A 56487-nucleotide genomic window follows, 5' to 3' on the forward strand; every position below is an offset into this window, starting at 1 on the left:
GGCTCCCGGCGCAGCCCAGGTAGCGCAGCACCTGCAGATGCTGGCGTCCGGACGGGCACCGGCCTGAGTCGGGGTAGGCGCCATGGTGTCGTTGCTACTAGCTTCCGCTGTTGAGCCTTTTCGAACCGAAGGAGAGGCGAATGGGTCTCGATGATGATCTCCGTCAGGCGCTGGGCGCCGCGGAGCAGGCCGCGTGGGAGACAGACCCCACAGGTGTGGTCGGCGTCGGTCACGACGAGTCACGGCTGGTCCGTGTCGAGGTCGATCACGCGGACGCGCTGCAACGTCTGGAGATCGGTGCGCACTGGTGGCGGACTATCGGACCGGATGAAATTGGCGCTGCCGTCCGCGCGGCGTACGCCGCCGCCTGCACCGACCGAGTGGGGGCCTGGGCGGAGCGCACCGAAGCCCGCTCCGAGTCCGCGCTCCCGCCGCCTCCGGCGCCGGACCCACTGCGTGGTGCAGGGCCGGGTGGCCGCAAGGCGCCGGGCTGGGACGAGCAAGCCGACGAGCTGAGGCGAACCCTGGATACCCTCCGGCAGGCCCGCCGTGAACTCCGGCAGTTGCGGGAGACCGTGCAAAGTCAGGCCGATCAGAAAACAGTCGCAGGGGGCCCGGGCGACCACGTCACCGTGGAAGTGACCGGCGGCCGGATCACGTCGATCGAATTCAGCCGGCGCTGGATCAACCAGCACCCGACCGGGCAGGCCCTGGCCGACGCCGTGCGCGACGCCGCTCACCGGGCCTACGCGATCGCTGCCCAGCAGTCGGCCGCGGCTCTGGCCAGCATGCCCGCGATCGCCGCGGCCCGCGCCGCCACCGCCGATCCGGTCACGGTCTTCCGGCGCCTCGGCCTCATCGAGTAACGCAGCACCACTCCACGGGAGGAAAGATGGCACCGCCACCGAACGAAGAAGAGGTCAAGGTCGCCTATGCGGCGATCGACGAGGACGTCCGCAAATGGATGGGCATAGCCGCCGTCCTGCGCGAGGCCGGCCGGCAGACGCAGGGGCTCGGCCTCTCCGGCTTCGAGATCGGTTACATCCCGATGGGCAACGGCGTCGGGACCAAGTACAACCAGGTGCAAGAGCTGATGCTCTCGATGCTCACCCAGGGCGCCGCAGCCACCGAGGAGATCGCCGGCGCACTCATTCAGGCGCGTGAGGATTACGAACGCTCTGACGAGCGTGCAGCCATCCGCACCGCGAGCACGATGGAGGGCAATTGAGCTCCCAGGGCCAGGGCGGCCTCAGCGCCACCTACGAAGACCTGATGACCGAAATCAACGAGACGCTCGACGACCTCCAGCGCGAGATGAACGAGTTCGCCGAAAAGATGAACGACGTCATGCGCTGGATCCCGAGCCCCATCTGCAAGGGCATGATCTTCGCCTGGAACAAAGCCCTCGACGCGTACAACAAGGTCTTCAACGAGATGCAGAAGTTCCTGTCGCAGCCGGGTGACGTCAGCGCCCTGTTCCGCATCGGTGACATGTGGGACTCGCACGTCGGCGCGCCCGTGAGCAACATCCAGGGTGAGGCCACGGCCTACGGCGTGCACGCCGACGACAAGTGGACGGGTTCGGCCGCCCGGGCGTACGGGGGCTCGGCCGAGGCGCAGGGACGTGCGATCGCCACCATCAAACCGATGGCCGAGTCGGTGCAGGATGCCCTCAACGATCTCGCCTGGGGCACGATCGCCTTCTGGACGGCGGTCGTCGCGGCTGTGGTGTCGTTCGTCGCCGGCGTGATCGTCGCGGCCGGGCTGCTGGCGTCGATCATCGGAGCGCCCGCAGCACCGGTGGACGTCGGTGCGACTGCCCTCGCCTGCCTCGGTTTCCTTGCCGCAGCCGTCGCCGCGGCCCTGGGCTTCGCGGAGAAGGTCAGCGGGTCCCTGACCGGACTGCAGCAGCAGTTGAGCGACAACACCGGCATGGTCCAGCAGGGTGACCAGTGGGTATGGCCGCGGCTTGACCGCAGCGGCACCTGGTTGATCGGCGGCTGATCATCCCGGCGCATGGCCGACCAAAGCCGCAGGCAGACGGCCCTGCACCGAGAACTCGCCCGCAATCCCGCCCGCTTCGTCGACCTCGTGTACCGGTCGGACCCGGACACCGGCACGGACTTAGCCAACGAAGAGGCTGAGGATAACGCAGCGTCGTCGCCAGCCTTCAGTGCGGCCTGGACCGTCCTGCGCGAGTGGCGCACGCCGCTCTGGGGGCTCCGTCGACGGACAGTTGCCGACCACCGAGGACATGCTGCGATGGGTGGAATCGGTACGCGAGATGCTTACCGCGTCCGGCCGCGCCGGAGTGCTGCCCGTCGTTCTGGGAGATGCGCTGTCCGGAGCCCTCACAAACGAGGACGGCACGTGGCCCAGCGTCGCGAGGATGAACCAGCGCGGCGTCACAACTCACGATGTCTATGACGGCGGAGCGCAGGAGCGCGCGTGCTCGCCGACAAGTACAGCGCGGCGGCGGACCGCGTACGCGGTCGGTGGCCTCGTTCGGGAGCGCTGCTTGTGGACTGAGCCGGTCTTACCGCGACGGTGGTGGACGGCCGAGGCCCGCCAACCATCGTCGGACTCCTGAACAAGGGCCGCCGCCAGAGCCCGTCCGCAAGGCCGGAACCGGTGTTCACACGCCACGAGACATCCACCGGCTCACATGCGGAAGCTCCGAAAACGCCAGCTACCAGGTGCTGGGTGGCTGGACGGCGGATGGGAGGAATCTGGTAAGCGCTCCGCGTGGTTCAGCTGGCTAGTATGGCGCATGTCCTCCTACCGCGATTTCCGGCCGACCTTGCGATTCCAGGCCATGTTGGCGGTGTCCCCCGACGGGCGGCAGGTCGCCTTCGCCGACGACGCGGCCGGTCAGTTCAACCTGACAATTCAGGCCACCGCCGGTGGTCCGTCTCGCAGGATCACCGATTTTCGGGATCACACCGTGCGGCGGTGCTCCTGGCGTCCGGACGGGGCGTCACTGGTGTTTGAGGCCGATCACAAGGGTGACTTCCTGACCCAGCTCTATCTGATCGCGCCAGGCGACGAGGAGCCGCAGGCTCTCACCGAGACGGCCGGAGCAACGTTCTGCCTGCCCGAGGGAGGTGGAGCTTTCTCCCCGGATGGTCACTATCTTGCCTACGAAGGCAACGATCGGGATCTCGCGGAGCAAGACATCGTCATTCGGACGATGAAGACCGGCGAGGTGCGCCGGGTCTACACCGGTGGTGGCCGGATGACCCTCGGCGGCTGGTCACCTGACGGCTCCAGGCTCAACTTCACCTTGGGCACGGGTGGATACGACCACGTGCTCCACGTCGTTTCCGTGAAAGACGGCGAGGTGCGGCGGCTCACCGCAAGCGAGGGTGCGTCTGTCTATCTCGGGCCGTGGCTGCCTGACGGCTCTGGCATTGTGGTGCGCACGGACGCCGGGCGGGAGTTCAAGGGGCTCGCGGTCGTTGACGCCGCAGATGGTCACCTGACCTGGCTCGATACCCCGGACTGGGACGTGGAGGCGGTCGCGCTGTCCGCGAACGGCAAGGTGCTGGTGTGGATGGTCAACGTCGATGGCGCCACCGAGTTACGCGCCCGTGATTTGACCACCAACGACGATCTGCCGATGCCCGCGCTGCCTCTCGGGCAGGCCGACGCGCTGGCGGTCTCGGCCGACGGCGGATTCGCCGTGATGCGGATGTCCACTCCTGCTCGCCCCTGGAACATTGCGGTGGTCGACCTTGCCAGCGGTGCCCTCAGATGGCTGACCGACTCGAGGCCGGAGGTGGCAGATTCCACATCCTTCGTCGAGCCGACCCTGGTGCACTACGAGACCTTCGACGGGCGCACCATTCCGGCATACCTTTACCGGCCGACGAATGTGATAGAGCCGGTCGGGGTTTTGCTCTCCGTTCATGGTGGTCCGACCTATCAGGAGAGGCCCGTCTACATGTACGACGGGTTCTACCAGTACCTGGCCAGCAAGGGCATTGCTGTGCTCGCTCCCAACGTGCGCGGCTCCACGGGCTACGGCAAGCCCTACCAGAGGCTCGTGTACCGCGACTGGGGCGGAGACGACCTCAAAGACTTTGCCCACGCCGCCCGATACCTTCAAGGCCAGGACTGGGTCGACGCGACAAGGATCGGATTGTTCGGGGCCTCCTATGGCGGATTCGTCGTGCTGTCATGCCTGGCCCGGCTGCCCGAGTTCGACTGGGCTGCGGGGGTCAGCATGTTCGGCCCGAGTAACCTCGTCACCCTCGCCGAGGCGACACCAAAGGCGTACCGATCCCTGGTCGCCGAGGTGATCGGTGATCCGGACACCGAAGCCGAACGGATGCTCGCGCGTTCACCGATCACCTACGCCGACCAGATCCGCAGCCCCCTGTTCGTCTGGCAGGGCGCCAAGGACACCCGCGTCCCCCAACAGGAGAGTGACCAGTTGGTGGAACGGTTGAGGGACCGGGGGGTGGAGGTCCGCTATGACGTCTACCCGGACGAGGGCCACGGCCTGACCAAGACGGAGAACCAGATCCAGGCGCGTTCGGATGTCGCCGAATTCCTCATCACCCACCTGAGGAACTAGCCGGCAGGGCCTCGAGTGAGCTTCTAATGGAGCCTTCGAGAATCGTCGGCCGGGGCTGTGCCACCAGATCGAGCGCGCGCAGAAGGATGACCTTCGCTTGGTCAGTGTGGCCCTGGTGCTGGAGGCACAGGCCCATCCCTCGGAGACATTGTGCCTCTCCGGCCAGGTCTCCGAGGCTTCGGTAGGTCGCGAGGGCTCGTTGAAAGCCTGACTCGGCATCGTCGTAGCGCTGCTGCTCGATTCTCAGCATGCTGAGCCAGAACAGCGCTTGCGCCTCGCCGTGTTGGGCGTTGTGGGACGATGGTGTTCTCGACATAGGAGTGCTCCGGTGGGTTGATCCGGGTGGCGGTGCAGGTGTCGTTCTGCACGCCGTCGAGCGGGAAGGTCTGGGCGATCCCCCGGTGCGCCAGCAGCGACGGCCGGCCGCCGTCGGCGCCCCACAGCGCCGAGCTGTTGCCGATCGTGAGGCCGGCCACGAGCACGAGCGCGACGCCCAGCGCGATCCGTAGCCGGCGAAACCGTCGCCGGGGTGCCGGATCGTCCACGCGCTTGCGGTCGGCCGCGTTACGGCGGAACCCCGTGGGGATCTTGTTCATGCGGGCAATGATCGCACCGCGGTGAAATGGTTACGGGCCGTGTGTGAGTGGGTGCGTTCCGGCCCGGTCTCCTGGCGAGATCGGCAGCAGCGGTGCGGCAGGGGCCCGGTGACACTGCTTTCCGGAAAGACGCCGCAGATGCGGACATCCGGGTCGCGGCGGGGGAGGTGCGAAGAACGATTCGGCGGCGTTGTCCCAGCACACGCCTGTGCGACTGGCACTGGTGCGGACCCGGTTGCCGTTGCAGTATCGGGCGAACTCGGCCGAGGTGTATTGGCACCCGCGGTTCGGCGTGGAAGATCGCGTCGGGTTCGACGTGCCCATGCCGTTTGACCATCGCGGGGGCATCGATGATCAGGCTGGTACGTAAGTGCTCGGCGGTCACCTTTCCACGGCACGTTGCCGATCAAGGAAGTCCGAAGTTGCCCGGAGCATCTGCCGTACCAATTCTCGGTACGGCAGGTGCGGCTCGTCGGGGGAGCGCTCCTGCGTCAGCTTCCGCCATCCGCGCCGGATCCGGTCGATCCGATCGGGCGGCAACAGGGAGAGGAGACCATAGCCAAGCACCGCGACGGCGAAACCGAATGAAATTAGGGCCTCCGCAGCGTCCTGCGACGAGCGGACCGCACCCAGACTGGCGATGACCATCACCAGAACCAGGGTGCCGATCACGAGGAACCGAAGCGCGAGCATCGTGGTCATGAGCCGGGACAGCAGCCGATCTCCCCGAGCTAGCAGCGCCGCCCCGCCGGCGACAGCGAGCAGGGCGCCGACGGCGGACCGGGCTACGACGAGCCACCAGATGCCCGTTCCCCACTGCCCGCCAGACTCCGGTCCGGCTCCGGCTGCCAACAGGGGGCGGACAGACCAGCCGCCGCGCTGCCCGACCGGGACGGTCACGGCCTCAGCGAGTAGGTGCAGACCGGCGGCGCCGGCGGCGATGAGAGCCATGCCGAGCAGGGTGACGACGGCGGTCCGTATGTCTCGCTCGTTGGACACGCCGACCGCGACGAGCGCGGCAGCGAGGAATACAAGATAGCCACCACCTACGCCGAGAGCGGACATGAGGATCAGCGGCGCTACCAATGTCAGCATCACCGGCCTCGCGTAATGCCGCAGGGACGACGAGGGAGGTGTTCGCCGGATCAAGTCCACCGCGAACAGCACGACCACGATGGCAGCACCGGCCGCCACCACGCGGAGCGCGGAAGCGGTGTCATTGGAGAGCAGGTTCACCAAGATTGCGGTGAGCACGCCGAAGATCCAGAATCCGAGGTCGCGAAATCGGCGAGACCGCGTCGGACCATTCCTCTCCGAGTCCGAAGTGTCCACGCAGTTCAGTATCGCACCGAGGGCAACGTTCAATGCGTTGGTCAGGGAAGGCAGGCCGACGTTCGGCGGCGGGCCCTTCAGCAGCAGGCGGCCGCGCCGGTGCGGCCTGAGGCGGATCCCCCTCGACGAGGGAACCTTGTCGGTCCGGACCCCCGGCGGGGGCGGCGGCGCCGGCACTGGAGCCCGAACAACCCGATTCCCAGACCACGCGAGGACTCCCGCTCGGTCAGCCAGTCGGTGACCGCGGCGAGCCGCACCCGCCAGCAGCGCGGTCTCGGCCATGCCGGTCGACCCTGTTCAGCCGCCGGCGAAGCCGACCGCCACGGTTGTCGGGAAGGTCCGGATCAGCTTTCGGTTGACGAGTTCCTGGATTCCGAGGTCGGACAGTTCACGGCCGTATCCGGAGCGTTTGATGCCGCCGAAGGGAAGTTCGGGACGGCTGGAAGTGGGATGGTTGATCCACACCATGCCGACGTCGAGCCGTTCGGCGAGCCGACCGGCCCGGTCGAGGTCCCGGCAAAAGATCGCCGCACCCAGGCCGTACGGGCTGTCGTTGGCCAATTCGACCGCCTCGTCCTCGTCGGCCACCCGATACACCACGGCCACCGGGCCGAACAGTTCCTCGTAGTAGGCGCGCATGCCGGGCCGTACGTCGGTGAGCACGGTGGCCTGGACGAACGCGCCCGGTCGGTCGAGGCGCCCGCCGCCCCAGACGAGCCGGGCGCCCTGCGCCACGGTGTCCCGAACCTGGCTGACGAGGGTCTCGGCAGCTTGCTCCGAGGAGAGCGGCGAGAGCGTCGTGGCCGGGTCCATCGGATCTCCGGGGATGAGCGCGGCGAATCGCTGCCGCACCCCCTCGACGAACCGGTCGAAGAACCCGGTCAGGACGATGAACCGCTTCGGGCTCACGCAGCTCTGGCCCATGTTCGACAGCCGGGCGGTGACCGCGGCGTCAATGGTGCGGTCGAGGTCTTCGGCGTCGAGCACGATGAACGGATCGCTCCCGCCGAGTTCGAGCACGGTCTTGACGATGTTGCGCCCGGCCCCCTCGGCCACGCTGGCGCCGGCGCGGTCGCTGCCCGTGAGCGAGACGCCGCGCACCAACGGGTTTTCGATGATGCGCCGGACGTTCCCGCCTGAGACGAACACGTTGATGTATCCGTCGGGCGGCACGCCCGCGTCGCGGAACAGCCGTTCCAGCGCGAGCGCCGACCGGGGGCAGTTGCTGGCGTGTTTGAGCAGGATGGTGTTGCCGGCCACCAGGTTCGGCGCGGCGAACCGGGCCACCTGATAGCACGGGTAGTTCCACGGCATGATCCCGAGGAGCGCGCCGAGCGGCCGACTGGCCACCACCGCCCGCCCCTCGTCCGCCGGCAGCGGCCGGTCGGCCAGGAAGTCGGGGCCCCGCTCGCCGTAGTACCGCATGATGTCTGCGGCGAGCCGCACCTCGTCTCGGCTCTCCGTGATGCGTTTGCCCATCTCCAGCGTCACGAGTTGGGCGAACTCGTCGAGGCGTTGCAGCATCAGCTCACCCGCCCGCCCCACGATCGCGGCGCGATCGGCGGGTGTCACCCGGCGCCAGCCGAGGAACGCCGCATGTGCCGCCCCGACAGCGAAGTCGACCGCCTCGTCCGACATCGGCGCGAACTCGCCCAGTACCTGGTTGTTGTAAGGGTTGACGCTGGCGACCGACGATCGGGTTGCGGTCATCGCGCGGCTCCGTCCCACTGCGAACCGTCGGCCCGCTCGCGTTCGGCGAACCGTTGACCAGGTGGCCGGAGCGAACCATTTGCACCGTTGATCCGACCACGCATGGCGCGTCCCGGTCTATTGGCAGTACTACCGATCCGGGCGGGGGTCGCAGCGGAGCGCTGGCGGATGGCCGACCACCGGTACGGGTAGGTTGACCTAACGTCGGCGACGTTTGTCGAACCGCGGCTTCGGCGGGTGCGAATCCTCGTCGCTGTGACTGTCTGGGGCCGCCGTAGAGGTGGGCGCGGCGATCCGCGAGCGATGACGCGGTCTCCCCGATGCAGGGCAGCCAGCCGCCGCGAAGCGCGCCCCGAAAGACCGACCGGCTCAAGGAGCACCTGACCGAGAAGGCTCAGGTCTCCTTGACCTCGATCTGCCAGGCTGGCTCGCGGCGGCCTGCCCAGCCGTACCGTCAGGACCCCGTCGTGCAGGGACGCCTCGACCTTGTGCGGGTCGATATCCCCCGGCAATGTCACCATGAACTCGAACTGCCCGACCCGCCGCGTCTGGCAGCGCAGTACTCCGAGACGGCCGCCGGGTCGCGGAAGAAGTTGCTGATGATCTGGCCCATCTGATCCTGGAGTGACCATCACGCATCCACGCCTACCTTGGCTGACGGCGGCGCACCGGTTGCGGGGGTGGCGGCATTGGCAATGATGCCAATTGGCAATGATGCCAATCGACGCGGACGGCTGGACACGGTAATCCTGAGATGCCGGATGCGTCGGGGTCCCGGGCGGTCGCAGGCCCCTGACGGACCACATTTGCGCGCCGTCCAACGAACATTTCGTAGCCGACAGGAGGTGCGCGGTGGTCGAGGTCGTACGCGACCAGGAGGTCGTCCCGGGGCCGACACGCCGGAGGTGGCTGCGCATCTTCCTCGTCGGACTGGCGCTGTGGGTGGCCACGGTGGTGGTCACCTTCCTGACCGGTAACCCCAACTTGATCCCGACGCTGGTCCTGCTCGGCAGTTTCCTCGTGCCGGTGACGTTCGTCGCGTGGGCGTTCGAGCGCCAGGGGACCGGCGAGCTGACCGCGGGTCTGGTGTTCTCGACGTTCCTCACCGGCGGCGTCCTGGGTGTGCTGGGCGCATCGGTGCTCGAGGCGTACCTGCTGCACCCGTCACCGTGGTTGTTCTTCGGCGTCGGGCTGATCGAGGAAGCGGCGAAACTCGTGGCGCTGATAGTACTGACCCGTCACCTGCGGACCCGGTCGCTGCGCGACGGGATGATTCTCGGCGCGGCCGTCGGTTTCGGATTCGCCGCCTTCGAATCCGCCGGTTACGCCTTCACCGCCCTCTTCACTGTCGACGGACTGTCGATCATTCAGCTTGTGCAGACTGAGCTGATCCGGGGCCTGCTGGCGCCGGTGGGACACGGCCTGTGGACCGCCATCCTGGGCGGGATACTGTTCGCCACTTCGCGGCACGGCCGTTTCGCCCTTACCGGCAAGCTGATCGTGGCGTATCTCGGTGTGTCCATCCTGCATGGTCTATGGGATTCGATGCACAGCATCGCGTTGTACCTGACCTTGCTGCTGACCGAGGGTGAGCGGCTGCGCCCGTCGCCGCAGGGCTGGCTCGTCGAGCCGAGCGCGGAGCAGGTCAACTTGTTCTCGCTCATGGAATGGGTCGGCTTGGCGGTCATTTCGATCATCGGGATCGCCTGGCTGGTCGTCCTGTGGCGCCGGTCGGCCCGGCTGGACCGTGTCGCCCCGCCGATCCCCGTCCCAACGCCGCGGTACGGCAGCGGACGCTGAGAAGGGAGTCTCGTATGCCCGTCTTCGGAGTCGCCAAGTTCGAACGCTTCTTCCGGCTCGCCGCCGAATTGGACGTCGACAAGGACGACCTCAAACGCTTCTCCGACTTCGTGGAGCACAAGCTCTACGACCTGCTCGTGATGGCGGAGGCCACGGCGTCGGCTAATTCCCGTGATCTGATCGAGCCGTACGATCTGCCCATCACCAAAGGGGTGCAGGAGAACATCCGCACGGTTCGGAAGAAGGACGACGACCTCGAACTGCGGCCGATCCTGGACCGGCTGGCGACGTACCCGCCGCTGGACCGCATGCCCAGCGAGGAGACCGAGGCACGGCTGCCCGAGATCGTCGGGGGATGGGGCTTGGCTTTGGCCAAGATCATTAAGATCGTCGACCCCGAGGTGAAGAACCCCCAGAGCCAACACTGGGAACGCGCCATGCGGATCTTCGACGAGCTGATGTGAGCACACGACGAGGAGCGCAGTCGGATGACGGACGTGGCGACCATACTGAACGCTCATCCCGGTACGTTGCCGGGCATCGACGAGGACGCACTGGTGATCGCCGTCCAGGAGTGCCTCAACTGTGCGCAGAGCTGTACGTCCTGCGCGGACGCATGCGTCGCGGACCCATCCGCGGCCCACCTGGGCAGGTCCACCGGCGCGGCCCTCAACTGCGCCGACATGGCCACGGTGGTGATGCGGGTGCTGTCCCGGCCCACCGCCTACGACCGGGCGGTGACCGAGGCGGTGCTTCGGGCGCTCATCGAGACCTGCCGCGAGGGTTATGAGGAACACCGGAAACACGCCATGGAGAACGAAGCCTGCGGGATCTGCGCAGAGGCCTGCCGCAAGTGCGGTCAGGCGTGCCGGCACCTGCTGGGCTCGCTCGGATAAGCCGCGGCGGCCACGAGTGATCACGACGACCGCGCCGGGGTGCCAGTACCCCAACAGCGGAGTCGACAAGAGCTCGGAGGCGGATCATGACCGATACCTTCAACCCCGCGCCGCACTAACCGGCCGTGTGCACCTGCGGCTGTGCCTGACCTGCGGGCATGTCAGCTGCTGCGACGCGTCACCGATGCGGCACGCGCGGGCACACGCGCACACTGTGGGCCACCCGATCGTCCAGTCGTTCCAGCCCGGAGACGACTGGTGCTGGAGCTACGTGGACGAGACGCTGGTCTGACCTGAACGGCAATACAGCCGCCGCGGTGCCCGTGATGGACGAGCACCGCGGCGGACGTACGGATCGCGTTCACGGGTTGATCGTGATCAGGTTCTCCACCTCGGTGACACCGGGCGCCGACCAGGTGCCAAACTGCGTTCGTTACTCAAGGGCGACGCACCTGGCCGCGATCACCGTGTGCGTATCCGTGGTGTTGTGCCTCGGACACCAAGCAAAGACACGAGAGTTCGCCGGGGTAACCACCTCGGCGATCATTGTTTCCGGGCCTGGTTGGTAGGTCAGCCGCAGGCCGATCCGGCTGTACAGCTCGGCCTTGTCGCGCGGGTCGGCGTCGCGGAGCAGCCGGAACAGGTCGTTGAACGCGTCGGCGATGGTGTCGAGCTGGTCGCTGGTCATCCGTTGCGGTGGCGCCTCGGTGAGGCCCAGCCGGGCCTGGGCGCCTCTCTTGAGGGCGGTGGCCTCGCTGATCCAGCCGGCGATGAGTGCCGGGTCGCCACCGGCGTCGAGCGTCGCCCGGTAGCGATTGATCTTGGCGTCGGCGTCAGCGATGGTCTGGCGCAGCTCGTCGATCTCGCCGGTGGTGTCGTGGGCGGCGAGCGCGGCCCGGTACTGAGCGTCGGCGACGCGGCGCAGGTTGTCGGCGAGCGTTGATCCGGTGAGTTCGGCGCGGAGGAACCGGTCGATCGGACGAAGATCGGCATGGAGTTCGTCCAATTCGGCCCGAAGGGCTTCCAGCTCAAGGAGCATTTCCAGACGATCGGTGACGCCAACTGCGCCGTGTCCGGCGGCAGCCTGCTCGTCACCGACGACGCGGCGAAGGCCATGGCCGGGGCCGACTTCGTCTACTCCGACGTGTGGTACGGCGACTACGAGGCGGAGATGTCCGAGGCGGAACGGCTCGCCGTGTTCATGCCCAAGTACCAGGTCAACGCCGAACTGATGGCCATGGCCACCCCGCACGCCAAGTTCATGCACTGCCTGCCCGCCACCCGGGGTGAGGAAGTGACCGACGAGGTGCTGGACGCGGAGTACTCCATCGCCTTCGACGAGGCCGGCAACCGGTTGACCGCGCAGCGCGCGCTGCTCGTGTACTTCCTACGGCCGGAGGTTCCCAACCCGATCAAGGTCGCCGCCGCTGAGGCCAGCCTTGAGGCGTCGCTCGCCGGAATCTTGTGAGGGTAGCGCCGTGTCCCGAATCGTCATCGCGCTGGGCGGAAACGCGCTCGGCGACAACCCGCGGGAGCAGCGGGAACGCATTGTGGCCTCGGCGCCAGCCCTGGTCGGGCTGATCTCCCAGGGCCACGAGATCATCGTCTCTCACGGGAACGGCCCCCAGGTGGGCGCGATCAACATGGCCTTCGACTTGGCGTCGCAGCACAGCAACCGGGCGCCGAGGATGGACCTGCCGGAGTGTACGGCGATGAGCCAGGGCTATATCGGTTACCACCTGCAGCAGGGCATCAAGAAGGAACTGCGCCGCCTGGGGATGCCGTGGCACGTGGCCACCGTGGTCACCCAGGTGGAGGTCGACCCCGAGGATCCCGCGTTCGCCGAACCGACCAAGCCGATCGGCAGCTTCTACGACGAGCAGGCCGCCGAGGTACTCAGGCGCGACGAGCCGGGCGTGGTCATGGTGGAGGACTCCGGCCGGGGATGGCGACGGGTGGTTGCCTCCCCTCGCCCGGTCGACATTGTCGAGCGGGACTCAATCTTGAACCTGCTCGACCACGAGTTCATCGTCATCGCGTGCGGCGGTGGAGGCGTGCCGGTGGTCCGGGATGCCGACGGTGACTACCGTGGCGTCCCAGCCGTGATCGACAAGGACTTCGCTTCGGCGAAGCTGGCCGAGGCGGTCGGCGCGGACTATCTGTTCATCCTCACCGCGGTGGACAAGGTGGCCACGAACTGGGGCCAGCCCGACCAGGCCGACCTCGATGAACTCTCCGTCGACATGGCGCTGAAGTACATCGACGACCATCATTTTGGGACTGGGTCGATGCTGCCCAAGGTGCAGGCCGCCATTGAGTTCGTTCGCAGCGGCCGGGGCCGACGCGCGGTCATCTGCTCGCTGGAGAAGGCGTCGCTGGCGATGAGCGGCGGGGCGGGCACGCTGATCCACGAGTAGCCGCCGATCGGCACCGCCTGACGCGCCGAAACGACGATGGCCTGTTTCTGAGCCGCACCGGCGGCCCTCGGTGATCGAGGTGTGCCTGCACCACCGCTCTCGTTGACGGGGAGCTGACTTCACGAGGATGGTCCCGGCGCGCCTGCCTGCACCGACGGCCGTTGCGGCGAGATCCCGCGCTGTGGCGCTCGAGCGTCACAGCGCGGGAACGAGTGACCGAGTCGATAATTGCGGGTAAGCGAATCCGGCTCGAGCCACTGCAGTACGAACACGCCGCCGACTACCTCGCAGCAGCCGGCGGGGACAACGAGGCAGCCGAGGTCTTCCGCTGGCAGAGCCCGCCGGGAGGCGCCCTGGCACAACCGGCCATGGTTGTGCGTTCTGCGGCATCATCTGTGATTCGTGATCGAAGACATGGTCCGGACCTGAGCGCCGAGATCTACAAGCAGCGCCACGCTGTTGAGTGCGGCATCAACCGACTGAAACGCAACCGCGCTGTCGCTACCATTTTCGACAAGCTCTCCGTGCGATATGAAGCGACCGTCACTGTCGCCGCGATCAACGAGGGGCTATGACGTTGTTACACGCCCTAGCGATCGAACCGTTCGCGGCGCACGGTTGGCCGCCGTCCCCGGATGGTGCTCTGCTGCAATGACCGGATCACCCGGTCCGCGGCTGCTTCGGGCACCTCCACCAGAGCGAAGCGATCGGTGATCTGGATAGCGCCCACGTCGCGGGCAGCGAGGCCCGCCTCGCCGGTGATGGCGCCCACCAAGTCCTGCGGTCGCAGGCCGGACCGGCGGCCGAGACCGACGAAGACCCGGGTTATGTCGTCGCCGGACGACCGGTCGCGGGCCGGGCGAGGCCGTCGGTCACCGTCGTACCGGTTTCCAGCCGCCCTGTTCTGCGAGTCTCGGCGCCGGTGCTCGCGTTCCCGCGGCGGTGCCGTTGACGGGATCTCGGGTTCGTCGACGTCGCCGCCGTTGGCGTCGTGCAGCAGCTTCAGCCCGGCCAACGCCACCAGTTCGACCTCGGCATCGTCGGTGAGCAGATCCAGAATCGGCCGGAACCGCTCCAGGTCGTCATCCTCACAGACCTCGCGCACGGTCGTGCGGAGCAGCTCCAGGCGCCGGGCCCGCAGATCGGTTACGGTGGGCAGCTTCTCCGCTACGATCCGCTGTCCGGTGAGTCGCTCGATGGTCCTGAGCATCCGCTGCTCGCGCGGCTCGGCCAGGGTGATGGCGGCGCCCGCTCGCCCCGCCCGGCCAACCCGGCCGATGCGATGCACATACGCCTCAGGCGCCGACGGCACGTTGTAATTGATGACGTGCGTCAGCTGCTCCACATCCAGGCCACGGGCCGCGACGTCAGTGGCGACCAGCAACTCGGTGCTGCCGCCGCGCAGCCGGCCCATCACCCGGTCGCGCTGATCCTGGCTCATGCCACCGTGCAGGGCCTCAGCACGGTATCCACGGCCGTTCAAGCTTTGGGTAACCTCGTCGACCTCCTCCCGGGTACGGCAGAACACGATCGCCGCCTGGGGCGCTTCGACGTCCAGTACCCGTCCGAGGGCGGCTGTCTTGTGGGCCCGCGCGATCAGAAACGCGCTCTGGCGTACCCGGGGCAGGATGTCCGCCGCCGCAGTCTCGCGACCCATCCGGATCCGCAGCGGTTCGCGCAGGTGCCGGCGGGCGATGGCATCGATCCGCGGCGGCATGGTCGCTGAGAACAACACCGTCTGCCGAGTGTCGGGCGTCTCGGCGAGAATGGCCTCGATGTCCTCGGCGAAGCCCATGTCCAGCATCTCGTCAGCCTCGTCCAGCACGACTGCGCGGACCTCGCCGAGCTGCAGGGTACCTCGCTCGATGTGGTCCAGAACCCGGCCCGGCGTCCCGACGACGATGTCCACACCGCGCCGCAGAACCTGCAACTGGCGGCTGATCGGCTGACCGCCGTACACGGGAAGGACTCGGACGCCCAGGTCACGGCCATAGCGGTGGACCGCCTGCGACACCTGCTCGGCCAGTTCCCGGGTCGGCACCAGAATCAGCGCCGCGGGGCCCGTCAGCGCACCGGCCGTGAGCCCTTGAAGAAGCGGCAACGCGAAGGCCGCGGTCTTACCGGTGCCCGTCGCGGCCTGACCGACCAGATCCCTGCCGCCGATCAACGGCGGGATCGCCTCCCGCTGGATCGGGGTGGGTTCCTCGTACCCGAGGCCACTCAGCGCGTGAAGCAATTCCGAGCGCAGCCCCAGGGCGGCGAAGTCCGAAGCGGCGTCCAACAGGTGGTCCCCATCCATACCCACAGAATACGAAGCCGGTCCGGTGCCCTGCGGAGCTATCGCCCCGGGCCGGCCGCCTCGCACCCGGCGAAGAGGCGGAAGACGGCGAACGACATCGGCGGCATGACAATGCGTCGGATGTAACCGCTTGCTGTGAGTCACAGCTGCCATCGGCGGTGCTTCCCCACCGCGAATGAACAGCGGACGGCGCGGGAGTGCGATCGGGTGCACCGTTCAGGTCGGCGGCGTATGCGGCGGCCGGGCCGTCGTCGGCCAGGGCCATCAGGCTAGTTTGTTCGGATGGGTCAGCTTGATGAGGTGGCGAAGCGTGATGGCTGGCGATGCTGGGTGTGCGACGAACCGGTCGACGCCGACAGGTCGGTGAACGACCCGCGCGGCCCCAGCGTCGACAGCCGTACCGCCGACCGGAAGGCGAAGGTTGCCGAGCGGCTCGCGCATCGTGCCTGCAACAGCCGCAAGGGCGCGGTCAAGGTGGTCATCGCCTGGCCAGACCGTCTGCACGTGGTGGAACCCGCGCCGCTGATCGCCGTTGCCGAACGCCTCGAACGCAAGGGCGGCCGCGAGTTGGTCGCGCGCTGTCCGAGCAGGAAGGATGCCCAGGAAGCGGCGGACTGGCTGGTCGACCGGTTCTCCCGGCTGGTGCCCGGACTTCCGGTGACCGGGAGCGTGGACGCAGGCGGTGGCCAGTTCCTCGTTGCCCTGGCCGCCGGCCGCCGCTGACCGGCAGCCCTGCGGGCGGATGCCGCTGGCGCAAGGGCCTTCGGATCTGGATGGCCACCACGCAACTGCTGCGTTACCGCACTCGGGCGTCCTTGCCACCACCGATCTGACGTTCCCGGTGTCCTGGGTGGCGCGCCGGGTGTCCGCATCGCGGACGGCGCGTCGTCGACCGGAACCGGCACGGAATGGACCGCCTGCACCTGGACGAACTGCTCCTCACTGACCAGCGGCGGATGGGCGACCGTCCGCGAGATCACCCACTGCGACGACCGCGTCGTGCGCTGCACCTCCTGCTCGCGGCAGAGTTCATCTGGCTCTCAAACACTATTCTCTCCACCCGGACGAACGAACGGTCCTCGCAGAGATCGACGGCGCGACCCCTCGTTGACCGTCGTGAGGCTGACCCACTTCCGCGCAACCAGGCGGTAGCCGTCAATAGTCGCTGGTGTGGCCGGGAAGCGTCGGAGCGGCAGGACAAGTTCACGGCGCGCAGAGCAGTTCCCCAGCCGCGATCACCGTGTGCATATCGCTGGTGTTGCGCCTCGGACACATTTGATCAAGGAATGACCTGCAGGTTCCCTGCGTGAGTTAATTGTGCCGGTAGCCGTATGACGAGGTCACTGGCGTGGCGGTTCAAGTCCCGCTTCGACACAGCCGTCGAGCGCATGCCGTGCGGGTGGTGTTCGGAAGCGGCCCGGCGTCCTCCAGCCGATTGCCATATTTCGGCCGCCAAGTGTCGGCTTGCGTGGGGCGGGGGCTCGTCTACGGCGCGGACGGCGGTGTCGTAGGCAACCCGGACCTTGTCGAGTTCGGCTTGAGGGTTGTTGAATCAGTCGGTGGACTAGATTCGGTGGAATCGCCTGCCGAGTCGTTCGAAATTGTTCTGGCGGAGTCGGTCGCGGGCTGGCGGTTTCGGCGGAATGGTAGGACGCGCCGTCGGCTTCGATGGCGAGGACCATGCGTCCGGGTTGGCTGAGGTGTTTGCGGCGAAGTCAGTACGGTAGCCGCCGACGGCCCATTGGCAACTGGCATCGATGCCTGCGGCGACCAGTTGGTCACGGACGGAGAAGTCGAACGGACTGAGTGCGGGCGTGTCGCGAAGCTTGCCGTCGAGATCTTGGCCGCCGCTCGCGGCGTATCGCAGGTTGCTGCCGAGCGGGCGGATTCGTGGTTTCCGGGATGACACGTCATGGCCAGCCCTAGTTGGCGGTCGACCTTGGACTTTCGGCTATCGCACGTGCCGCCGGGCCATGGCCGGCGCGATCCCGGATCCGCGCCTTCGCAGCGTCCGGGGAGGCGGTCCGCGCCGCACGGATCTCGTCGATGCCCCCAGTGCCGCCAGCATCCCGACCACCTGGCGGGCCAGCGACGCGACCCGGCCTCGGGCACGTTTCACTCTTGCCTCGCTGTCGCCGACCTTCCACGGTAGTGCGTCGACGATGCCGTGGGTGGCGGGCAGGGTGGGCCGTGACGTCCGGCGGGGACATGTCGGCTGTCATGGGCCGCATCGTCTCGCAGCGTCGCGACGGGCTCGGGGTGCGGTCCGAACCGCCGGCCCGCCGGCCCGCCGACACAGCCGCTGACTACCCGGCCGGATAGAGCCGGTCCGGCATCGCAGGGGTTGATCAGCCTCAGCAGGCGAGCTTGTAACATCACACACCACAGATGATCTTCAATAGTGCCTGCCATCCATCATTGCGCCACGCGCGGGGGAATTTCATGACACGTTCATCGCACCTGACTCGGGTAGGGGTCGTCCTGCTCGCCACGATCGGCGCCGGCGTTCTCGCCTCACCGGCGCAGGCGGCGTCCACTGGCATCGTCACGGTCATCAAGACCACTCAGGTGAAGTACACCGCCGGATCCGGCAAGGCCAACACGGTCGTCATCACCCGCTCCGGCCGGACCGTAACCATCGACGACAAGTACAAGATCAAGGCTGGCAAGGGCTGCAAGGCCGTCAAGGGCGACCGGACCAAGGTCCGCTGCAAGCTGCCGAAGACGCCGACTCGGGTTCTGATCTACGCCGGTAGCAAGAACGACACGGTCACCAACAAGAGCGGCATCCCGGCGCTCATCGACGGTGGCTCTGGCGCCGACCGGCTTTACGGCGGCTCCGGCAACGACTATCTGACCGCGGGAACCGGCAACGACACGGTCTTCGGGCAGGGCGGTAACGACGAGCTGGAGGGCGACGGCGGCCACGACACGCTCTACGGCGGCGACGGCGACGACCGAATCCACGGCGACATCGAGTACGTCGGCGCCACGGGCAACGACAAGCTCTACGGCGAGGCCGGCAACGACCGCCTTGAGGGCTGGACCGGCAACGACCTCCTCTCCGGTGGTGCCGGTGACGACTTCCTCGAGGGCGACATGGGCGGTGACAACTACAACACCAGCCGCAACGGGTCGGACGTGCTGATCGGCGGCTCCGGCCGGGACACCGCCTACTACGGCCAGCACGGCGCCGTCCGCGTCGACCTGGACGGCCAGAAGGGCGACGACGGCATGGCCGGCGAGCACGACTCCGTCGGCGCCGATGTCGAGGACCTGGTTGGTGGCGACGCCGACAGCGTTCTGATCGGCAACGCCTCCGACAACCGGATCTACGCCTTCGAGGGCAGCCAGAAGATCTACGGCCTGGGCGGCAACGACTGGCTGGACGGCGGCTACGGTGGCGATGAAATCCACGGCGGCGACGGCGACGACCGGCTGATCGGCATGGACTCAGCGGACCGGGACAGCGACGCCGACAAGGTCGACGGCGGGCCGCACACCGATACCTGCGTGGCCGGACCGCTCGACATCGTGACCAACTGCGAGAAGTGACCGGCACGGCTGGGGCGGCGGCGCTGCCCCAGCCGGTTCCCGGCTCGGCGGAAGTACCAGCCGCAGGCAGGACCGCCCATCTAACCTGCACTCCGCGGATGCGGAGTCGCGGTACGACGAGCCAGATTGTTTATCCTCCGAGCGCGGATCCCCGAGCCGTCCCCGCTCCGCGTCCTGGCGAGCCTTCTGCCACCTTTGTGGACGTTCATCAGGGCCGGTCGACGTAGCGGTCGGCGACGGTGCCAGCTAGGTCTGGGACTTCCATCTTCAGATGCGACACAGCGGAGGCGTTCGCGATTTGTTCCCGACCCAAGACCCCGACCTACCCGCCGGCTGGCCGAAGCCCACCGCTCCGCCACGCGGGCGTTGTCCGTGGCGGCTTCAGCCTGCTCATCTTGATCACTGCGGCGGTCGTGGTCTCGGCCTTCACCACCGGAGACATCGGCCAAACGTTGGGTTTCGCGGTTGGCGGCGTGCTGTTTGCTAACCTCGTCGGCTTAGTTAGAGGTCAGTTCAGAATGAGCGCACGCGGTGTGCGGCGATACCTTTGGGATGGCGCTGAGACTGCCGGGTGTGGCTGAGCATGTGCTGACTGATGCGTTGTGGTTACGGCTGGAACCGTTGATCCCGGTGCCGCAGCGCCGGTACCGATTCCCGGGCCGGCGCCGGGTCGACAACCGCGCCGCGTTGGAAGGGATCCTGTTCGTCGTACGCACCGGCATCCGCTGGAACGACCTGCCCACCACCATGTTCGGGGCCTCAGGCGCGACGTGCTGGCGGCGGCTGAAGGAATGGTACGAGGCCGGCGTGTGGCAGCAACTACACGAGGCACTGCTGGCCGAGCTGCGCGCGGCCGGGCTACTCGACCTGGCGCACGCGGCCGTGGACTCGTCACACCTACGGGCGCTCAAAGGGGGGCCGCACCGGTCCCAGCCCGGTCGACCGGGGCCGGCTGGGCAGCAAGCACCACCTGATCACCGACGCCAGCGGCCTGCCCCTGGCGGTGATCCTGACCGGCGGCAACCGCAACGACGTCACCCAGCTCCTGCCGTTGATCGACGCGATCCCGCCGATCCGTGGCCTGCGTGGCCGTCCCCGGCAGCGGCCCCGCAGACTGCTCGCGGACCGCGGCTACGACCACGACAAGTACCGGCGGCTGCTGCGGCAACGTCGCATCACCCCCATGATCGCCCGCCGCGGCAGTGGCCACGGCTCCGGGCTGGGCAAGCCGCGCTGGGTCGTGGAACGCACCTTCTCCTGGCTACACAACTTCCACCGGCTCCGCACCCGCTACGAACGCCGCGCCGACATCCACCAAGCCATGCTCAGCATCGCCTGCTCACTGATCTGCCTCCGCCGCCACCTCAACTCATTCTGAACTGACCTCTTAGTAGTGCTTTGTCACGTTCGGGTGGGTGACCGTGACAGCAAGGTGCTGAGGTTGGTGTCGTGGATTGATGGACACCGTCGCGGTGCAGCAGTTGGGCGATGATCTGGACGAGTTCGTCGCGGATGTGTTCGCGTCGTTGACCAGGGCGGGGTGGCAGGATCGGGCTGGGCACTATCTGCGGGGGTTGATGCTGGACGGTCGGCGTAAGTCGATCCAGCCCATGGCGGCCGGGCTTGCCGGGCCGCATGAGCAGGCGTTGAACCATTTCGTCACGAACAGCCCGTGGGATGCCGCCGCGGTGCGGCGCCGGCTGGCGTTGCGGATGGACGAAGCGATTGGACCCGCGGCGTGGGCGATCGATGACACCGGCTGGCTCAAGTACGGCACCGCATCGGTGTGTGTCGCCCGGCAATACACCGGCACGGCCGGGAAAGTGACCAACTGCCAAGTCGGGGTCAGCCTGAATCTGGTCACCGATACCGCTTCCTGCCCGGTGGACTGGCGGTTGTTCGTCCCCGAGGCGTGGGACGAAGCCAGCACGTGCGCATTGCCGGACGTGGCCGGGCGGCGCCGCCGAGCGGCGATGCCGGTCGACGTAGTGCACCGGGAGAAGTGGCGTCTCGGCATGGAGATGATCGACGAAGTAGTGGGCTGGGGGTGCGGCCGCCGTTGATCGTTGCCGACGCTGGATACGGCGATGCCGCCGAGTTCCGGCAAGGACTCGAAGACCGCGCGCTGACCTACGTTGTCGGCGTGAACTGCGCCCATACCGCGTTCACCGTCGAGACGCAGCGCACGGCACCGCCCTACCGAGGCGCCGGGCGTCGCCCGCCGTTGATCTACCGCGAAGCTGCGCCCAGCATCAAGACGCATGTCCTGACGGCAGGCCGAGGTATCGCCCGCCGGGTCACCTGGCGGCCGGGATCACGCCGCCGCGCCGGTAAGACCCGGGCGATGCACGGCACGTTCGTGTTTCTCCGGCTGCGCCCGGCGAGTCTGGTCCACCGCCGGGCCGCCGGCTTCGGTGACCTGCCGATCAGATGGCTGATCGCCGAATGGCCGCCGGGCGAGCCCGAGCCCACCCGGTACTGGCTGTCGAACCTGCCCGCCCACACCCCGTTTCGGCAGCTCGTCAGGCTGGCAAAGCTGCGCTGGCGCATCGAGCACGACTACCGCGAGATCAAAACCGGCCTCGGCCTGCACCACTATGAAGGACGCACCCGGCAAGGCTGGCACCACCACACCACCCTGGTCTCCGCGGCCCACGCCTTCTGCACCCTGCAGCGCCTGGACCCAAAACCAGTGCGCCGGAATGACCCTCTACGCCGTACTTCGACGCCTGCAACACCTGCTCGCCCGCCTCATCGGCACCTGCCCTACCTGTCAAACCCGCTTCCCGCAACGCACCCAACGCACGGGAAGAGGACCATGACAAAGCACTACTAGTGACTGTCTATGTGGAGAATCCGCAGGTCCGGTCCGAGCTCGACACTGCGGCCAGCCTCCGCCGCGCAGGTCACATCGACAATCCCAACTGTCGCGCCTGAGCCCCGGCCTAGCCATGATGCCCAATCGCCGAAGGTTCGGCGTGGGCCCGATATGATCGCGAAGCCGGGGAGGAGCCGTCGGTATGCGTCGATGCATGCGGCGTTGCCCGTGACATGGTCCTGTGCAAGCTCGACCCGGCTGGAGAAGTTCCTGGAAGACGCGGGCATCAAACTGACGTCCGTCGCCTCCCACACCCTCGGCGTCTCCGGACGGGCGATGATCGAGGCACTGATCGCCGGGGAACGCGACCCGCCGAGGTCCTCGCAGAACTCGCCCGTGCTCGGATGCGAGCGAAGATCCCGGCCCTGCGTGACGCGCTGGTAGGCCGGTTCAGCGACCACCACGCGTTCCTCTGCCGCACGGTGATCGACCGCATCGACGGCATCACCACGGTGATCGACGCGCTGACGGGACGGATCGACGAAGAGCTGCAGTCGCTGCAATCCGCAGTCACTCGCTTGAGCAGTATCCCCGGGATCGGCGCTCGCCACGCCCAGGTGATCCTTGCCGAGATCGGCACGGACATGGGCCGTTTCCCCACCGCACGGCACCTGGCCTCCTGGCCGGCATGTGTCCCGCAACCCCGAATCCGCCGGCAAGCACTACGGCGGGGCAACCCGCAAGGGCGACTCCTGGATCCGCGGCGCTCTCGGCAAAGCGGCGGCAGCAGCAGCCCGCACCAAGTACACCTATCTGCACGCTCGCTACCGCTGCTTGGCCGCACGCCGCGGCAAGGAACGCGCGCTGGTCGCCGTCGGGCACAGGATCCTCATCGCCATCTGGCACATGCTCAGCAACGACATCAACACCTAGATCTCGGCTCTGACCACTTCGTGAACCGCGTCGACCCGGCGAAACAAGCCAGCCGCCTCGTCCACCAACTCCAGCAACTCGGCTACGAAGCCGTCCTGACACCAGTCGGCTGAGGACGATTTTCGACTCAGTCCCCTGCTTGGCCAACAAGGCTGGCAATGACCTTGGCGCCGAGCTGGAGCACAACTTCGCGGAGAAGGCCGCCCGCTACCGGGGTACGTCGGCGCCGCGCGCCTCGTAGACCGTGCCGGCCAGCAGTGTCCGGGCCCGGTCCACCGTGGTGGCCAGCGTCAACTGCTGCGCCGCGGTGAGCACCGGCGAAGCCAGCTCGATTGTCGAGTGGAACATCTGCACCGCTGCGGCCACGCGCGCCAGCAGATCCTGGCCACCGAGCGCGAGGGCCTCGGTTCGCGACGCAGTCCACTGCGGACCTTCCGATGTCGCCGTCGCCGTCCACGCGTCGTTAACGCTGCGTAGCAGGAGCCGCCGATGCACGACGGCCACGGTGGTGAGCTGGACGGTGACGAACGGCGCACTCGCCGCCGCGAGGGCGGCCGCACCGCGCCGCAGGCAGGCCGCCATGCGCACGACATCCTCGGCGAGGTAGATCAGCCGGTCGGCTACCCAGCGGTCGCATGCCCGGTGGAGCGCCGGGCTCCAGTCCCACGCCCGCGCCTCGTCGCGCAGTGCAACGGCCTCGCTGTCTGGGTCGCGCAGCAGCCAGACGTTGCGCCAGGCCGGCACGGCGATGCCTGCGAGATCGGGCGAGGCGAAAGCCAGCCGCGTCTCCGCGGCCGTTCGCCAGTTGACCACGAGCAGCCGGCCGCCTTGCCATCCCGTCTCATGGCAGGGACCGTCGCCGAGCGCGACGATATCGATGTCGGACGCGTCGTCGGCGGTGCCTAAGGCGTGGCTGCCGACCAGTACCACGGCCTGCGCGCCTGCCGCTACCAGCCGGTCGGCCTCCTGGGCGGCAACGTCGAGCACACCGTCGGTCACCTCGACGAAGGTACCCGCAACGGGGGGCACCCTGGTAGCCCGGACGGTGCTAAATTTACTTCGCACGTCGCCTCATGTACGCGAGCACGAAGTCGTGAAAGGTGATGTCTTTTGGCTGAAACGAGAATCCGCCCTCTTGGTCTGTCTGATGTGGATAAGCTGGTGACGGCGGTCGAGCTGAACGAGGCGCCGCTGGCGCACTACGCCCGCATCGAGTTCGGCCTCTTCTTCGAGGTCGGCAGCTTCATGGAGCCCATCCGCGGCACGCTCAACGGCTACCTGGTGGCCGAGCACGACGGCGATCCCGTCGGCGGCGTCGGATGGAAGCCCGATCCGTTCGGCGTTCCCGACGTGGTGTGGCTGATCTGGGGGTATTTGCACCCCGCCAAACAGCGGCGGGGCATCGGCACGGTTCTGTTCGACGAGTTGGAGCGCCATCTGGCCGGCCTCGGCGCCCGCAAGTTCTACCTCGACGTTGGCAACGAGAAGGAGAAGGCGGGCGCGGTCAACTTCTGCGAGAAGCGCGGCTACGTGCGCGAGGGCGTGCTCAAGGACTACTGGCGCGCCGGCGAGGACTTCACCATCTATGCCAAGGAACTTCGCCCGGCGTAGGCCTCGGCGCGCACGTCCACGACGGCGGTGTCGGCGGCGGTGCGGTAGGTGACGAATGCCGTGTGGTCGCCAACCTCGACTCCCTCGACCACGTCCGCGTCGACGAGCGTGACCTCGGTTCGGACGAGCCGGCGGTCGCGGATGAACGAACGGGTCCGGGCGATGCCGCCGTCGTGTACCAAGTCCGCCACGATGATGTGCAGGGCGTCCTCTGGCAGCACCGGCACCCGCATCAGCACGCCGTTGGCGAGGCCGGCGTAGATCGGCTCCGGCACCTCCCTGCGTAGGGCATCGCGCACCTCGGCGGGCACCTCGTCCCAGCGCAGGCGACAGTAAATGTCCGACACAGGAGGAGCATGTCACAGCCCCCCAGCAGTCACAACCGCCGTCGCGCCCGCGCGGTGGGCCGGCCCACCGCACCGATCGCTCCGTTGCTGGAGTTCGACGGCCCCGAGTTCGCCTACCTCGAGCCGGCGGAGATCCTCGCCCGGGTCGACCTGCCCCGCTGTGCGGTGCTGTGCTTCTTCTCCGAGGTGCTCACGGCCCTGAGCGAGGCGCCCGAAGCCCGGCTGATCGCCGAGCTGCATTTCGCCCACGGGCGACACCCGATCTATGAGCTGCGCACCGACGAGGGCACGGTCGCGGTCGTCCACCCCGGCGTCGGCGGACCACTCGCCGGCGCGATCCTCGAAGAGTTGATCGCGCTCGGTTGTGACACGTTCGTCGCCTGCGGGGGTGCCGGTGCGCTGTCCCGGCAGCTGTCGCTCGGTGACCTGGTGGTGGTCGAGAGTGCGCTGCGCGACGAGGGCACGTCGTTCCACTACCAGGCGGCCGGACGCACCGTAGACGCCGATGCGCGCGCCGTCTTGGCCCTCGTCGAGGCGATCGAGCGTCAGGGCGACCGGTGCAGCGTGGGGCGGACGTGGACCACGGACGCACTGTACCGGGAGACCCCGAGCCGGGTCGCGCGGCGCGTCGCCGAGGACTGTCTCACCGTCGAGATGGAGGCCGCAGGGCTGCTCGCCGTCGCGGCGTTCCGGGGCATGCCTATGGGCTATCTGCTGTACGCGGGGGACTCGCTCGCTGGCGACCATTGGGCCGAGCGCGCGTGGAGCCTGCAGTACGACATCCGCGAGCGGGCGTTTCGCCTGGCGACGTCCGCGAGCCTCGCCCTTGGCGCGGCCACCCGGCCAGCGGCGACGGCCGATCCAAACATCGACCGGATACGGGCGGACCACGAAATATCCAGGGGGGCGATCGTGGAGTTTGCCGTCGTTGTTGGCGTGCGCACGTTGACGGTGGCGATGCAGGACGTCGATCCAGCCGTTGCCACTCTGGTTCCCCTCCGGCTCGACTGCTATCTGCGGCCCAACCTCGACCGCATGGTCGCCGGGCTCGAGTCCGCGCTCGGTGTCACGCTGCCCAACGAGCTGGCCGTCCACTTCGCCGGCTCGCGTAAGCTGGAGCGTTCGCCTTCGGCCTGGCACCGCTACCTGCCCGACGGTGACCTCAGCGGCGTTCGCACCGTCGAGCGGGTGCTCGTCCAGCTCGCGGCCGCGGCGACCGGCGCCGATGCCGGCGGCTCCGACGGCGTCGACCCCGCCAAGCTGCACGCCGTAACCTGCCCGCTCGTCACGGAGCGGATCGATCTGACCTTCATCTGTGCGCTCGAGTTGTTCTAGGGGTAGACATGCTACTGGTGTCGCTGGCTTCCAACGTGCATGACTCGTCCGTGGCAATCGCGAACGAGCACGAGGTGCTGGCCGTCCTCGAGGCGGAGCGGTTCACCCGCAAGAAGAAGCAGTGGTCCAACCGGGCTGGCTTCGAGGCGCTGTTGCAGCTCGCGCTCGATGAGACCGGCTACACCTTCGACCAGGTGACGCACTGGTCCGGCTCGGCCATGGGCAACGTGCTGTTATCCCACGAGCAGCGCCGCTGTGACTGGACGACCGAGACAACGATTCGGCTGTTCGGCACTGACGTGCCGTTTCTGGCCGTCAACCATCACCTGGCCCACGCGGCGTCGTTCTTCGCCAGCCCGTACGATTCGGCGGTGGTCGACGCCTGCGACGGCGGCGGTGACGGGCGCCAGCACGTCGCCTACCACGCGCAGCGTTGGCAGGGCGGGGCCCGGATCCGTGAATTGTCTGACGTGGACACCGGCGCGTTCACTGGCGTGTTCTACGACGTCTGCTCCTTCTACCTTTACGACCGGTATTGCCAGGAGGGCAAGTTCATGGGCCTCGCGCCGTACGGCGAACCTGACGACGCCGCGATCGCCTGGCTGAGCGCCCGCGTTGACCGGTTCTCGACGCAGCCCCACGAAGTCAGCTACGCCGAGCTGCACGAGCGGTTCGGCATCGACCGGTTCGACGTCGACGACCCGCGCTGCGCCAACCTGGCCAAGAACGTGCAGACCGTGTTCGAGGCCGAGCGGGTCAAGCAGTTGGCCGCCGTCGGCGACCTCGACGGCAACATCGTCCTGTCGGGGGGCTCGGCGCTCAACATCCACGCCAACACGGCGATCCGCGAGCGCTTCCCCGACTCGTCGGTCTACGTTGCTCCGTGCTGCGACGACACTGGCCAGGCGATCGGCGCGCTGCTCTACCAGGCGAACGTCTTGCTTGGTGTCAACCCGAAGGTGCCGCTGCCGTTCATCGGGCTCGGCTCGCGCCGGCCCGAGCCGGAGGTCACCGACGCCCAGGCTGAACGGGTCGTCGCCGACCTGCTCGACAACCGGGTGGTCGCATGGCACTGGGGCCGGGCCGAGATCGGCCCGCGTGCGCTTGGGCACCGAAGCCTGCTCTGCGCGCCGTTCACCGACGCGCACCGGCAGCTGGTCAGCGAGAAGGTCAAGCGGCGGGAGGCCTACCGGCCCGTAGCGCCCGTCCTGCTGACCGACCGGCGGGGAGAGTGGTTCGGCGGCGGCTGGGAGTCGCCGTATATGCTCTTCGCCGACCAGGCGACGCCGACGACCGTGCACAAGGCGGCCGCGGTGGTGCACGTCGACGGCAGCGCGCGGATCCAGACGATCGACGACGATCACGTGCTCGGCAAGATCCTCCGGCTGCTCGACCAGGCGACGGGGGTGCCGATGCTGATCAACACCTCGCTCAACGGGCCGGGCGAGCCGATCGTGCAGACCCACGAGCAGACGCTCGCCTTCTGCGCTGGCCAGCCCGACGTGGTGCCGTACCTGGAGGGCGAGCGGCGCTAACGCATGTGCTTGCCGAAGATGAGCATGTCCTCGCCGTCCTGCCAGAAGTCGGTCAGCACGCCCTCCCGCGTGTAGCCGCGCTTGCGGTGGAAGGCGATCGCCGACTCGTGCGTGACGGCGTTTCCGACGTCGAGATAGACCTTGCGGATGCCTTGCTCGACCAGCCGCGCCTCGGCGGCGTCGAAGAGCGCGGCCCCGATGCCGTTGCGCTGCAGGCCTGGGCGCACGTATCCCCAAACGAGCCAGTTAACGTGGGGCACGTCGAAGTGGTCCGGAATCCAGCCGACGACGCCCACGATCTCGCCGCCGATCTCGGCGACGATGTAGCGGCCGAACGGCGGGCGGCCGACAGCCGGAAACCCCGCGCCGATCTCCTCCTCGGCGACCGGGCGCAGCTCGGCGTCGTTGGCCGCGACGATGTCGAGCACGATCGGCAGGTCGTCACTGGTCATATCGCGGATCGTGCCGGCGAAGACCGGGTCCGGTCGCCCGGCGGACATGGCCGACGAGGGCACCGGCCAGGCCGGCGGCGACTCCAACTGCCCGACGCGCCGTGCGTGGCGGCCGCCCTCGAACGCCGTCGCAAGCCACAGCGTCACGATTTCGGCGGCCAGGTCGGCCCCGACCACGAACGCGCCCATCGCGAGCACATTGGCATCGTTGTGTTCGCGAGACAAGCGTGCCAGGTAGAGGTCGTTGCACAGCGCGGCCCGCACCCCGGGCACCTTGTTGGCGGCGATCTGCTCGCCCTGGCCACTTCCGCCGAGCACGATTCCCCGCTCGAAGCGCCCCTCGGCCACGGCCCGGCCGACGGCCGCGCAGACCGCCGGGTAGTCGACCATCTCCTCGTCGAAGACGCCGAAGTCGGTCACGTCGTGACCGGCCCTGGTGAGAGACCTGATCAGCATCCGCTTCAGCCGCACACCCGCGTGGTCCGCCCCGATCGCCACCTTCACACGACCAATATATTGGGTGGCTCATCGTCGAGCAGTCCTGCGAGCTCGTCGAGCCCCATCGTCAGCGAGTCGATGCGCCGTACCGCGGCGGGGAAGTGGCAGGCGGCGGTAACCGGCGATGGGCAGAGCAGCACCGGCATGCCGGCCGCCAGCGCGGCCCGCACGCCGGGCAGCGAGTCCTCGACCACCGCGCAGCGGGCTGGGGGCACGTCGAGGTCGTCGGCGAGGGCGAGGTAGATGTCGGGTTCCGGCTTGCCGTGCGCCACGTCGTCGACGGTGCAGATCGCGTCGAAGGCGTTGGCGAGCCCGAGCCGGGCCAGCTCGGCCGTTAGCTGCGCTCGCCGGCGGCCGGTGCCGAGGCCGACCCGCCAGCCGGCCCGCCGGGCCGCGCGGACGAGTTCGACGGCACCGGCCCGCACCGGCGCCGTGGACAGCCGGGGCGCGCTGCGCTCCTCCAGCCGCCGGTCCATGTCGGCGACGTCCACGTTGGGGCCGCACAGCCGGGTCAGGATCGCGGTCCACACCCGGTACGTCTCGGCGCTCGATCCGCCGAAGACCGGCCCGATGTCGGCCAGCGTCGCGACAGCACCGTCCTCGGCCAGCAGCTCCAGCAGGACGCTCGCCACGACCATCTCACTGTCGACGATCGTGCCGTCGAAGTCGAACAGCGCCGCCCGACCGGCCGCCGGCCAGCCGCTCATGTCCCGGCCAGCCGGGCCACAACCGGTGCGAAATCGTCGACCGCGTCGACGTAGACCACCCAGTAGCTCAGCCCCCAGCGTTCGCGGTGCGCCGTCAGCTGGCTGCAGATCTCGTCGACCGTGCCGATCAGGAGCAGCGGGCAGTCGGCCGCTTGCTCGACCGTGAGCCCGAGCGCGCCGGTGAGCCTGGCCAGCGCGCTGGACCGGTCGTCGGTAACCACCGTGTCGGAGGCGTAGCACTGCAGCTCGAGATCGTCGAAGCGCGCGCCGGCGGCCGCCCGTACCCAGATAAGGCGCTCGTCGAACCGCGCGGCCAGCGCGCTGAGGGCCACCTTGCGCCCCACCGTACCGGCCGCCAGGCTGGCGTTGACCCCGACGATGTCCGCGGTGCGCGCGGCCAGAGCAAGAACGCGCCGCCCACCGCCGCCGACACAGATTTTCGGGTACGGGCGGGAGAACGGCGCCGGCGCGGCGGTGGCATCGACGTTGTAATGGGTGCCGGTGAATCGGCAGGCGCCATCCGTCCACAGTGTTCTGACGATGTGCAGCGCCTCGCCGAGTCGCTCGACCCGCGCGCCGGGCCGATCCTGGCGCAGGCCGGCGGCGGTGTAGTCGTCGGTCAGCCAGCCGGCGCCAAGGCCGAACTCGAAGCGCCCCTCGGACAGGAGGTCGAGCGTGGCCGCCTCCTTCGCCAGCACGACCGGATGGCGCAGATCGTTATTGAACACCATCGAGGCGACGGTGAGCGTCCGTGTGGCGGCGGCCGCGGCGGTCAGCGCGACCAGCGGCCCCCATTGCCCGCCGAGGTGGTCGGCGACGTTGAGGGTCGAGTAGCCGAGCCCCTCGACGCGGCGGCATAGCTCCCGCCATGCCGGCCCATCGACTGCCTTCGATGCCTGGACGGCGAACCGGAACGGCTTCACTTCAGACCCGCGGGGGAATCGACAGGCACCGGTCGCCGAGCGAACCGAATGCGTAGTAGAAGTACTGACCGGCGAACATCTGCCGCGTCTTCTCGGTCCATGCGAGGGCGTCTGGCGCCGAGATGCGGTGGTGGATTTGCAGGATGCCGCCCTCGTGGACGCGGTACTCATGCCACGAGCCGGGGAAGTCCTTGACGCAGCCGGTCTCGATCCACGGCATCACCCCGGTCCGGGCAAACCGCCGTACCCGGTTGCGGTGCGTGTGGCCGGACAGGTATGCGGTGAGGCGCGGGTACCGGGTGTAGAGGTCGATTAGCCGAGTCGAGCCGGCCGCATCAATGCCAAACGACTGCCCGGGCGCGAGATGGCCGTCCGGATCCCACACGTGGTGGTGGGAGAACGCGAGTACCGGCCGGTCGCTCTTCGCCGCGATCTCCTCCAGCTCGTCGAGCTGAGCGGTGCTCAGCGTTCCCTTATCGGCGCCCGGGATTACCGTATCTAGCAGCACGAGCCGCGCGCCGGGCAGGTCGACGACCTGGACCGGCCGGCCGGCGAGCAGAACGTCGCTGGCATACGCGTCGTGGTTGCCGCGGATTAGGTGCAGCCGGTCGCCGAACACGGGGCGGTAGACCGACTCGAAGGCGGCCCACTCGACGTCGGTGCCGTGGTCGGTCAGATCGCCCTTGGCCACGACCACGCTAGGGTCGAGGGCCGCAATCTCGGCGGCCGCGGCGCGGCTCATGACATGCGAATACGGATCGTCGCCGGGCTCCGGGCGGCAAATCGGCCCCAGCGTGAACTCCTCGGACTCGCCGCAGAACGGCTCGCCGAAGTGGGTGTCGTTGACCGTCGCGAACGTGGCGAGCAGCTCCCCGTCGGGCACGGCGAGCGTACGGAAGGTGATGCCCTCGAACTCATACACTGTGCCGGGCTGGAGACCGTCGCGAACCTTCACGTCGAGCCCGTCGTGAAACACCGCCACGTCGGGACCGACGGTCGTCAGATCGGTCATCACATGCCGCCCTTCACCACATCGGCCACGAACGGTGTCTATATCGGACTGATTCAGTGTATTGGGCAGCGAGACGATCCGTCGGGCCTGCCGTTCGGCGAGTGGGAAGCGGGTACCTGCTGTACGGGCCGATCCCGCCGGACGAGCCGATGGGGCGGCCGGCCCAGGCCGCGCCAACCGCTTGGGCGGCGTCCTCGAGCACGGGACGCCCGGTGTCGTCGGCAATGGCCATGATCGCCGTCATGTCGCACGGTCGGCCGTTGAGGTTAACCGCATGATCGGCGTGGTGTGGGCGGTGAATCGCCGCCGGCAGGCGCGCCGGGTCCAGCGTCCGGTGTTCGTCGACGTCCACGAAGTCACCGTTAGCCGGCGTTTTAGCAGGTGAGCGGTGTTGCGCCACTGCGTGTCGCCCGGATCGGGCACGCGGCCGTCGCCCAGCGCCGCGGTGACGGCCGCGATCGAATGGTCGAGGTCGTAGCGCAGAACGGGACCGAGCGCCTCGCTCGCGGATGACACCGGTGAACACACGGTCGGCGGTGGCCGAGACGCCCTCCATGCCCCGTTCGGACGGTTTCGGCCGCCACGTCTCCACGAGGCCGGTGACGAGTTCTGTCGTGACAGCGTTGCCGATGACGGTGGTGTCCGGTGGGAGACGGGGTGGACGGGCGGCGTCCGGGTCGTCGTACGTGGCGAATCGAACGCCCGCGGTTGTCTCGTGGTGACCTGTGCCGGCGGCGCGGATCGCTGCGTTGCCGTCGGCGGTGCTGTCGTCGATGACCTCGTGGCCTAGGTCGTACACAGTCGGACAAGTGTTGGTTTCCAGCACAGCCCGGCGTGGTTGGCGCTGCGCTATCCTCACCCTTCCGGCTCCTCACGGTGCGCGCGGTCGTGGAAGTACCCGCGGATGGCATCCACCACCTGGGCGACATCCCGGTTGGACAAGTGCGGGTGGACGGGTAGCGAGAGCATCCGCCGCGCTTGGCGTTCGGCCACCGGGAAGTCGCCACGTGAGTAACCGAGGCGGGCCGCGGCGGGTTGCAGGTGCACCGGCACCGGGTAATACACCAGCGTCTCGACGCCGGCAGCGGCCAGTACTGAGCGCAGGGCGTCGCGGTCGTCAGTCTGGACGACGAATCCGCTCCACACAGCACGTTCCGCGGCGCGTGGAACCGGAAGTTGTAGCGAGAGCCCGGCAAGCTCTGCGAGGTAGGTGTCGGCGATCGAGCGTCGGCGAGCGGTCCATTCGGTCAGCCGGTCGAGCTTGACGTTGAGGAGGGCGGCCTGCAAGGCGTCCAGCCGTGCGTTGTGACCCCAGCGTTCGCATGTATCGCGGTCGCGGAGTCCGTGGTTGCGCAGCAGCCGCAATGCGTCCCGGTGGCTCGGCTGATGGCCGACGACGACACCGCCGTCACCCAATGCGCCGAGGTTCTTCAGCGGGTGCAGGCTGTAACACCCTAGAACACCGTACGTGCCGACCGGACGGCCAGCCCAGGAGGCGTCGATGGCCTGCGCTGCGTCCTCCACGACCGGCACCCCGGCCGCGTCGGCAATCGCCATGATGGCCGTCATGTCCGCCGGTCGGCCGTTGAGATGGACCGGAACGATGGCCTTGGTCCGGCGGGTTAACGCGACCCGCAGCCGGGCCGGATCCAGGACCTGGTGTTCGTCGACGTCGACGAACACCGGAACCGCGCCCCGGCGTACGATGGCGGCCACGGTGGCGACGAAGGTGTTCGGCACGGTCACGACCTCATCGCCGGGTCCCACGCCGAGTGCTTCCAGCGCCAAGGCGAGGGCGTCGGTGCCGTTGCTGACTCCGACCGCCCACGCCGTTCCGGTTCGTTCGGGTGTGATCTCCCCCGTCGCGTGCCGGGCGGCGATGCGTTCCTCGAACCGTTCCAACTCGCGGCCGAGGATGAGCTGCCCTCCATCGATGATCGTTTGGAGCGCGTTGAGCAAGCCGTCCCCCACGGAACGATTTTGTGCCGGCAGGTCGACGTAGCGGATCGGGGAGTGGTCCATGGAGGGCCTCAGCGGTGCTCGACGAGGAAGGCGACCTTGCCCGGGGTCCGGAATACGGAGTGCTCGACGAACCCGTAGGTCTCGAAGCAGCCGCGCGAGAACCGGGTTTCCCGGCGATCGGTGTTCTCCCGCTTCGCCATCGGCATCCGGGATCCGCCTACGACGAGCCGGTCCGCTGGAGTGCCGGCCAGGACGGGCAAGAGCTCGGCGGACTGCCGAGCCACCATAGGTACGACCTTTGTCGGTAGGCCCACCGCGCATCTCGACGGCCGACCGGCCTCATGGGCGGCGGTCCACCCTGACAGGTTCCGCTTCACTGGACGTGCCCGTTCGTCGCCGCGTAAGCGGGTGTACTCCACCTACAGTACCGTCGGTAGACGTCCCGCTTCGCCGCGTCGCGGTAGGCACGCATCCGCTTCGTGCCTTCCGGCCGCTTAGCCGCGCGCACCGCCAGCAAGCGCGCGGGACGGCGGAGCCAGGCCGGGAGGATAGTCGCGATCGCTTTCGTCCTGGCTGATCCGGCACCCTCGCACGACAGCTTTGGCGAGTTTGGCGAGGTCTTCGGGAGGCCAGCGACGGCCGGGAGATCTCCACCGGTTCGTCCACGTCGAGCCTCCCCGTCCGGCCTGCGGTGGCCTCCCCAACCTACGTCAGGACCCGTCGCGCGTCGAGTTGGGACCACGACATCAGCCATTGGGTGTGTCCGACCAGGACTGGACCGGGTGCCGCGTCAGGTGCGCGACATTGCGCCAGCGGGAGTCGGTCGGGTCTGGGACCCGGCCGTCGGTGAGTGCAGCGGCGACGGCTGTAATCGAGTGGTCAACTCCGAAGAGGGGATGGAAACCGAGCTCCGTTCGGGCCCGTTCGCCATCGAGGCGGTACGAGCGGGTGTCGTCGGTCGGTGCCGCGTCCACCGTGAGGCCCGGACGTCCGACGACGGCCTTTACCCAATCCGCGATGGCACGCACGGTGTAGTTGGTCTCCACGAGGTTGAACGTCCGCCCACGAACAGTCGCGGCCGGTGCCCGCAGTATCAGGAGCAACGCGCGTACCAGATCATGGACCGATAGGTTCGGACGCTGCTGGGCACCCCCGAACACCCGGAGGTGTCCGTCGACCACCGCCTGGCAGGTGAGGATGTGCACGGTGAGATCAAGGCGCATCCGTGGGCCGTAGCCGCTTAGCGTCGCCGGACGCACGCTGGTGACCACGAAGTCGCCGTCGTCGCGGGCGAGCATCTCGACCTCCACGTCCGCCTTGTATCGCGCATATAGCGTCTGGGGGTTGGTTTCCAGCGACTCCGTCACGCGCGGAGAGTCGTTGGTGCCGTAGACGCTCGCGCTGGAGATGTTCACGAAGCGCCGGACGCCGGCCGGTCGCGCCGCCGCGCCTAGGGCGAGCGAGGCGTCGAGGTTTATTTCCCGGGTGATGTCGGGCTGGAGGTCGCCGGAGGGATCGTTCGACATGGCGGCCAAGGGAATCACCGCATCGATCCCGTCCAGGCAGCGAGCCATCAGCGCCTGGTCCCGGATGTCACCGACCACAACCTCCAAGTTCGGTGCCGGTAGTGGCGGCGTGCTGAACCAGAAGGTGTCTAGCACCCGCACCCGGTACCCGGCAGACAGCAAGGCGGGCACCAGCACCCCGCCCACGTACCCACCCCCGCCGGTCACCAGTACGCTCGTCGGTTTGTTGCTCAATCTCCGATCCCTTCCATCCAGGACTCACCGGGTGCCAACTCGGCCCAGCGAGATCCGACCCGCACGCTGACCGGACCCCCGTTGCCCGGGTCCGCCTCGACGATGCAGGCGTCCTCCCGGACCGTGATGGTGAGGGCCCGCCCGTGTACTCGCACTGGCACCCGTAACCGCTTGACGCCGTCGGGCAGTCGCGGCGCGATCGACAAGCCGGATCCGTCGACTCGCCCGTTGAGGAAACCCTGGAACAGCACCAGCCACGCGCCCGCATAGGCGGCCAGATGAACGCCATTGTCGTAGTCGTGCCGGTTGGTGAAGTCGAGGTTGTACCGCGCCGAGGCGAGGAACAGGCCGGTAGCCAGTTCACATTGGCCGAGCCGTGCCGCAGCCACGCCGTGCGCGGTCATACTGAGAGAGCTCTCGTGGACCGTCCGCGGTTCGTAGAACGCGAGGTTGCAGGCAAGATCGGCGTCAGCGAACGAATCCGGCACCAGGATCATGGCGAAAACCACGTCGGACTGCTTGGCGAGGCGCGTACGGAACGACTGCAGTAGTGTGGCGCGCTCCGCATCCGCCTCGTCCAGGATTGGCAGCCGGTGTCCGGACGCCTGCTGGCGTATCTGGTCGGGCAGTTCAAAGTAGCCATGGAAGATCGGGATGACGCCGTCCTTAGCCGGTGGGAAGTAGATCTCGTCGGCAACCTGCCGCCAGTGGGCGGACGCGCCGCTTCCGGGCGCGGTCCGGTCGACCGTGTCCGCGGCCCACCGCAGCGCCCATCGCGCCAACAGATTGGTGCCGAAGTGGTGGTCGACCCCATAGTGGTATTCGTCGAAGCCCATCACATCACGGGCGCCTCGCCCGCCGAGGCCGCGATCGGGGCGCATCAGGTCGGCGAGATACGTGGCGGCCGCGATGACGAGCGGCATGGCCTCCTCGCTGAGGAAAGCATCGTCGCCGGTTGTTTCCAGGTAGCCGGCCAATGCGTGCAGGACGTCGGCCGACAGGTGCTTCACCTGGACCCCACTTAGTTCGGTGTAGGACCTGCGGGTGAAGGGATCGGTGATGGTTGTCGGCGAACTCGGCCGCCCAAACCGGTCGGCCTCCTCTGGGAACCGGGCCCCGGCGTACCCGGTGACATGGCCATGCTCGATCGCGGCGTCGAGCGTGCCGATCCGGAAGCGCAGCATCGCCTTCGCGACGTCCGGAGCGACACACGCGAGGTACGGCAGCATGAACAATTCGGAGTTGAAGAAGAAGTGGCCGGAGTGGTACTCGCTCGTCAACCCGCGCGCGGGTTGGTTGGTGACGGCTCGGCCTCGGTCGACGGACTGCAGCAGTTGGAACTGTGCGTATCGCCAGCCCTCGACCACCTCGGGGGTTCCGGCCACCTCTGTGGCGGTCGCCCAACGCTCGCGCCAGATCCGGTCATGGTTGGCTCTCAACGCATCGTAACCGAGCCTGACCACCTCGCGGAGGTACGTGTCGGCCTCGGCGTCGGTACGGGCATTGGCCCCGACACGTACGGCCGTGAGCTGGGTGACGACCTGCGGTGCCGCTGTGGGATCGAGGACAAGCGCCTCGGCAAGGTGGCGCGACCCGCGCGCGGGCGCACGATCGGCGACGGCGATGTCGGCCAGGACCGCAGAGGCCATCGCGACGCGTTCGCCGTTGGGTGGGTTGTCGGCAGCGATGAGGAGCCGCCCGGTGGTCCAGGTGCGGATCGGCGGGTCCAGGTGGTGCAACCGGACTCGGTGGTGGGTGCCACCGAAGTCGCCGTTGCCGGTCGACCAGTCGATGCCCACGGTCAGCACGACGTCGGCGTTGTGGTCGAGCCGCGTCACCGCGATCCGGGTCGCGATGACCTCGGGATGCGTTGCGGGGAGAAACGTTTCCACAACCAGCCGCGTCGACCGGCCACGACGGTCGACCAGTGTGGTGTCCAGGTACATCTGACCGGTACGCAAATCAAGCCACTGGCTGAACGCGGTGGCCATAGTGAGGTCGAGCGGCAGCCCGCCCGCGGTCAGCCGGCGTAACGTCGGATTGAACAGGTTCACCAGGTGGGCGGGCACCGTCAGCGCAGGGCCATACACGTCCATGTGGAAGAAGCCCGGACGTCCTGGGGCGTCGAAGTCGGCCGTGGCCCGTAGCCCGATCCGTCCGTTGGAGAGGCCGAGAAGGCTTTCGTAGTAGGCGTTCTCCGCCGGGTCGTAAGACGTCCGTCGTATCGTCCAGCCGGTTGGGTCGAAGGACGGGCCGGCGCCGGTCATCTGGTCGTGTTCCCGGGTACCGCACGCACGAGTCCAGCAATAATGTCGGTACTCGACCACTTGGGAGTATCGGTGAAACACACCTTGACGCCAGCCGCTGCAGCAGCCTCCCGCTCGGCGCGGAATCCGGTCTCGTCGGCGAGTCGGTAGTCGATGCCCTTTACGTAGATGTCCGGTCGTACCAGTCTGATCGTCTCCACACCGGTCGGCCAGTGGTTGACCGCAACCCAATCGACGACCCGCAACGCGGACAGGAAATGGGCGCGCTGCTCGGCGGCCAGCACAGGCCGGTTATGCTCCTTGTTGACGAAACGGTCGGGCGTCACAGTTACCACCAGCCGATCGGCCAGCGCTCTCGCTGCGGTCAGATGCAACAGGTGGCCGTAGTGTAGGAGGTCGAAACAACCATGGCAGAGGGCGACCCGATAACGCACGCTTTGCCACATCCGTACCACCGAGGTGAGGTCGGCAAGCCGGAACGGTCCATTGTCCACACATTCTCCCCTTTGTTGGTTCAGGCGGGCGGGACCGGTTCAGCCGGCGCGGTACGGCGTACTGGCGAGGATGCCGTCGAGCCTGTCGAGCGTCTGGTCGAGCGCGGCACGGTCGTGTGCGAGGCTCAGAGTCACCGGCTCTGGACAGATGGTCAGCGGCAGCAGGAAACCGAACAGCCGGTACTTCTCGTGCGCGAGTTGGTAACACCGGCGGTGATAGTCACCGTTCCACAGGCTCACCACGTCCCGATACGTTCGCGGACGTTGCTCGCTACCGACGTGGATGCCGATTCGCCCGCCCCAGCCCTGGACGTAGGCCGGCACGCCGCGATCGGCGAAGATTCCGCGTACCGCCTCAATGAAGTAGTCGTTGGACTGCCGTAGGACCGAGGCCGCGTCGGCCTCGCGCATCGCTCGCAACGCGGCCAGGGCTGCGACCACGCCGATCCGTCGCGCGGTGTTCGTGCCCGCCATATCGAGGTCGCCCACCGGGCTCAACATGTCCATGTACTGCCGAGAGCCGCCGAGGGCGGCGATCGGCGCACCGCTGCCAAGGGCCTTACCCAGGCAGGTCAGGTCGGGGCTTACTCCGAACACATCCTGCGCCCCGCCGTCGGCGCCTCTGAAGCCGGTGAGGATCTCGTCGAAGATGAGCACCACGCCCCGCTCGGTGCACAGATCGCGTAGCGACTGGAGAAAACCGGGCTCGGGATAGACGCAGCCGATGTTGAGAGCGACGGGTTCCAAGATTACCGCCGCGAGATCATCACCATGTCGCGCGAACGCTGCGGCGACGGCGTCGATGTCGTTGAACGGGACGATCACCAGCAGGTCTCCAAGCTCGTCCGGAATACCCGGGGAGCCGGGGATCGGTCGGATGGACCCGTCCGCGTCCTGATCGCCGAGCTTGGCCGTGCAGTCGACGCCCCACACCAGGAAGTCATTCAGACCGTGGAAATGGCCCTCGAACTTGAGCACCTTGCGTCTCCTGGTGACCGCACGTGCGACCCGGATTGCGTATTGCGTCGCCTCGAGTCCGGAGTTACACAAGCGCACCTTGTCCACGCTGGGGACAAATTCGCAGATGAGATCGGCGAGGTCGGCATTCGCCGGCGACTCGTACTGATAGGCGAAACCGAAATCGAGGCATTCCTTGAGAGCGTCGACGACCGGCTGTGGGCGATGCCCGAGAATTAACGAACCCCATCCCATGATCCAGTCTACTCTCTCTACGCCGGCGGTATCCCACACCCGGCAGCCGTCAGCGCGTTCGATCACGGTGGTACCTGTGATCGCGAACCTATTCCATGACGACATGACTCCGCCTACTAGATGCGTGTCAGACGACATCGTCGAGATCCTCCAGCATCAGCCGCCAACTCCCCTGCGTGTCGTCAGTTTCGGCGCACCCTCGGCCTTGACCGCAAGGTACACACAATGCCATCCGATGACCGAGCGTAATTGCCGCTTGCATCGATGTAGGTCATTGTACCCAACGGCTCGTCATCGTGCTATGGTCGTGGCGTAGGGGCTACGCGTCCTGTTTGGAAGGGGCTGTTGGGTGCGGTCCGGGTTTCACGCCACTGTCCTTGATTCCTCCGCGGTGAGGGCCCAGCGCCCCTCCTACGCTTCCATTACGGGACGTCATTCTCCCCTCGCGGGACGCAAGGGACACCTCCGACTGGCTAAAGGCTTCTGGCGCTGGCGATCCGGGTTGCCGCACGTCCTCGCGGTGTCGGGCCTCCACGCTGACGCCCGCATCGCGGGCGACTGAGCTCGCGGCCAGACGTCATCCACGATCTCGTTGATGCGACTCATCGAAGGCGGCGTTCGTTTAGGACAATGAGCCGCACTGGTGCTTTGTCGGCGCCGTTCAGAGTCCGGAAGAGTTGTCTGCTGATGTAGCGCTTGAGGCTGCGCATGATCTCGCGTTTGGTGCGGCCCTCGCCGGTGCGGCGGGCGACGTAGTCGCGGGTGCGCGCATCGTGGCCTACGCGGACCAGCGCGACGGTGTAGAGCGCTCGGTTCAGGCGCCGGTCACCGCCGCGGTTGAGTCGGTGGCGGGTGGTATTGCCTGACGAGGCCGGTAGAGGTGACGCGCCGGCCAGGGCGGCGAACGCCGATTCGGAGCGGACGCGTCCGGGGTGTGACCAGGCGAGCAGAACGGTTGCGGCGACGACAGCGCCGACACCGGGCGGGGCAAGCAGTTGCGGCGCCTGTGCGGTGACGGCTTGGTGCAGTGCCGTGTGGTTGGCGGCGAGCTCGGCGTCGAGAGCGCGGATGCGCCGGGCCGGCCGGATCGCCTCGCCGCGGCAGATGGCCAGGGTGTCGTTGTCGCTGCGGGTGCGCCAGGCCGCGACGGCCGCGATCGTCGTGGTGGTCAAGGCGCGGCGGGCGTGATGCCGAGATCGATGGTGCGTAGCAGCGCGGTCAGCGCGTTGACCGCGCGGGTTCGTTCGCCGCTCATCTGGTCACGGGCCGCCGTCAGGACTCGTAGGACGGTGCGATCGCCGGCTGCCCGGGGCCAGCACAGCTGGTTGAGGTCCCGGCTGCGGGCTGTTTGGGCGATCGCGACGGCGTCTACGGTGTCGCTCTTGCCGCGGCGGTATCGGGTAGTGGCCGGGACATCGAGTGCCTCGGCGACGGTCAAGCCCGCTGCAACGAGCTGTGCGGTGAAGGTAGCGCCGTAGGAGCCGGCACCGTCGATGACGATCAGCGTCGCCGCTTCCTGGGTAGGCGTTGGATCCAGCCGACGGCGCGGCGCAGCCCGGCCGGGCTGGCCGGGAACTGGGCCTGCTGCCTGACCGCGCTGGTGCTGGTAGTGATCAGGGCGAGGGTGTGGGAGGCGGCGTGGGTGTCCACGCCGATGGCGAAGTCGTACTGGTCTGCGACGATGGCCATTGCGGCGTACTGCCTTCCCGGGGAGACGTCCTGACGGCGTCGGCCCAGGAGAGTGCTCTCGAGGCAGGACTGTGATGAGCCACGATCCGCTGCAACGGGTCGGGCAAGCTTCTGATCAAGCCACCGAGAGAGGCAGGGCCGACGTCCGACCATGGACCGGATGGGCAGATCCCACTGAGAGCACCCTGCAGGGCCACCATTTTCATGAGCCACACCCGGTCGCGATCATGACGCTGACCCTGCCAGCCAGCCCCAGGCCAGCCAACGACTACTCTCACAGCCCCTTTCATCCTGCGTAGCGGTTGGCCTCGACGTGGTGCTGGACGAGGATGGCCTGCACGATCGCGGTGGCGCGGCGTGGGTAGCAACGCAGCTTGACCAGGACCTTCCAGGTTTTGAGCGTGGCGATCACTAGCTCGCCGCGGGCGCGGATCTTCGCGTGCGCCCGGTTCACAGCCTTCTGCCAGCGTGACAACTTGGGCCGGTAGCGGTGCCGTTTGAAGGGGCGCGCACGCTGCCGCGGGCATCTTGATACCCCTTATCCGCGAAGGTCATCACGCCTGCGCTGGTCAAGCGCCTCGATGATGGCGTGGGTCCGGGCGGCGGTCAGATCGTGGACCGCGCCTGGCGGTGCCGGCGAGGCGGCCTGCCGCGTCGGCGATGACCTGCACGTTCATGCCGTGGCGCTTGTGCTTACCCGAGTAGTAGGGCTTCTGGTCGGCGACGCGCGCGATCGGGATCAGCGTGCCGTCCAAGATGGCGTACGCCAGCATGCGGATCTTCTTCATCATGGTGGCCAGGTTGTCGGCGGCCGCCGCGAACAGGGCGATCGCTTCCTGTAGGTATCGCCAGGCGGTGGCAACGCCGATCTCGAAGGCGGCGGGCGGCAAGGCGGGCGTAGGTGTCGCCGTTGCGTAGGTGGGCCAGGGCGAGATGGCTGTCCGCGCTGGCGACGGTCACGTCGACCGTCGCACCGTGCACGACCGTGAGTTGCTCCGGCGAGACTATCCAGCCGGTGGGCGCGCGGAGGTCCGCCTGGACGACCGTGGTCGCCTCACCCACGTTGCCCCGGTACTCGAAGGCCCGGACGGACGCATCCGGTTTCCACGCGAACGCGAGAGCCGCGACCCCGGACACCAGCGCCGTCGAGCCGGACGCGCCCGAGGTGGGAGCCGCTATGTTGTTGCGACCGAGCACCGGCCACGTGCTGGCGGCGTTCACGTCGACCCACCGGTCCGTCGCGGTGTTCTTCGTCGCTACTAGCGAGCTGACGGACAAGACGGGTTCGTACGCGGCCGGGTACCGCCGCGCGGTCGACTCCACGTTCCCGGCCGACGCGACGACCAGCGACCCCTTGTCGACCGCGTGGTCGACCGCATCGCGCAGCAGCCCGCTCGCCACCGGCGTGCTCAGCGACACGTTGATCACCTGGGCGCCGTGGTCCACGGCCCAGGCGATGCCGGCGGCGACGTCCGCGGTGCTGCCGGAGCGGCCGCTCAATGCGCGCACCGGCATCACCCGGCAACGGCCGCACAGGCCACCGGAACCGACGCCGTTGGCGCCGTCCCCGGCGATGAGATTTGCGACCAGCGTGCCGTGTCCGCTGCTGTCCGTCGGGTCGGTGTCGCCGTCGACGAAGTCGTCGGCACGGGCGGTGGCTTCGGCGTCGGCGTGGGCGAGTAGCCGGTCGACTTCGTCGAGGGTGAGCCGGGCGGTGCGGGAGGTGTGTGGGTTGACCTTGGGCCTTCACCCCGTCAGTGGGTTGCGGGTGATCCGGCCGTCGGCGGCCAACTGCCGACTGTCGGGTGCACAGCCGCCTAACGGTCGGCTGTGCACCCGAAGCCCGGACCTGACGGGTGTCGACGGCGCCCGGCGGCACCGCCGGTCCGATCAATCGCGCACGTAGTAGTGGCCGTTCGTGTCGCCGTAGCGGCCGCTGTTGCGGCAGCAACGGCGGAACCGCCGCCCGGACCTGCACGGGCAGGGATCGTTGCCGCCCAGCTTCTCGATCAGTTCGGTATCTACGCCGACGGTGCGGTTGCCGCGTTCGACCTGGGTCTCGCTAGAGGGGAACCCCTGCGGCGCTTGCTGGTCGGCTCAAAAGGACGCCTCGGCGTCGTAGTCGCGGTACATGACGACCTCCTGGGAACGGGGGCGGACCAGGACGTTATCCACGGCGCCGCGGTCGCACGACCGAGTTTCGCCACCCCCGCGTTCAGGCAGATGTCAAGCGGGACTGAGGCTCCAGTCCTGGGTCTTCCTGGCCACGCCCGGGTGCAGGCTCAGGCGGAACCGGACCGGCCTGACGTTGTTCCCGATCTCGAAGACGATGATGCGGAACGCCACATACCGCCCGTTCGACGTGGGGCTGTCGGGCGGATCGAGGAGAGTGGGCGGGCGAGACTCCTGGGCTCGGGTCATGAGGCGGTTGAGCGGGTACTGCCGGCCCTTGGAGTCGACGAGCCAGGTGTACTTCTCGACGGTGGGCATGAAGGGGATCCGGCCGTCGTTCTCGACCTCGACGGTGACCGCGACCAGCCGGTGGCCGGACGCCGGCTGGATGTTCTTGTCGTAGGGCCGGTCCGGGTAGGTGAGCGACGACGCCGGGTCGTCGATCTCTCCCAGGCGGAGCCGCATCCGCTCGCCGAAGTCCCCGTGCATGATCACCGTGCTGCGGGGCGGAAGCGCGTCGCCCACCGAACGCGGCGTCGACGCAGTCGTGGGCGGGGCCCAGGCAGGTGTCGTCGGTATCCAGGTGGGGGCGGCCGACGGGAAGCGCGGAGCGGCTGCCGCGGTCGGCGTCGGAATCGGCAGGAGCGATCGTCCGGCGACGTACGTGTCCGTCGCCGGAACCGCAGTGCGTTCGACCTGGGTCAGGGCTGTCCCGAAGCCGGCGAGGAGGACGACCGCGATCACGGCAATCCAGAGGTAGGTGCTCACCGCCGTGCGAACCCGAGCGCGCGGGCCGCCCTCAAGGGCACGCACCGGTGAGGGCGTATCCGGGAGCGGTGCAGCAGGCGTCGGCGCGAGGGTGTCCGGGAGCGGCGCGGCAGGCATCGGCGGCGACGCGGCAGCGCGTGCACGGCGTACGCCCCGGGCGGCGAGCACCCCGCTGGCAGCCGCCGTGACGACCGCCGCGATCAGCATCCAACGCGAGTGCCGCTGCCGTCTCGACCAACGCGGTGGCGGGCTCACGGTCACCGCTTCGGCAGCGATACCGCGGAACTTAGAGACATGCGCGGCAGTGCCCGACTCCCGGCCGCGGGCGGCCAAGCCGCCCGCCGGTACCGAATGGTCATGTCGGCCGGCGAAGGGCGAGCTCAGATCGGGTTCCGGCGTGCCGAAGGGGCAGTCGTGACCATCGCACCGCGACGTCGCGCGGCTCTCCTTGCCATCGCGGCCGCGACCGCCGTCGGCACGGGCGTAGCCGTGCGCGCGTGGCGGCGCAAGCCCGGCGCCGAGCGGCAGCCTGCCGTCGTTGCGACGGCACCATCGCAGCAACGCCACGACCGCGCGATGCCGGCAGCGACGCGCGTCCGCCGCAACTGGACCGGACTGATCGCCGTTCCCGCCGTGGCCATCCTCGTGCTGGTCCTCGCCCAGATCGCCACCTGGCCGGCACCGCCACGCCCGCACCCGGTGGAGGGTGCGGGCTACGACCTAATCGACCGGGACGCAGTTCTCAGGCACCTGCCGAAACCGACCGTCGCTTCCGAGCCGACATACCCATCCCCCTTCCCGTCCTCCTCGCCCTCCCCGTCGCCGGACGTCCCCGTCGAACGGGAATGCCCGCCGTCCGCGGGCCGGACCACGCGATTCCCGGTCCCGTCCGGGGCCGCCGCCATCGTTCGACAGGGGCTGCGCGTCCGGCCGTGCGACACCCTTGCGCTCGGCGCCACCGCGACCATCACCCGCTTCGCCGATCAGCGGGTGAAGGTGACCACCTCCCTGCCCCTGGATCAGAAGGCGCTACGGCTGCCGAATGGCCGGCACCGGGTCTGGGTTCGACTGAACATCCGCAACGTAGGCACCAGCGCCTTACCGACGCCTTTCCCCTTCGTGTGGGCCGCCACCCGGGGGGCGGGCTGGACAGCCCCGACAGTGTCGACGGACAACGGCTACTGGCTGGATCCCGGCGAGGAAAGGAACCAGTTCGCGGCATTCGACGTACGCGGAAACGTGCGGTTGTCCCGGATCCGGCTGAGTCTGTATCCCGGCCGCACCGCACAGACCATGGACTGGAAAATCGGCTGACCGGGGCGGGCCGACTCACGGCAACTGCGCGACCCGGCACCCAAGCGGCGCAATAGGGCGCAGTACCGAGGCCGGCGCACAGCAGCGGCGCGGCAACGACCGGATCCAGGCTCTCCGGCATGGCCGGGGCAAGGTTGACCGCGCGGGGGTGCTGGGCGTTGTTGGCCAGGCCGTACTCGTCGCCCGCGCCGCCGGTGACGTCTCGGCGAACGTGTCCGCACTCGCCGCGGCCAGTGAGAAGATGGGCGCCTCCATCCGGGAGATCTCCTCAAACGCCGGGCAGGCCGCTGAGGTGGCAACCCAGGCGGGCACCGTCGCCGAGGCCATCAACACCGTGATCGGCCAGCTCGGAGAATCCTCGACGCAGATCAGCGACGTGGTCAAGGCCATCACCGCGATCGCCCTGCAGGCCAACCTGCTCGCCCTTAACGCAACCGTCGAGGCCGCCCGCGCTGGCGACACCGGCAAGGGTTTTCGCCGTGGTCGCCACCGAGGTCAATGACCTCGCCCAGGAAACCGTCCGCTCCACCGAGGACATCGCCAACCGGGTCGAAGCGATCCCGCGCGACACCGCCCAGGCCGTCGAGGCCATCGCCGGCATCACGCCGTGTTCGGGCAGATCAGTGACCACCAGAGGATGATCACCACCGCCGTAGAGGAGCAGGGCCGCCGCCAGCCAGGAGATCACCGCAGCGTCAGCGACGCCGCCGGCGCCTCCGCCGGCATCGCCGCCGACGTCTCCGCGGTCGCCGCCGCCAGCCAGGCCGCCAGCACTGGAGTCATCCAGACCCACGCCGCCCCCGAACAGGTCGCCCAGATGTCCAGCGACCTCAAGACTCTCTCGCTCGTTGCGTTGGCCGGTCGAGTCGCGGTAAGGGTCGGCGGCCTCGATGCGGTGCACGTCGCAGCCGATCAGCCTGGTGACCATTGCGGCCACGACCTCGGTGTTGCCGACGGTCAGACGTCGGCGGCCACCGTTGAAGTAGTTACCTCACCATCCGCAAGGGTTACATCGGCAAGCGGCCGCGCACCCGGTTGCGCCTCACCCACCGCGGCCGCGCAGCGCTGAGCCGGCACGCCGCGGCCCTGAACGCCATCGTGGCCCGGGCGGAGAGCAACCTGCCCACGCGATAGCGCACCAGCGCGGGTAGACGCTCCGGTCGATGTCCTGCAGACACCCCGATCAGTCATCGACGAACCCAACCCTTCAAGATCTTGAGGGACGCGCTGGCCCGCGGGAGTAGCTCGAAAGTGCGGCAGCTGGTGTTCCGTGCGCTCGGCTGTCGCTGCCGTCACCCATGACCAGCCGTACGCACCTTTTCGTAGAGGCTGAGGTATGCCTCGGCCATCACCGCCGGGGTGAAACGCCGGGCCGCCTCGGCCCGGCATTCGAACTCGGGGATCTTGCCTGCCGCGTGCACTAGCTCGCCGAGTTCCTCGTCGTCGGTGGTGATCAGGCCGGTGCGGCCGTGCTCGACGAGTTCTGGCAGACATCCGCGGGCGATGCCGACGACGGGGGTGCCCAGTGCGAGCGACTCGACCACCGCGGTACCGCCGGGTTCGTTCCAGCGCAGGGGGAACAGCGTCGCCTGGGCGGCGGCGACCAGGTCGTCGCGGTCCGCGCCGGCGACCGTGCCGACCCACCGGACCCGGTCTCCGTCGACGTGCGGCGCGACCTTCTCCTGCCAGAACCGTACGTCCGGGTTCTGCGGGTCGGCGGCTTCCAGATCGGCGGGTTGCTGGTATGGGCCGACCGGGCCGGCCAGCACCAGATCGAAGCCGGCGGCGTGCGCCAGCCGGACGGCGAGGTCCTGCCCCTTGCCTGGGGTGATTCGGCCGAGCACCACGGCGTACGCGCCCTTCTCGGCCGGCGGTCGGCGATCGGCGCCGTCGGCGAGTGGGGTGGCTAGGTGCACGTGGCCCACCGCGTGTGCACGCAGTGCTGCCGGGGCATGGGTGAGCTGGTCGGCCGAGACGCCGTTGACCCGCACCCGCGAGCCGCCGTTGAACGTGCCGTACAACTCGGGGTGTTTGCGTAGGTCCCAGTGCAGGGTGTGCAGTCCTGGCGGGGCGTCCACGCCGAGCCCGGCGAGCATGGTGAGGCCGGCCGCCTCGACGTGGTCGTGGATCAGGTCGATGTCGCCGCGGTCGAGCCGCCGGACCACGGCGTGCTGGTGTGCCGGTACCACGCCGCAGACCTGGTTGTACGGGCGTTGCAGTTGTTCGAACCGGCCGCTGGGATAGGCGGCGAGGCGTTCCTCGGCGGGCAGTTCGCTGTCGCCGACGGTGGCGAGCACGATCTCGACGCCGAGCCGGCGCAACTCCGGGACCAGGGTGGCGATGACGTTCTCGATACCACCGTAGCCATGCGGCGGGACCGGCAGCCATGGGCCGGCGTTCATCAGGACTCTCATGCGGCACGCACCGCCATCGGGCGGGCTACTGTGGCCAGCGGCGGCCGTTCGTCGACGCCCATGTCGGCGACGCTGATTCGGCGGTTGAGGTGCGGCAGCGGGTCGGTGCCGCCACGGCTGAACTGGGTGAGCAGGGTGGTCGGCGGTTGCGGCTCGGCGACCAGGCCCCGGCGGTGTAGCCGGCGCCATGCGGTCACCATGATCTGCGCGGACATGCGGCCGAGCGCGTCCAGGTTTTGGTGCCGGTGGTGGCGTTCGCCCAGGTCGACCTGGGCCAGGGCATCCAGACCGACGAGGTCGAGCAGGTCGATGAGCATGGCGATTTCGACGCCGTAGCCAGAGACGAACGGGATACGTTCCAGCGTGCTGCGACGGCCCGCGTACTCGCCGGCGAGCGGTTGCACGAAGCCGGCCAGCTCGGGCCAGAAGAGGTTGAGCAGCGGACGGGCGCTGATCTCGGTGACTCGGCCACCGCCGTCGGCCTCGACGCCGGTCGCGCCGATGAGCGGGCGGTGGTAGAAGCCCTTGACGAACTCCACCGAACGGTCGGTGAGCAGCGGGCCGAGCAGGCCGGTGACGAATGTCGCGGAGAAGTCCCGCAGGTCCCCGTCGATGAACGCGACGACGTCGCCGGTGCTGGCGGCCAGGCCGGCCCAGAGCGCGTCGCCCTTGCCCTCCATTCGAGGCAGTCCCCGGGTGACCTCGTCCTGGTCGACGACGCGGGCTCCGGCGGACCGAGCGACGGTGACGGTGGCGTCGACCGATCGTGAGTTCACCACCAGGATCTCGTCCACCAGCGGGACCTCGGCGACCAGGCGGCTTCGGATGGTCGACACGATCGCACCGATCGTGTCCTGCTCGTCGCGGGCCGGGATGACAACGCTGACCCGGGTGCCGCGCTTGGCGCGGGCGAGTTGGCGTGCGCTCCACTGCGTGGCGTTGCCGGTGCGGTACGTGGCCCACGCCTCGACGACGGGCGAAGCGGCCGATGGCAACTGCTGCATGAGCGGACCCCCGAAGATCGATGACGACTGGAGATCGTCGCTTGCCCCGCCCGGCCAATTTCGAATCTTGAAATGACAAAGATCCCTTGCCGCCGCTGTCCGGAGTTTCGCCGGCACTGCATCGGAGAACTCTCTGGCCCAGACCACAGATCGACGACGGGAGGCCGGATGCCGGCGACAAGGGTGGGGTTGGTAGGCGCGGGTGGGGTGGCGCAGCGGCACGCGCGGGTGCTGTCCGGGTTGCCGAACGTCCAGCTGGTGGGCGTCACGGACGTGCTGCCGGAGGCGGCCCGCCGGCTCGCCGACGCGCACGGCGCGAGTGTCCTGCCGGACGTGGCGGCGTTGCTCGGTGAGGGACTGGACGCGGTCTACGTCTGCGTGCCGCCGTTCGCTCACGGCCCGGCGGAACGCGCGGTCATAGCCGCGGGTGTTCCGCTGTTCGTAGAAAAGCCCATCAGTGTTGACTTGAATGAGGCGCGGCAGACCGCGGGGCTGATCGCCGAGCGTGGGCTGCTGACCGGTGTGGGCCACCACTGGCGCTACAGCGCTCTCGTCGAGCGGGCCCGCGAGGTCCTCGGCGACCGGCCGGTGCGCCAAGTGACCGCCTCCTGGCTGGACAAGGTACCGCCGGTGGCGTGGTGGTCGCAGCGCGACCGCTCCGGCGGGCCGGTCGTCGAGCAGGCCGCGCACGTGCTCGACCTCGCCCGCCATCTGGCCGGCGAGGTGACCGAGGTGAGTGCCGTGGGCAACGGCACCCCGCCCGGAGTCGACGGCGCCGACATCGACGGCGCGACCGCGGCCACCCTGCGCTTTGCCGGCGGTGCCGTGGGCACCCTGGCGGCCACCTGCGTGCTCGACTGGAAACAGCGGGCCGGCCTGGAGGTCTACGCGGACGGCCTGGCGCTGGCGATCACCGAGGACCGGTTGACCGTCCGCGACAGCGACGGCGAGTGGAGCGTGGACGCCGACCCGGACGCCGCCCGGACGGCCGTCGACCGGGCGTTCGTCGAGGCGGTCCGCGGTGCCGGCGACGACGTGCGGGTGCCGTACGCCGAAGCCCTGCGCACCCACGCGCTCGCCACCGTGATCGCACAGTCCGCGGCCACCGGCCGCCCGATGGCGGTTCCCCATGACTGACCGCAACCTGGTGGTCGCGAAGCCTGGCCGGCTGGAGATCGTCGAGGAGCCGGCGGAGCCGGGTCCGTTCCGGGTGCGCACGCTGTTCAGCGGAGTCTCGGCCGGCACCGAACTGAGCTTCGTCAAGGGCACCAACCCGGCACTGCGCGAACGCTTCGACCCGGTGCTCGGGCTGTTCGGCGGCCCAGCCCAGGACCCGTACCCGGTGACCAGGCTGGGCTACATGGAGGTCGGCCGCGTCGAGCGAAGCGACACCCCAGCGGTCACCGAAGGTGACACGGTGGCCATGACGTACGGCCACCGCACCGGCTGGACCGGTGACCCGCTCCGCGACCGCGTGGTGCGCCTGCCGGCCGAACTCGACCCGATCCTGGGCATCTACGTCGCGCACATGGGCCCCATCTGCGCCAATGGCCTGCTGCACGCCGCCGCCGACCTGCATGGCCCGGACGTGCACCGGCTCGGCGACGGCGTCCACGGCCGCCGAGTCGCGGTTGTCGGCGCCGGCGTGGTGGGGCTGCTCACGGCGCTGTTCGCCCGCGCGCACGGCGCCGCGTCGGTGATCGTGGTCGACCCGACCCCGCAGCGCCGCGCGATCGCCGAAGCGCTCGGCCTGCCGAGCCTGGACCCCGAGGCGGACGACGCGGCGGTGACCCTGAAGACGACCTGGCGGCACACCACCGACGACCGAGGCGCCGACGTGGTGTTCCAATGCCGAGGACAGGCGTCCGCCTTGCAGCTGGCGCTGCGCCTGCTGCGCCCCCAGGGCACGGTCATCGACCTGGCTTTCTATCAGGGCGGTGCGGACGCGGTACGGCTCGGGGCGGAATTCCACCACAACGGCCTGGCAATCCGCTGCGCGCAGATCGGCCGGGTACCGCGCGGGCTGGCGGCGACCTGGGACCGGGAACGGCTGTCCGCCGAGACCGTACGCCTGCTGCACCGCGACGGCGAGACGATCCGCCGCCATATGATCACCGCGGTCGTCCCGTTCGACGAGGCCCCGGCACTTCTCGAGGGCCTCGCCGCGCGCCGACGCCAAGAACTGCAGGCGGTGCTGGAGTTCCCCCAGCAGTCGTAGCCGCAGTCGGCTAGGGTCGGGCGGCTGCGCGAAACGGTGGACCCGCTGAGGATTTCCCGCTCGGGGTCAAGCACGTCCCGCTCGACGTCCATCATGTCGATCAGCAGGTAGCCGCTGTCGAGATACTCCGTCACCAGGTCGGCGTCCTCGAGCGGTTCCGCCGCAATGTGGTCGGTGATGCTCTGCGGCGGTTCGGGGTGACGAGTCTGGCCGAGTTCGACGACCATTCCGGCGGTCCGCACGGTCAGTTCCCTGTATTCCGGGGCCAGAGGGTGACCCATGTGCCTTCGGTGCGTCGGCTCCTGGAGCATCTGAAGGCGACCGACTCGGACGCCGAATTCCTGCGCCGGGCTCCTCGCTGACGCGACGACGGCGACCACTTTCGACCGGATCAGGCTCCGGGTACGGGGTTCCACTGCCGCCGATGACTGCCCGCCCACAGCGTCGGCGCGAAGCGGTGCACGGCGCCCTCGACGACCTCCGCCATCCCGGCCTCCGGGAGAACGAGCCGATACCGGCACGGCGGAGGATTTACGAGCACCGGCCGCTCGGTTTCCGACACGCGAGTCAACCGGTCCAGGCGGTCGTCCAGCAGCGGACCGGTCGCGTAGACCTCCAGCGCGTGCCCGAGCACCGGTCTGACCGGCTGGGCGATGCCGGGAGCGGGCGACTGCTTCCAGGTGATCGCGACGGCGCCGAGTTCGGTCCACGCGCAGACCAGCCGTGGGTCCGGTGCGTCCGGGCCGTACCACCAGACGCCGCTGGCGTCGATCAGGAGCCCTTGCGACCGCCGCGTCTTCACCAGGGCGGCGGCCATCAGGACCACCGGTAGCGAGAACAGCCCGGTACACAGCCACGCCATGACGGTCTCCGTGGTGCCGGCACCGTCGATCATCACCTGCTCGGGAAACAGCGCGGCGGAGCCGGCGATCACCGCGAGGATCGCCGACAGGCCGACCCCGATCCCCGCGGACGACAGCGACACGCGAAAGTCGACGCGGGTCGCGTCCTCGGCCGGGCGAAGCAACATGCCAGCACGATAGAGGTGGCCCACGCCTCCGCGCTGACCCCACAGCGACCCAGTTCAACGCCAACTCCTGGCAAAACGGACGAAGATGTCGTCACCCGTCACCGGCAGGCCACGCGACTCCCGGCTCAGCCTGGATACGCCTGAACGAGGCTGTAAACGGTGGAGCCGAAGACGAGGACGCCCATCACGGTCAGCGCCACGGCCATGCCGGTGCAGTCGCGGATCTTCTTAGGATCCACCGCGCGCCGCCGGCGAAGCAGGTAGTACAGCGCCGGGACGAAGGCGTATCCCGGTGTCAGGCTGAACATCCACATCTCCCACGTGATCGGCGCACCGCGCGACGCGACCACCACGCCGCCGGCGAGCATGGCCAGCCAGACCCCGTTGAGGGCGAGCACCGCCGCGGTCAGCAGCCGGATCGCGTACGGGGACAGCGTCATCGCAGATCACCTCCGTCGGGGTTTCCGGGTCGCATTGTGCCGCGGCCAGGCGCCTCTCGGTGCCCCGGACCCCGACGGTGTGCTTCCGACGGTGTGCTTCCGACGGTGTGCTTCCGGCGGCCGGCGGCTCGGGACCACGAGGCCCCCATCGGCTGGAGCGGTTCTTGATAGCCTGCAGCACCGAGGCGGGCGGTAGAGGAAACGGGGGCGCAATGACTCGGGGGGTTCGACGACCGATCGCCGGGATCGCCACCGGCGTGGCAACCATGGCGCTGCTGAGTTCGTTGACGGGGTGCGGGAACAAGTCGCCGATCTCCCCGATTGCCCCCCTTTCGCCGCTCCCGTCAGCATCGGCCGATTGGCCCGCCCTGCCCGACTCTGACAAGTTCGATCCACCCACGCGCTTCGACGCCGCGGCGGGTGGCCTGCTCGACGTGACGGCCGAGCCCGCCGAGGTGCTGATGCACCAGAACACCGTCGTGGTGCCGATGCATCAGAGCGACGGACTGGCGAACGAGGAGGTACGGCTGGTCGACGCCGGTACCGGCAAACTCCGTACCGTGGTCAGACCGACCCACCACCTGCCGTCCGGTTCCCGCGTCGAGGTCCGCCCGGCTTTGGTGACCGTGGATGGCACCACCAGTGTGCTCATCCCGTTCCTCGGCGAAACGCAGGGTGAGGGAACCACACCGGGACGGTTCGTCATCGAGTTGCTGTCGGTCGACCCGGTGGCGGGCACGACCAACTGGACTACGACGATCACGATCGCTCCGCGAACCGAGGGTGCCCTTCCATCGGACGTCGACGTGTCGGTGGTCGGCGTGACGGACGGAATCGGGATCATCCGGTTGTCCTCGCGCAACGACGAAAGCCGCGCCTTCGCTGTCAACCTGACGACCCACACGGAAGCGTGGAAGACACAGGGATTCGAGGCCGTGGCGGTGGCCGACGGCATCGTGGCCGGCACCAAACCCGACAAGCGCAGCAAGTACGACGAGAAGATCCTGGGGGTGGACGCCCGAACCGGGCAGCAGCGGTGGGTGTCCCCCCGGAACACCTCCGTGGTGACCGCATCGTCCGGTGGCCCCACGTACTTCGTCGCCACCGGATACGACAACGACGGGAACAGGCCCTTCCTCGACGTCATGGCGACGGCCACCGGGCGGGCGGTCCGCTCCACGCAGAACTTGGGAACGGAGCGTCGGCACCTGTCGGCCTGCCAGTACGACGACAGGTCGACGACCGTCTGCGGAAGTCTCGACTGGGTGGGGGCGCTCGACGCGACCACGGGGCGGTGGCTGTGGTCCTTCACGAAGGACAACGGCCGGCTGGTGCCGACTGTGACCGGTGCGTGGCACGGGGCGGTGTATGGGCGCACCGACAACGGCCCGCTGGTGCTGGACGCGCGCACCGGGGCGGACCGGGAAACCCGGCCGGGCGTCGCACCCTCGGTGGTGAACGGGCGACTAGGCGTCGGCCCGAGCAAGTACGGATCCGGCGCGAGCGTCTACCCGGCGCTCGGCTGACGCTTCGCCGGGTTGCGGTTCGTTCGCGAGTGTCCGGGGGCCGGTCGTCGAGCCAGGCCTGTCGGTCCTGTGAGACTCCGGAGCAGCGACACCTCGGATCGCTCGGGGCACACCGCAGCTCGGCACAGATGCCGGGGCCTCGAATGGCGAGCGAACTCCACGGCGGGTACGCGCGATGCGATCGAGGATGGCTTCGACGCGGTGGGCCGCGGCATCGCTGACGCAGGCGAGGCGATCGGCGACGGCGCAAGAAGGTCTGGGACTCGATCTTCTGATGAGAGACAGCGGAGGCGTTCGCGACATGTTCCCGACCCAGGACCCCGACCCACCCGCCAGCTGGCCGAAGCCGCACCGTTCGGTTACGCGGGTGCTGTCCGTGGCGGGGTTCACGCTGCTTACCTTGATCACGGCGGTAGTCGTAGTGTCAGCCGTCACCACCGGAGAGATCGCGCAGGCGTTGTTCTTCACAGTCGGGACCGTGATGTTTGCGCACCTGGTCGGCTTGACGGCCATCAGCATGCGCCACCCCGCGCCGACGACATATCAGCGCTCGGTCGGCCGCACCGATCAGGGCGAAGGAGGGCTGGATTTCCCGTACTCGCGGTGGGCGTACTACTGGCTCTCGTCCGTGTTGGCCGGGGTTGTGCTCATTGCCGCGGCGCTTGCGGTCGAGTTCGGCGCGGCTGGCTCATGGGTGATGGTGGTCATCCTCGCGGCGATCGCCCTCTTCCTTGCGTGGTTCCTTCTGGCAATGCTGCGCTCGGCGCCGGGCAGGGTCGTGGTGACGCCCACCGGCATTTATCACCGGACGCTGGCATTTGAACACTTCGTACCCTGGGAGGCTGTCATCGAGGTGTCGGCCCAGGAAGGCCAGATCCCACGGATCATCGTCGAGGCCATGCCGTCGACCGGCACACGGGAGCGCACGTACTTGGGCAGACTCGGTGCCGGGGTTGAAGGCCTGCCGTTCCTCGTCGTTCGCGCCCATTGGCTTGGAGCGAACGCTCGTCCGGCTTACCTAGCGCTCAAACACTACTTTCTCCACCCGGACGAACGGACCGGCCTTGCGGAGATCGACGACGCGACCCCTCGCTGACCGTCGTGAGGCTGCCCCATTTCCGCGCAAACCAAGCGGTAGCCGTCGATAGCCGCTGGTGCGGCCCGGGAAGTCCCGGAGCGGCAGGGCGAGTTCACGGCGCGCAGGGCAGTTCCCCAGCCGCGATCACCGTGTGCGTATCCTTGTGTTGAGCTTCGGACATTTGATCAAGGACTGACCTGCGGTTTGTCGTGTGAGGCATTGTCGGCTGACACTTTCGGCGAGGTCACTGGCGTGGGGTTCAAGTCCCACTTCGACACAGCCGCCGAGCACACCGGTTAGTGACCGTGCGTTCCCACGGCCACCGCGGGGCTGGCCAGGATCGACGCCGCGGAGCGACTATCCAGGCGGTACGGACGGGTGCAGGTCGCGCCCTGACGGCTGGTGTCGCCGCAGGCTTGAGCGATCAGTGCGCGCGACCTCTCACCGTTCCAAGATCCGACCCATTGCCTCGAGACGGTCCGTTACCTGCAAGGACGCCTCTCGGGCATGTTCGTGCCTAGTCTTTCGGTGCAGCTGGCTGTCAGGGAGATCAAGACGGGAGCGTGCGTTGGATCGGAGTTCGGCGACGTTCCCCGCGCATCGTGCTGCGCCTTGGCGTGCAACCCTGAACCGCCTTCGCTGCTTGATCAACTACCACTCAGCTTGGCGAGTCCAGCAGTCGGGCTATCGGGATCTGGGGATCTTCGGCCCGTCCTGGTCGAACGCCACGCGGTTCCGCCCGCCCTCCTTCGCCCGGTACAGGGCGGCATCCGCCCGGTTGAGCGCCTCGGCGAGGTCGAGCTGCCCGGCGTCGAACAGGCAGACGCCGAGGCTGATGGTGACGTTCACGGGTCCTGCGTCGGTCGCGACCGGGGTGTCGGCCACGGCTCGCCGCAGCCGTTCGGCCAGCGGTCGCACAGGCTCCCGATACGAGGGTGGCCAGCGCGGCCGTGTGTCCAGTGGGCGTCCCGGGCGCGTCCGCAGATGCCGCAGTAGACCAATCCGGTCAACGCGTAGCTCCGGATCGTGCCGTCGGCGAGAGGGCGTGGTGTGGATCTGCTGGACGGCGACGAAGTCGACCTCGCTGACCAATGTGGGGTGAGCCGGTTCCGCGGAGATCGCCTACTGCGTCGCAGGGTTCCATCGCTCGCTACCGCTGTGTCGAGCAAGCCCGTCGAGGGGTTCGTGGTCGTCGTGGTCGGGACGCTGCCAGTTCCAGACCTGCCGGCCGGTGTGGCGCGGGTTCGTCAGGATCGACGGCGTTAACCGGCCTGCCGCGAATTGGGCAACAAGGTCTTGCGGGTGCCGAAAGTTTTCTGTCTGCGCTGGTCAAGCGGCACGATCCTTCTCGTGGAGAAGGTCGCTGAGGTGATCGTGGTCAGCGGCGCTCGAACCGCAGTGGCAGGCTCTCGGGCCCGTAGAGTGCGGTGGGGGGCCGCCACGGCACGGGACCGGTGATCGACGGTGGCCCCAGCCGGCCAGTGAGCGCGATGAGTGACTCCGCGATTTCGGCGCGCGCGGTCGCGGCCCCGACGCAGAAGTGCGGGCCGCCGCCGAAGGTCAGGTGTGGCGTCTCGCGGGGGAGCGTGATGTCGAAGCGGTCGCCGTCGCTGAGGACGCGAGGGTCGCGGCTGGCCGCCTGCGTCCCGAGCATCACGAAGGTCCCCGTGGGGATGTGGACGCCCTGCAGGTCGAAGTCCTCGACCGCGAATCGGAAGTTGGTCGGCACCGATGGTGCCCAGCGCATGACCTCCTCCACCGCCTGTGGCACGAGTTCCGGACGC

The 56487-nt window shown here is 68.5% G+C and carries 60 protein-coding genes and 3 pseudogenes (2 of these 63 cut by a window edge); 29 read left to right on the forward strand and 34 right to left on the reverse strand.

Going from position 1 to position 56487, the window contains the following annotated elements; all coding sequences use genetic code 11:
* The 5 genes from ACMCNO_RS13330 to ACMCNO_RS13350 form a co-directional block, all read left to right on the forward strand.
* Positions 1-67: the end of a hypothetical protein gene (locus tag ACMCNO_RS13330; protein ID WP_412749734.1), read on the forward strand. Its footprint begins 539 nt before the window's first position; the window shows 67 of its 606 coding nt (coding positions 540-606); its start codon lies beyond the left edge, outside the window; the stop codon is at positions 65-67.
* A gap of 73 nt (positions 68-140) precedes the next feature.
* Complete coding sequence (locus ACMCNO_RS13335) at positions 141-866, forward strand: hypothetical protein (RefSeq protein WP_412749735.1); 726 nt, start codon at positions 141-143, stop codon at positions 864-866.
* Between the two features lie 26 nt (positions 867-892).
* Complete coding sequence (locus ACMCNO_RS13340) at positions 893-1228, forward strand: hypothetical protein (RefSeq protein WP_412749736.1); 336 nt, start codon at positions 893-895, stop codon at positions 1226-1228.
* Positions 1225-2004: a hypothetical protein gene (locus tag ACMCNO_RS13345; RefSeq protein ID WP_412749737.1), complete on the forward strand. Its 780-nt coding sequence runs from the start codon at positions 1225-1227 to the stop codon at positions 2002-2004. Before ACMCNO_RS13340 ends, ACMCNO_RS13345 begins: the two co-directional genes overlap by 4 nt.
* Before the next feature lie 766 nt (positions 2005-2770).
* Positions 2771-4579 carry a prolyl oligopeptidase family serine peptidase gene (locus ACMCNO_RS13350; protein ID WP_412749738.1) on the forward strand — a complete coding sequence of 603 codons (1809 nt, stop codon included), beginning with the start codon at positions 2771-2773 and terminating at the stop codon, positions 4577-4579.
* Here the strand turns inward: ACMCNO_RS13350 and ACMCNO_RS13355 are convergent.
* The 4 genes from ACMCNO_RS13355 to ACMCNO_RS13370 all read right to left on the reverse strand — a co-directional run bounded on the left by ACMCNO_RS13355 (position 4560) and on the right by ACMCNO_RS13370 (position 9134).
* A complete protein-coding gene (locus ACMCNO_RS13355; RefSeq protein WP_412749739.1) occupies positions 4560-4895 on the reverse strand; it encodes a tetratricopeptide repeat protein in 336 nt (111 codons plus the stop codon). The genes ACMCNO_RS13350 and ACMCNO_RS13355 overlap by 20 nt on opposite strands.
* Positions 4896-5556: 661 nt before the next feature.
* Positions 5557-6507 (reverse strand): hypothetical protein, encoded by a 951-nt coding sequence (locus ACMCNO_RS13360; protein ID WP_412749740.1) that lies wholly within the window; start codon positions 6505-6507, stop codon positions 5557-5559.
* Between the two features lie 297 nt (positions 6508-6804).
* Positions 6805-8217: an NAD-dependent succinate-semialdehyde dehydrogenase gene (locus ACMCNO_RS13365; protein ID WP_412749741.1), complete on the reverse strand. Its 1413-nt coding sequence runs from the start codon at positions 8215-8217 to the stop codon at positions 6805-6807.
* Positions 8214-9134 carry an Hsp20/alpha crystallin family protein gene (locus ACMCNO_RS13370; protein WP_412749742.1) on the reverse strand — a complete coding sequence of 307 codons (921 nt, stop codon included), beginning with the start codon at positions 9132-9134 and terminating at the stop codon, positions 8214-8216. The genes ACMCNO_RS13365 and ACMCNO_RS13370 overlap by 4 nt, the downstream gene beginning before the upstream one ends.
* Here ACMCNO_RS13370 and ACMCNO_RS13375 point away from each other — a divergent pair.
* Genes ACMCNO_RS13375 through ACMCNO_RS13390 form a run of 4 tightly spaced genes read left to right on the forward strand, consistent with a single transcriptional unit; the run spans position 9070 to position 11205 of the window.
* Entirely contained in the window at positions 9070-10017 is a 948-nt protein-coding gene (locus ACMCNO_RS13375) for a PrsW family intramembrane metalloprotease (RefSeq protein WP_412749743.1), read from the forward strand. The two genes, ACMCNO_RS13370 and ACMCNO_RS13375, sit on opposite strands and share 65 nt — an antisense overlap.
* Before the next feature lie 14 nt (positions 10018-10031).
* Positions 10032-10481: a DUF1931 family protein gene (locus ACMCNO_RS13380; protein WP_412749744.1), complete on the forward strand. Its 450-nt coding sequence runs from the start codon at positions 10032-10034 to the stop codon at positions 10479-10481.
* Positions 10482-10505: 24 nt separating this feature from the next.
* Positions 10506-10913, forward strand: coding sequence for a four-helix bundle copper-binding protein (locus ACMCNO_RS13385; RefSeq protein ID WP_412753921.1), 408 nt, complete (start codon positions 10506-10508; stop codon positions 10911-10913).
* Complete coding sequence (locus tag ACMCNO_RS13390; protein WP_412749745.1) at positions 10804-11205, forward strand: UBP-type zinc finger domain-containing protein; 402 nt, start codon at positions 10804-10806, stop codon at positions 11203-11205. Before ACMCNO_RS13385 ends, ACMCNO_RS13390 begins: the two co-directional genes overlap by 110 nt.
* A gap of 141 nt (positions 11206-11346) precedes the next feature.
* Here the strand turns inward: ACMCNO_RS13390 and ACMCNO_RS13395 are convergent, their stop codons facing one another.
* A complete protein-coding gene (locus ACMCNO_RS13395) occupies positions 11347-11919 on the reverse strand; it encodes a hypothetical protein (protein WP_412749746.1) in 573 nt (190 codons plus the stop codon).
* On the opposite strand from ACMCNO_RS13395, the gene ACMCNO_RS13400 reads away from it, so the two are divergent.
* The 3 genes from ACMCNO_RS13400 (at position 11905) to ACMCNO_RS13410 (ending at position 13905) form a co-directional block, all read left to right on the forward strand.
* A complete protein-coding gene (locus ACMCNO_RS13400) occupies positions 11905-12381 on the forward strand; it encodes a hypothetical protein (protein ID WP_412749747.1) in 477 nt (158 codons plus the stop codon). The two genes, ACMCNO_RS13395 and ACMCNO_RS13400, sit on opposite strands and share 15 nt — an antisense overlap.
* Before the next feature lie 10 nt (positions 12382-12391).
* Positions 12392-13330 carry a carbamate kinase gene (gene arcC, locus ACMCNO_RS13405; protein ID WP_412749748.1) on the forward strand — a complete coding sequence of 313 codons (939 nt, stop codon included), beginning with the start codon at positions 12392-12394 and terminating at the stop codon, positions 13328-13330.
* 212 nt (positions 13331-13542) lie between these two features.
* A complete protein-coding gene (locus ACMCNO_RS13410) occupies positions 13543-13905 on the forward strand; it encodes a hypothetical protein (RefSeq protein WP_412749749.1) in 363 nt (120 codons plus the stop codon).
* A gap of 14 nt (positions 13906-13919) precedes the next feature.
* On the opposite strand, the gene ACMCNO_RS13415 is transcribed toward ACMCNO_RS13410, so the two are convergent.
* Complete coding sequence (locus ACMCNO_RS13415; RefSeq protein ID WP_412753690.1) at positions 13920-15629, reverse strand: DEAD/DEAH box helicase; 1710 nt, start codon at positions 15627-15629, stop codon at positions 13920-13922.
* Positions 15630-15992: 363 nt separating this feature from the next.
* Between ACMCNO_RS13415 and ACMCNO_RS13420 the strand changes: the two genes are divergently transcribed.
* The 4 genes and pseudogenes from ACMCNO_RS13420 to ACMCNO_RS13435 all read left to right on the forward strand — a co-directional run bounded on the left by ACMCNO_RS13420 (position 15993) and on the right by ACMCNO_RS13435 (position 22020).
* Entirely contained in the window at positions 15993-16352 is a 360-nt protein-coding gene (locus ACMCNO_RS13420; RefSeq protein ID WP_412749750.1) for a hypothetical protein, read from the forward strand.
* A gap of 1719 nt (positions 16353-18071) precedes the next feature.
* Positions 18072-19184, forward strand: a complete 1113-nt coding sequence (locus ACMCNO_RS13425; protein WP_412749751.1) for a calcium-binding protein — start codon at positions 18072-18074, stop codon at positions 19182-19184.
* A 552-nt stretch (positions 19185-19736) separates the two neighbouring features.
* A protein-coding gene (locus tag ACMCNO_RS13430) for an IS5 family transposase (protein ID WP_412749752.1) occupies positions 19737-20562 on the forward strand; the annotation gives its coding sequence in 2 pieces (ribosomal slippage) (positions 19737-20104 and positions 20103-20562; 828 coding nt in all).
* A 79-nt stretch (positions 20563-20641) separates the two neighbouring features.
* Positions 20642-22020, forward strand: a pseudogene (locus ACMCNO_RS13435) (IS701 family transposase).
* On the opposite strand, the gene ACMCNO_RS13440 reads toward ACMCNO_RS13435, so the two are convergent.
* The gene (locus ACMCNO_RS13440; RefSeq protein WP_412753922.1) at positions 22017-22613 is read right to left on the reverse strand and encodes a hypothetical protein; all 597 of its coding nucleotides are present in this window, start codon (positions 22611-22613) and stop codon (positions 22017-22019) included. The pseudogene ACMCNO_RS13435 and the gene ACMCNO_RS13440 overlap by 4 nt on opposite strands.
* Positions 22614-22692: 79 nt before the next feature.
* On the opposite strand from ACMCNO_RS13440, the gene ACMCNO_RS13445 reads away from it, so the two are divergent.
* Positions 22693-22935 (forward strand): hypothetical protein, encoded by a 243-nt coding sequence (locus ACMCNO_RS13445; RefSeq protein ID WP_412753923.1) that lies wholly within the window; start codon positions 22693-22695, stop codon positions 22933-22935.
* A 207-nt stretch (positions 22936-23142) separates the two neighbouring features.
* On the opposite strand, the gene ACMCNO_RS13450 is transcribed toward ACMCNO_RS13445, so the two are convergent.
* On the reverse strand, positions 23143-23934 hold the full coding sequence (locus ACMCNO_RS13450; RefSeq protein WP_412749753.1) for a nucleotidyltransferase domain-containing protein: 792 nt from the start codon (positions 23932-23934) through the stop codon (positions 23143-23145).
* A 162-nt stretch (positions 23935-24096) separates the two neighbouring features.
* Between ACMCNO_RS13450 and ACMCNO_RS13455 the strand changes: the two genes are divergently transcribed.
* Complete coding sequence (locus tag ACMCNO_RS13455; RefSeq protein WP_412749754.1) at positions 24097-24546, forward strand: GNAT family N-acetyltransferase; 450 nt, start codon at positions 24097-24099, stop codon at positions 24544-24546.
* Here the strand turns inward: ACMCNO_RS13455 and ACMCNO_RS13460 are convergent.
* Positions 24519-24893: a hypothetical protein gene (locus ACMCNO_RS13460; RefSeq protein WP_412749755.1), complete on the reverse strand. Its 375-nt coding sequence runs from the start codon at positions 24891-24893 to the stop codon at positions 24519-24521. The genes ACMCNO_RS13455 and ACMCNO_RS13460 overlap by 28 nt on opposite strands.
* Positions 24894-24977: 84 nt before the next feature.
* On the opposite strand from ACMCNO_RS13460, the gene ACMCNO_RS13465 reads away from it, so the two are divergent.
* Complete coding sequence (locus tag ACMCNO_RS13465) at positions 24978-26228, forward strand: nucleoside phosphorylase (protein ID WP_412749756.1); 1251 nt, start codon at positions 24978-24980, stop codon at positions 26226-26228.
* 74 nt (positions 26229-26302) lie between these two features.
* Positions 26303-27763: a carbamoyltransferase C-terminal domain-containing protein gene (locus ACMCNO_RS13470; RefSeq protein ID WP_412749757.1), complete on the forward strand. Its 1461-nt coding sequence runs from the start codon at positions 26303-26305 to the stop codon at positions 27761-27763.
* Here the strand turns inward: ACMCNO_RS13470 and rpiB are convergent.
* The 19 genes and pseudogenes from rpiB to ACMCNO_RS13565 all read right to left on the reverse strand — a co-directional run bounded on the left by rpiB (position 27760) and on the right by ACMCNO_RS13565 (position 43679).
* Entirely contained in the window at positions 27760-28719 is a 960-nt protein-coding gene (gene rpiB, locus ACMCNO_RS13475; protein ID WP_412749758.1) for a ribose 5-phosphate isomerase B, read from the reverse strand. The genes ACMCNO_RS13470 and rpiB overlap by 4 nt on opposite strands.
* Positions 28716-29420, reverse strand: coding sequence for an HAD family hydrolase (locus ACMCNO_RS13480; RefSeq protein WP_412749759.1), 705 nt, complete (start codon positions 29418-29420; stop codon positions 28716-28718). The genes rpiB and ACMCNO_RS13480 overlap by 4 nt, the downstream gene beginning before the upstream one ends.
* Complete coding sequence (locus tag ACMCNO_RS13485) at positions 29417-30343, reverse strand: TIGR03621 family F420-dependent LLM class oxidoreductase (protein ID WP_412749760.1); 927 nt, start codon at positions 30341-30343, stop codon at positions 29417-29419. The genes ACMCNO_RS13480 and ACMCNO_RS13485 overlap by 4 nt, the downstream gene beginning before the upstream one ends.
* Before the next feature lies 1 nt (position 30344).
* Positions 30345-31355: a metallophosphoesterase family protein gene (locus ACMCNO_RS13490; protein WP_412749761.1), complete on the reverse strand. Its 1011-nt coding sequence runs from the start codon at positions 31353-31355 to the stop codon at positions 30345-30347.
* Positions 31356-31368: 13 nt separating this feature from the next.
* On the reverse strand, positions 31369-31707 hold the full coding sequence (locus ACMCNO_RS13495; protein ID WP_412749762.1) for a DegT/DnrJ/EryC1/StrS family aminotransferase: 339 nt from the start codon (positions 31705-31707) through the stop codon (positions 31369-31371).
* Entirely contained in the window at positions 31596-31871 is a 276-nt protein-coding gene (locus ACMCNO_RS13500) for a hypothetical protein (protein ID WP_412753924.1), read from the reverse strand. Before ACMCNO_RS13500 ends, ACMCNO_RS13495 begins: the two co-directional genes overlap by 112 nt.
* A 339-nt stretch (positions 31872-32210) precedes the next feature.
* The gene (locus tag ACMCNO_RS13505; RefSeq protein WP_412749763.1) at positions 32211-33326 is read right to left on the reverse strand and encodes a DegT/DnrJ/EryC1/StrS family aminotransferase; all 1116 of its coding nucleotides are present in this window, start codon (positions 33324-33326) and stop codon (positions 32211-32213) included.
* 59 nt (positions 33327-33385) lie between these two features.
* Positions 33386-33523: a hypothetical protein gene (locus tag ACMCNO_RS13510; protein ID WP_412749764.1), complete on the reverse strand. Its 138-nt coding sequence runs from the start codon at positions 33521-33523 to the stop codon at positions 33386-33388.
* 540 nt (positions 33524-34063) lie between these two features.
* Positions 34064-35077, reverse strand: coding sequence for an NAD-dependent epimerase/dehydratase family protein (locus ACMCNO_RS13515; RefSeq protein WP_412749765.1), 1014 nt, complete (start codon positions 35075-35077; stop codon positions 34064-34066).
* Entirely contained in the window at positions 35074-37344 is a 2271-nt protein-coding gene (locus ACMCNO_RS13520) for a glycosyl hydrolase family 65 protein (RefSeq protein ID WP_412749766.1), read from the reverse strand. Before ACMCNO_RS13520 ends, ACMCNO_RS13515 begins: the two co-directional genes overlap by 4 nt.
* On the reverse strand, positions 37341-37838 hold the full coding sequence (locus tag ACMCNO_RS13525; RefSeq protein ID WP_412749767.1) for an adenylyltransferase/cytidyltransferase family protein: 498 nt from the start codon (positions 37836-37838) through the stop codon (positions 37341-37343). The genes ACMCNO_RS13520 and ACMCNO_RS13525 overlap by 4 nt, the downstream gene beginning before the upstream one ends.
* Before the next feature lie 39 nt (positions 37839-37877).
* Positions 37878-39116: an aspartate aminotransferase family protein gene (locus ACMCNO_RS13530; RefSeq protein ID WP_412749768.1), complete on the reverse strand. Its 1239-nt coding sequence runs from the start codon at positions 39114-39116 to the stop codon at positions 37878-37880.
* Positions 39117-39652: 536 nt separating this feature from the next.
* On the reverse strand, positions 39653-40222 hold the full coding sequence (locus tag ACMCNO_RS13535; protein WP_412749769.1) for a transposase: 570 nt from the start codon (positions 40220-40222) through the stop codon (positions 39653-39655).
* Positions 40219-40587, reverse strand: coding sequence for an IS110 family transposase (locus ACMCNO_RS13540; RefSeq protein ID WP_412753691.1), 369 nt, complete (start codon positions 40585-40587; stop codon positions 40219-40221). The genes ACMCNO_RS13535 and ACMCNO_RS13540 overlap by 4 nt, the downstream gene beginning before the upstream one ends.
* Positions 40551-40739, reverse strand: a complete 189-nt coding sequence (locus ACMCNO_RS13545; RefSeq protein ID WP_412749770.1) for a hypothetical protein — start codon at positions 40737-40739, stop codon at positions 40551-40553. The genes ACMCNO_RS13540 and ACMCNO_RS13545 overlap by 37 nt, the downstream gene beginning before the upstream one ends.
* Before the next feature lie 286 nt (positions 40740-41025).
* Positions 41026-41672 (reverse strand): annotated as a pseudogene (locus ACMCNO_RS13550) (transposase family protein); the annotation flags it as partial.
* Positions 41673-41885: 213 nt separating this feature from the next.
* Positions 41886-42341, reverse strand: a pseudogene (locus tag ACMCNO_RS13555) (S8 family serine peptidase); the annotation flags it as partial.
* A gap of 288 nt (positions 42342-42629) precedes the next feature.
* Positions 42630-42752: an SEC-C metal-binding domain-containing protein gene (locus ACMCNO_RS13560; RefSeq protein WP_412753692.1), complete on the reverse strand. Its 123-nt coding sequence runs from the start codon at positions 42750-42752 to the stop codon at positions 42630-42632.
* A gap of 213 nt (positions 42753-42965) precedes the next feature.
* Positions 42966-43679, reverse strand: coding sequence for a hypothetical protein (locus tag ACMCNO_RS13565; protein WP_412749771.1), 714 nt, complete (start codon positions 43677-43679; stop codon positions 42966-42968).
* 357 nt (positions 43680-44036) lie between these two features.
* On the opposite strand from ACMCNO_RS13565, the gene ACMCNO_RS13570 reads away from it, so the two are divergent.
* The 5 genes from ACMCNO_RS13570 (at position 44037) to ACMCNO_RS13590 (ending at position 46127) form a co-directional block, all read left to right on the forward strand.
* On the forward strand, positions 44037-44993 hold the full coding sequence (locus tag ACMCNO_RS13570) for a hypothetical protein (protein WP_412749772.1): 957 nt from the start codon (positions 44037-44039) through the stop codon (positions 44991-44993).
* 148 nt (positions 44994-45141) lie between these two features.
* Positions 45142-45495, forward strand: a complete 354-nt coding sequence (locus ACMCNO_RS13575) for a methyl-accepting chemotaxis protein (RefSeq protein ID WP_412749773.1) — start codon at positions 45142-45144, stop codon at positions 45493-45495.
* Positions 45473-45634, forward strand: coding sequence for a hypothetical protein (locus ACMCNO_RS13580; RefSeq protein ID WP_412749774.1), 162 nt, complete (start codon positions 45473-45475; stop codon positions 45632-45634). Before ACMCNO_RS13575 ends, ACMCNO_RS13580 begins: the two co-directional genes overlap by 23 nt.
* Positions 45631-46062, forward strand: a complete 432-nt coding sequence (locus tag ACMCNO_RS13585) for a hypothetical protein (protein WP_412753925.1) — start codon at positions 45631-45633, stop codon at positions 46060-46062. The genes ACMCNO_RS13580 and ACMCNO_RS13585 overlap by 4 nt, the downstream gene beginning before the upstream one ends.
* Entirely contained in the window at positions 46029-46127 is a 99-nt protein-coding gene (locus ACMCNO_RS13590; protein ID WP_412749775.1) for a hypothetical protein, read from the forward strand. The genes ACMCNO_RS13585 and ACMCNO_RS13590 overlap by 34 nt, the downstream gene beginning before the upstream one ends.
* Before the next feature lie 158 nt (positions 46128-46285).
* Here ACMCNO_RS13590 and ACMCNO_RS13595 read toward each other — a convergent pair whose 3' ends face one another.
* Together ACMCNO_RS13595 and ACMCNO_RS13600 are read right to left on the reverse strand one after the other, a co-directional pair.
* Positions 46286-47395, reverse strand: a complete 1110-nt coding sequence (locus tag ACMCNO_RS13595; protein WP_412749776.1) for a glycosyltransferase — start codon at positions 47393-47395, stop codon at positions 46286-46288.
* 8 nt (positions 47396-47403) lie between these two features.
* A complete protein-coding gene (locus tag ACMCNO_RS13600) occupies positions 47404-48411 on the reverse strand; it encodes a glucosyl-3-phosphoglycerate synthase (RefSeq protein WP_412749777.1) in 1008 nt (335 codons plus the stop codon).
* Between the two features lie 168 nt (positions 48412-48579).
* On the opposite strand from ACMCNO_RS13600, the gene ACMCNO_RS13605 reads away from it, so the two are divergent.
* On the forward strand, positions 48580-49548 hold the full coding sequence (locus tag ACMCNO_RS13605; protein WP_412749778.1) for a Gfo/Idh/MocA family protein: 969 nt from the start codon (positions 48580-48582) through the stop codon (positions 49546-49548).
* Entirely contained in the window at positions 49541-50629 is a 1089-nt protein-coding gene (locus ACMCNO_RS13610; protein ID WP_412749779.1) for a zinc-dependent alcohol dehydrogenase, read from the forward strand. Before ACMCNO_RS13605 ends, ACMCNO_RS13610 begins: the two co-directional genes overlap by 8 nt.
* A gap of 391 nt (positions 50630-51020) precedes the next feature.
* Here the strand turns inward: ACMCNO_RS13610 and ACMCNO_RS13615 are convergent, their stop codons facing one another.
* Both ACMCNO_RS13615 and ACMCNO_RS13620 read right to left on the reverse strand, forming a co-directional pair.
* Positions 51021-51659 (reverse strand): hypothetical protein, encoded by a 639-nt coding sequence (locus ACMCNO_RS13615; protein WP_412749780.1) that lies wholly within the window; start codon positions 51657-51659, stop codon positions 51021-51023.
* Between the two features lie 125 nt (positions 51660-51784).
* The gene (locus ACMCNO_RS13620; protein ID WP_412749781.1) at positions 51785-52099 is read right to left on the reverse strand and encodes a hypothetical protein; all 315 of its coding nucleotides are present in this window, start codon (positions 52097-52099) and stop codon (positions 51785-51787) included.
* Positions 52100-52533: 434 nt separating this feature from the next.
* On the opposite strand from ACMCNO_RS13620, the gene ACMCNO_RS13625 reads away from it, so the two are divergent.
* Both ACMCNO_RS13625 and ACMCNO_RS13630 read left to right on the forward strand, forming a co-directional pair.
* Positions 52534-53625, forward strand: a complete 1092-nt coding sequence (locus ACMCNO_RS13625; protein ID WP_412749782.1) for a hypothetical protein — start codon at positions 52534-52536, stop codon at positions 53623-53625.
* A 301-nt stretch (positions 53626-53926) separates the two neighbouring features.
* Positions 53927-54721, forward strand: coding sequence for a hypothetical protein (locus ACMCNO_RS13630; RefSeq protein ID WP_412749783.1), 795 nt, complete (start codon positions 53927-53929; stop codon positions 54719-54721).
* 666 nt (positions 54722-55387) lie between these two features.
* Here ACMCNO_RS13630 and ACMCNO_RS13635 read toward each other — a convergent pair.
* Positions 55388-55621: a GGDEF domain-containing protein gene (locus ACMCNO_RS13635; RefSeq protein ID WP_412749784.1), complete on the reverse strand. Its 234-nt coding sequence runs from the start codon at positions 55619-55621 to the stop codon at positions 55388-55390.
* Between the two features lie 460 nt (positions 55622-56081).
* Positions 56082-56487, reverse strand: partial view of a cytochrome P450 gene (locus ACMCNO_RS13640; RefSeq protein WP_412749785.1) — the end only. The gene runs 800 nt beyond the window's last position; only the last 406 of its 1206 coding nucleotides appear in the window; the start codon falls outside the window, past its right edge — the gene reads right to left on this strand; the stop codon is at positions 56082-56084.

It is taken from the genome of Krasilnikovia sp. M28-CT-15 (genome assembly GCF_047159595.1).
In the GTDB taxonomy this organism is placed as follows: domain Bacteria; phylum Actinomycetota; class Actinomycetes; order Mycobacteriales; family Micromonosporaceae; genus Actinoplanes.

What these genes read in the sequence shown, in the direction of transcription:
- ACMCNO_RS13335 (WP_412749735.1), top strand. Translation starts at nt 141, where the DNA reads ATGGGTCTCGATGATGATCTCCGTCAGGCGCTGGGCGCCGCGGAGCAG.
- ACMCNO_RS13340 (WP_412749736.1), top strand. Translation starts at nt 893, where the DNA reads ATGGCACCGCCACCGAACGAAGAAGAGGTCAAGGTCGCCTATGCGGCG.
- ACMCNO_RS13350 (WP_412749738.1), top strand. Translation starts at nt 2,771, where the DNA reads ATGTCCTCCTACCGCGATTTCCGGCCGACCTTGCGATTCCAGGCCATG.
- ACMCNO_RS13355 (WP_412749739.1), bottom strand. Translation starts at nt 4,895, where the DNA reads ATGTCGAGAACACCATCGTCCCACAACGCCCAACACGGCGAGGCGCAA.
- ACMCNO_RS13365 (WP_412749741.1), bottom strand. Translation starts at nt 8,217, where the DNA reads ATGACCGCAACCCGATCGTCGGTCGCCAGCGTCAACCCTTACAACAAC.
- ACMCNO_RS13370 (WP_412749742.1), bottom strand. Translation starts at nt 9,134, where the DNA reads ATGCGCAGCCACCTCCGGCGTGTCGGCCCCGGGACGACCTCCTGGTCG.
- ACMCNO_RS13380 (WP_412749744.1), top strand. Translation starts at nt 10,032, where the DNA reads ATGCCCGTCTTCGGAGTCGCCAAGTTCGAACGCTTCTTCCGGCTCGCC.
- ACMCNO_RS13385 (WP_412753921.1), top strand. Translation starts at nt 10,506, where the DNA reads ATGACGGACGTGGCGACCATACTGAACGCTCATCCCGGTACGTTGCCG.
- ACMCNO_RS13390 (WP_412749745.1), top strand. Translation starts at nt 10,804, where the DNA reads ATGAGGAACACCGGAAACACGCCATGGAGAACGAAGCCTGCGGGATCT.
- ACMCNO_RS13400 (WP_412749747.1), top strand. Translation starts at nt 11,905, where the DNA reads ATGGAGTTCGTCCAATTCGGCCCGAAGGGCTTCCAGCTCAAGGAGCAT.
- ACMCNO_RS13415 (WP_412753690.1), bottom strand. Translation starts at nt 15,629, where the DNA reads ATGGATGGGGACCACCTGTTGGACGCCGCTTCGGACTTCGCCGCCCTG.
- ACMCNO_RS13425 (WP_412749751.1), top strand. Translation starts at nt 18,072, where the DNA reads ATGACACGTTCATCGCACCTGACTCGGGTAGGGGTCGTCCTGCTCGCC.
- ACMCNO_RS13480 (WP_412749759.1), bottom strand. Translation starts at nt 29,420, where the DNA reads ATGAGCGGCTGGCCGGCGGCCGGTCGGGCGGCGCTGTTCGACTTCGAC.
- ACMCNO_RS13490 (WP_412749761.1), bottom strand. Translation starts at nt 31,355, where the DNA reads ATGACCGATCTGACGACCGTCGGTCCCGACGTGGCGGTGTTTCACGAC.
- ACMCNO_RS13510 (WP_412749764.1), bottom strand. Translation starts at nt 33,523, where the DNA reads ATGCCGATGGCGAAGCGGGAGAACACCGATCGCCGGGAAACCCGGTTC.
- ACMCNO_RS13520 (WP_412749766.1), bottom strand. Translation starts at nt 37,344, where the DNA reads ATGACCGGCGCCGGCCCGTCCTTCGACCCAACCGGCTGGACGATACGA.
- ACMCNO_RS13545 (WP_412749770.1), bottom strand. Translation starts at nt 40,739, where the DNA reads ATGGCCATCGTCGCAGACCAGTACGACTTCGCCATCGGCGTGGACACC.
- ACMCNO_RS13570 (WP_412749772.1), top strand. Translation starts at nt 44,037, where the DNA reads ATGTCGGCCGGCGAAGGGCGAGCTCAGATCGGGTTCCGGCGTGCCGAA.
- ACMCNO_RS13585 (WP_412753925.1), top strand. Translation starts at nt 45,631, where the DNA reads ATGATCACCACCGCCGTAGAGGAGCAGGGCCGCCGCCAGCCAGGAGAT.
- ACMCNO_RS13595 (WP_412749776.1), bottom strand. Translation starts at nt 47,395, where the DNA reads ATGAACGCCGGCCCATGGCTGCCGGTCCCGCCGCATGGCTACGGTGGT.
- ACMCNO_RS13600 (WP_412749777.1), bottom strand. Translation starts at nt 48,411, where the DNA reads ATGCAGCAGTTGCCATCGGCCGCTTCGCCCGTCGTCGAGGCGTGGGCC.
- ACMCNO_RS13605 (WP_412749778.1), top strand. Translation starts at nt 48,580, where the DNA reads ATGCCGGCGACAAGGGTGGGGTTGGTAGGCGCGGGTGGGGTGGCGCAG.
- ACMCNO_RS13610 (WP_412749779.1), top strand. Translation starts at nt 49,541, where the DNA reads ATGACTGACCGCAACCTGGTGGTCGCGAAGCCTGGCCGGCTGGAGATC.
- ACMCNO_RS13615 (WP_412749780.1), bottom strand. Translation starts at nt 51,659, where the DNA reads ATGTTGCTTCGCCCGGCCGAGGACGCGACCCGCGTCGACTTTCGCGTG.
- ACMCNO_RS13620 (WP_412749781.1), bottom strand. Translation starts at nt 52,099, where the DNA reads ATGACGCTGTCCCCGTACGCGATCCGGCTGCTGACCGCGGCGGTGCTC.
- ACMCNO_RS13630 (WP_412749783.1), top strand. Translation starts at nt 53,927, where the DNA reads ATGTTCCCGACCCAGGACCCCGACCCACCCGCCAGCTGGCCGAAGCCG.